Genomic DNA, 54,400 nt, shown 5'->3' with positions numbered 1-54,400 from the left:
CAGCGCCATCGTTCGAGTGGCGGGCCCATGGAGCCGAGCGCGCTCAACGTAGTGGACGAAAGCCCGCAACGTGCCAGCTTGCTTGCTGAAGGCGTAGCCAAGCGAGCGGCGCAATTCGATGTAACGCTCGGCCTTCTCGCCGAGGCATCGGGCAAAGGCGGTCATACGACGCCTCCAGGAAAGGGAAGTGCCACCTCGGCGAGCTGCAAGGCCGCGACCTTTACGTACAGCGCTGTTGTGTTGATGCTCCGGTGCCCGAGAAGATCGGCAACTTCGTTGATCGGCGTTCGCTGCCTGACGAGCTGGGTGGCAAGGCTGTGGCGCAGGAGATGCGCACCTGCGACCCGCCCGACGTCGACGCCGCCATGCCGCAACCGCTTCCGTACGATCCTCGAAACAGGCGACGCGCACTTGAAGGGTCCGACGGGCGGCGTGAAGGACAGGAACAGATACGGACTATCCACTTTCGGTCGAGCGCGCAGGATATAGTCAGCGAGCGCGGCGCCGGTCTCCTCGAGAAGCGGTGCCGCCCGGTCACGCTTACCCTTGGTGCGCCGGACAAAAACCTCGCCGGTTCGCCAGTCGATATCCTGCAGCTGAATGGCGCGTAGCTCGCCGTTGCGAATACCCGTGGTGGCGAGCAGCAACAGGACGGCTCGATCGCGGATGTCGACCGGCGTCGTTGCGCCGATCGCATCGATTGCGCGCCGAACGTCATCCCATGCAAGGCGCGGCGGCAAATGCGCCAAACGCCAATGGGGCGTCCCTGGGACGAAGCAGGCGAGATCCTGGTCATGGTAGCCAGCCCAATACAAAAATCGAAGAAATGTTCGGATGTGAGAAATCGCTGCCGTGCGGGTGCCGGTGGTCGCCGAGAGCGACAGCCGATGCTCGACAGCAGCGAGGACGAGCTCAGCCGTCAACGTCTCGAGGTCTTGGCCGGGATGGCGAAGGCGGAACCAATCCAGAAAGCGGCGGCCGCCCAGAAGAACGCCTTCGCGGGTCTTCGGCTCCAGGCCCCGCAGCTGCGCAGATAGTCCGAAAAGGAGGCCAGAAGTGGAGCAACCGGATCATCCTCTACACTTGGAACGGAAACTATGAACCGCTCCGAGCCACTCGCCGTGCGTGTCCCAGAGCCGACACTGCTCCAATGCGCGGAGTATCCGTAGTAAACGTGTGCAAATAGCTGTCGACGACACCTTGATGGATCGGCATCGGACCACAGCGCGTCGCGGCAAACTGGCTAAAACGCGCAATCCGGCTCAGGTAAATCTTGGCGGACGCTCGCTTATAACCAAGCGTGAAAAAATGCTCCGCGAGGCGATCCATCTCGCCACCGAGTGCACCGCCACGCAGGCGCTTGAGCACCCTACGATACGAAAAATAGAAGTCGAGCATCCTGCCCCTCCAGCATCGCGGCGCAGGGGAATCCCGCGTCCGTCAGAGAGGCATGAAATATTATGTGGCGGAGGACTCCAGACTTGGCAGGCCCTGCCGCACATCAGGGCGACTCCGCCACATAATCTCGCCCGACGCATAAGAACGGATCGGCGCCCATCGTCTCGCGCACCAGCGCCGCCAGCCCCTCCGCACCCTTGCCGAAGTCGACCGGCTTCGTCGCCACCATGACTTTGACCGCGCCCGTCGGCCCAATCACGACGTTGCCTTCAGCGCGCGGATCACAACCGCCACCGTCTTCGCGTCGGCGCCACGGCCCACCCGAATGGCGACGCCGTCGATCTCCAATTCGATCACGCCGGCATCTCGGGCGGCTTTCTGCTTCCGTGATCGTTGCGGCCGTTTTGCCGCCGGCGCCGGCATCGGCGCTGCAATCACCGCCGGCACGAACAAGGGTTCCGATGCAGGCACTTCCGCCAAGGGCTGACGAGCCGCCCGACGCCAGGCGAACAGTTGCTGCGGGGACAAAGCGTATCGGCGCGCCACCGCGCTCACGATCTCGCCGGTTTCGTAGCTCTCCGCCACGATCCGCGCCTTCTCATCCGGCAACCATTCGCGCCGCCGGCCGGTGCCGGTGAACACCTCAAGCCGCCGCGCAGGCTCGTGATCGCTGGATTTGAGCGTAAGCTCTGAAATCGTCATGTGTCGAAGCCCTCAAAGGCTCCGAACATCATCCATCACGTCCACGCGCGAAAGGTGCCCCCAGAACAGCGCTTACTGCTTGACGATCGATCACGCATCAAAATCAAAAGCTAAGTGGCAAGTTTTGAAAGCGGGTCTTATTAGCTCTCACTACATGATGGCGCACTCGCCTAAAATCGGGCAGGAATGCGCCGATGCAATTCTCCAACCGCAAAATTGTCCGATTCACGTCCGCCTCCCTGCTGATAGGGTTTGCGGCGCTTATGGCCATTGTCGCCACCAACTTCTGGCTGGGGCAGAGGGCTCAATCCTATTTCGACAATGCGATTGAAGCGCGCGATATACGAGTCGCTGCTGTCGAGTTGAGAAATGCAATGCAGACGGCCGAGGCGAGCGAGCGCGGCTTTGTCATCACCGGGAACGAAATCTATTTGGGGCCATATGAAACCGCCAAGGCTGGGGCACAGCGCCACATGCAAGCGCTGCAGACCTTGCTGACGTCCTATCTCGATTCGAAGCCTACACTGGAAAGGCTTTCCGCAATTATTGCCGCCAAGTTTGATGAGCTGGACCAGACAATCGCTCTCAAACGAGATCACCGCGACGCCGAGATATTGGCGATATTCCGCACGAACAAAGGCAAGGCTTTGACTGACGAAGCCAATGTGTTCTTTTCGGGCATCATTGTAAAAGCCGATGACCGGCTTACCTCCGGTGTCGCCGAACAACGTGCTAACAGCGCGTGGCTGCGGCTCGTTTCGGCAATCGGCGGATTTGTCATCGTCGCCGTGGTTGGCGGAGCAGCCTATGGTGCTGCTCGCTACACCAGGGAACTTCGCGATACCCACGACGAGGTCAATGCGCTTAATGACAAGCTGGAGCAACGTGTCGCCACCCGCACCGAGGACCTGGCAAAGGCGCGTGATCGAGCCGAAGTGCTTTTGTCAGAGGTCAACCACAGGGTCGCCAACAGCTTGGCTCTTGTGTCGTCTCTCGTGAAACTGCAGGCGAAGGCAGTCGGAGATCTCGCGTCCAAGGAAGCGCTGGCCGAAACCCAGGACCGCATCTTTGCGATCTCGCTGGTGCACAGGCGGCTGTATGGCTCGGCCAACGCTCGCTCGGTTGACCTGGACGAATATCTGACAGGCCTGCTCGATCATCTGCAAACGTCGATGCGCAGCCAGGTTCACGGTGTCAGCCTGTCTTACAAGATCGAGCCAATCGACCTCGAAACGGACATCAGCATCAATCTGGGCGTTGTGGTCACCGAACTGGTCACCAACGCTTTCAAGTATGCCTATCCGGATGGTGTCGGAGAAATCCGCGTCCGGCTAAGCAGGCTGCCAGGTGAACAGGCGGAGTTGGTGGTCGAAGACGACGGTGTTGGAAAGGCAGACGGCGCACCTGCCAAAGGCACCGGCGTTGGCAGCAGAATCATCAATGCGATGTGCATCAGCCTCGGCGCCAAACTGGACTACCGGGATCTCCAGCCCGGAACGGCCGCCCATTTGGTGTTTTCCACAAAACCACGGCGCGCTACTGCTGGATAGTAGACCCGGTCACCGCAAGGTGAAATGACTGCAGCGGCATCACCTGCGTTAGCGCGTTCACCGCCAAAGGGTGATGTCGAGGGGGGACAAAAATGTTTGATCGCAATAAAATTGCCGGTCGACGGCTGATCGGGACAGCGCTGCTTTTGGTCGCCGCGGTGGGCGGGCTCACCGTCGCGGATGCCAAGGAAGGCGCCCCGGGCATTACCCAGCGAACGGTATTCCCCGCCTTCGATCCCCATGCGCCCTCCTGCAACGCTCCGGTTGGCCTCACAAAAGTGTTGGCCTACGTGCAGGAGAACGAGCGCGACTTCCTGCAAGGGGTCGACCACGGTCTGTCCATGGCTGCAAAGAACCGCGGCCTGGAATATCGAAGAGTGTTGGCGGAAAACGATGTGGGTAAGGCGATAGCCCACGTGCAGTCTTTGGTCGCGGCGAAGGTTGGCGCCATGGTTGCCACCTCATCGGATCCAGTGGCTTTCAGTCCGGCTCTTCAGCAGGCGATCTGGTCGGGGGCGTTTGTTGGCACGATTGTGCCCCCACCGGCAACGCTGCTGCTCAATGCCCCGCAATATCGAACTGGCAAGGTGCTGACCGATGCAGCCATTGACCATATCAACACCAAGCTGGGCGGTAAGGCCAAGGTCGTTCTGCTGACCCAGGATACGATGGAGTTTCTGGCGCCCCGGTTCACGGCTATGCGCGATGGCCTGAATGCGATGCCTGGCGTGATCATCGTCGCCGATATCGCACCCAAGCCGGTTACCAAGGAAGGCGGCGCCGCCACCATGAAAACCATCCTGCTCGCCAATCCGGATGTCGACGTCGTCCTCGGTGCGGATGCGGTGGTGCTGGGCGCGCTGGAAGCGTTACGCGCGGCAGGCAAAGATCGACCCGACCAATTTCTCGGCGGAATTGATGGCGAGCCGGAAGCTGTCGCTGAAATCAGGAAAGGGAACAGCCCTTACAAGGCGAGTATCTCGTTGTCCTCGCCCGTGTTCGGCTATGCCATGGGGCAGTTTGCAGCCGACTGGCTCCAGGGCAAAAGCATCCCGCATGCGATGGACATCCTTCCTATAGCTCTGACAAGTGCCAACCTCGCGCAATACGAGGCAGATCTGCTGGACCCAGCCTCGGTGTATGCCGACGCGGCGCGCCGGGATGCATACCTCAAGATGTATGGAAACATCTGCTATGACAGCCGCGACCGATATATAAATTTCCCTTGGTCGTCTGAGCAGAAGTAGCTACGCGGTGCCACCGTCGATCTGGTACAAAGACCGGTCTCCGAGGCGGCTCTGAAGGAAGCTTCAGGCGCCGCCGCCTGGAAAACGCTTCCGTCGTACTTCGTCTGGCTTGGCCGACAAAAGCATCCCTCCGGCTCTGCACGACTTCATGGCGAAGCGTGCGCAGGCGCGCGACATCGTGGTCGTGCAGGGTGCATCGCACGCCGTCATGCTTTCTCATCCGGCAAAGGTTGCCGAAGTGATCGAGGAGGCCGCGCAGGCCCGTTGAGCGATCACCATCACCGGAGGATTCAGGGTCTCTACTCCATTCGCGCCGCAAAACCGCGCCCAATACCAGCAAGGACAGACACATGACCAACTTTCCTATTCACTCCATCGAAACAGCGCCGGGGGCTTCCAGGCCGGCACTCGAGGCCTTGAATGCAGCCTTCGGCTTCATTCCAAATATCGCCGGCGCCATGGCGACATCGCCTGTGCTTATCGGTAGTTTGACCGACCTCTTCGGTCGCGTACATGGCGGAAGCTTCAACGAGGCGGAGATCCAGATTCTGCTTTTGACAAATGCCGTCACCAACAATGCCGAATGGGCTGTGGCATTTCACTCCTATCTGGCAATTGCTCAGGGGGTCGGCGTTGAAGCTGTGACCAGCATCAGAGATGGCGCGCTGCCTAAGGACGCCAGGTACGCGGCTCTTTCGAAACTCACGCTACGCTTATCGAGAAGCGCGGTGGTCTCAGCAAGCTAGAAAAGCACGAATTCCTCGGCGCGGGCTTCGATGAGAACCGGTTGCTGGAGGTGGTCGCCGTCCTCACGGCGTCTACGATCACAACTACACCTCCAACATCACCCACCCGCCGCTAGAGGCGACATTTCAGCCGCATGCCTGGCAGACAGGTCGAGACTGACCCGGATAGGCAACATCTCGCCATAGGAAAGTGGCCGCAATCGAGTCCTGCTCAGCAGACCTAAGTTTTATCCGGCCAATTCAGTCGACCCGGTAATGCGGTCCACTAGCGGCGGCCGATTCCATGTCGCCTCGGTCGTCATCAGCGTCCGCAGTCCTGGGCTTCCTCAGGCCAGATATCGGCAATGGTGCCGCGCATTTGCCATGCGGGGTCTGCTGCCAAAGCTCTTTGCATCGAAGCTCCAGCCAGTCGTTCAGGGCTTCCAGTGATGGAAAGCGTGGACGCGGGATTGCAGAACTCAGGCTCGTAGAGATAGTGGCTGGCCATGGCCATGAAGCGGACATTGACGTCGCGCTCCTTGCCGCGGCCGACCTTGTCGATTGCTGTTCGCATATTGTCGTAGATGCCGCGCCGGGGAACGCCGCCAAAGACACGGAAAGCATGATTGTGAGCGTCGAACAGCATCTCGTGCGTCTGCAACAGATAGGCCCGCACGATGAAGGCCCTGGAGTAGCTTAGCTTTGTATGTGCCATCTGCAGCTTGGTGCGTTCGTTGCCGATGATCGCCCAATCTTCTGACCAGTCGAACTGGAACGCTTCACCCGGATCGAACGAAAGCGGCACGAATGTCCCGCGCCCTGTCGTCTGTAATTCCCTCTGCAGATCCGCCTTCCACTCCCGAGCGAAAGCCGCAACACGACCGTAAGACCCCTCATAGCCAAGGCTCAGCAGATCGGCATGAAGCTGCTTGATCGTGCGTTTCTGCTTGCGGTTCTTTTTGGCTTCCGTCCTCAGCCAGGCTGACAATCGGTCGGCAAATGCGTCAAGCCTGCTCGGCCGCTCTGGAACCTTGAACTTCGGCTCCACCTCACCCACCCGCAGGTATTTGCGCACCGTATTCCGCGACAGGCCGGTCCTTCGGCTAATCTCACGGATCGATAGATGCTCTCGAAAATGCCAGCGTCGGATCACGCTCAATAATGCCATGTCGATCACTCCGTAGCCCCCGCTGAAAACACGCAGGGCAAGGTTCAAACATGGGTCAATTCTCGGTGAAAATATCCTGGGTTGCCGGGTCAGTTCTCAGTGGCAATCAACAGTTAGTCTGCCGGAACAACTTGCTCTTCCCGCCGCGGGGGTGCCGCCCATCGCCTTCGGCGTCTTCTCTGCTTCCAGCACTATCGGCCATCTGGAGGTGATCCGTGTCCGCTAGAGCAATCCGAGGAAACGTGCGTAGCAGTTTTCTGTTCGGCATTGCGTCAAAACAACGCTCCAGAGCACCCGCATTCGGGCGAGATCGGTCGGGCGGGGCCGGTTTGGAATTCGCGCTCATCGCGCCTTTCCTCATCATGCTGTTGTTCGGCATCTTCGCCTTCGGTTGGTCGATGAATGCCGTCTCCAGCGTTCGCTATACGCTCGAGACATCGTCACGCTCGCTGCAACTTCAGAACACGTTGACCCAGGCCGACATCCAAGCAATCGCGACGCAAAAACTGCTGGCCCTGGGTCTGAAGGATGCGAATGTCACGATCGCCATCGATCCGGTGAGCGGCGGCTTTCGCATGGCGCATCTGACCGCCACCTACGCCTTGGTTATCGACTTCCCTTATTTCAGCGCCTTCCCGATCAACTATGCGACGACCGTTACCGTGCCGCTGGTCGGGACGCACTTCGCCTGCAGCATGAACCGCAGGCCGACTGCGCCCGTTACGACAGCCTCAGGAGGGCAAGCTGATGGAACGCACCCAGGTTCTGGAACTGATGGGAACGCTGAAGCTCTATGGCATGCGCGGCGCCTATGACGAGGTCATGGCGACAGGCATCAAGCGCCAGCACGAGCCGCCGAGGATCGTCGGCGATCTGCTGTCGGCCGAGATCGCCGAGAAGCAGGCCCGCTCCATCAAATACCAGCTCACTGTCGCCAAGCTGCCGATCGCCAAGGACATCGATGAGTTCGACTTCGACGGCACGCCGGTCAACGAGGTGCTGGTCCGGGACCTTGCCAACGGCACCTTCGTCGCCGACCAGCGCAACGCAGTGCTCATCGGCGGCACCGGAACCGGCAAGTCGCATCTGGCAATGGCCATTGCCCGCGCCCTTATCCGCAACGGCTCACGTGGCCGCTTCTTCAACGTCGTCGATCTCGTCAACCGGCTCGAGACAGAGCACCGCGGCGGCAAGCAGGGCCGTATCGCCGACTACCTCACCCGGCTCGACTTGGTCGTGCTCGATGAACTCGGCTATCTCCCGTTCGCACAAGCCGGCGGGCAATTGCTCTTCCACCTGATCAGCAGGCTCTATGAACGGACCTCGATCATCGTCACCACCAACCTGGCGTTCGGCGAATGGCCCGCCGTCTTCGGCGACGCCAAGATGACGACAGCGCTGCTCGACCGTCTCACTCACCACTGCGAGATCATCGAGACAGAAACGAATCCTGGCGCTTCAAGAACCGCGCCTGATCACCCCATCAAGCTGCCAAGCGCTATCCGCGCTCGCCCGGGCTGCGCAACCCTGACCAGCTCCGCCCGGGCGAACGCTGACCGCTGCGCATTCCATAAGAGGGGTCAAAATTGGGGTCTGACGCATTCTCGCTGCGGTCCCAGCCTAGGTTGTCCCGACAAGGCGGGCCTGGAGCAGATCGATCTTGGCGCGGCCATACATCTGTCGTTTGATAAGTTTGAGCTTGGTGATCTGGCCCTCGGTCTGGCCATTCGACCATGGTGATATGATGGCATTGCGGACTGCGGCCATGTCCTTTTCGACTCCGTTGGCAAAGGAACTCACGAGACTTGCTTTGGCGCCCTCGAGCCAACCGTCCAATTTTGCCGCCGCCTTCGATCGGATCATCCGGTGAAAGTCATCGATCAACGTTCGCGCGATGGGCAGTTCAGGGACATTATTCTCGATCGCGGCAACCAGCACGGCATCCGATTTGGACAAGTCATCACGCGCCAACGTCATGAGTCTTGCGATACTTCGTGCCGAAGGCGTGCGAGCAAGCGCGCTTTGGTCGGCCTTTTCGGCCAGCCGCCGGCGCCGCGCCCATTCGGAGACGACACCGCTCTGGCCGTGGAAGCCCTTCTCGCGCATTTCGCGCCAGAGCGCAGATAACGGCCGCGAGTCCGCAGGCACCGGACGAGACAATCGTGGTCGTCTTGCCTCGCATCTCCGCCTCGAGCAAACGTAAATCCAGGCGCATCAACGAAGCGAATTGACCTAGCACTTCGTTGACGACAGTCCCGAAGGGACGGCGATCGACACCATCATCAATCTTCCGCCTGCCTCCATATTGGAGAATAAAAGCTGCCGCCGCCGGAAGGTTCCGGAGCGCTGGACAAAATTCACCCGTTAGGGCCGACGGCGACGCCGATCAATGCCGTCAGGCATTTGACCGTGTTGCCAAACTGGTGGGCTTGTATTGGCTCATTCCTGCTTGCGCGGCGGACATCTCTGTCCGGATCGTACTGGGGAGATAAAGGCCGATGACCGAAACATGCGGCCGAGATCTAACAACCGTCAGCCACCGATAAAGCGTCGAGTCACGCCTCACAAATATTGATTGGAACAGCTTTTCCAGCCGTGCGTTTCGCCCACTTATCTCGCCAAAATGGAGTGCGCCCATGGGAATTTTTACGAAAGACATCGAGGCGATGGACGATCTCTTCCCGCGCGGTGCTGGCGTGGACGTCGAGACGGGCGACCTGAGCTTGCCCGGCCTTAACGAAGGGCGCCGATCCTTTGGCGTCCTCTCCTTCGAGGATGCGCTTCTTATTGCCCCGCCGGTTAACTAAGGCGGCGATCACTGTCGGCAATGCCGCCTTAGCGGCGGGCTTTTTGTAAGAGCATAAACGCGCCACAGGTCCCAAGCGCCCCCAGGAGATTGTCATGCCCCGCAAGCTCGATCTCAGAAGCGGTCGGCCGGTCTGGTTCGCCTACAGGGCGCCTGCGGTGCCTGTTGAAAAGCTCACGCGCGATGTGAAGACCGACGTGCTGATTGTCGGGATGGGCATCAGCGGCGCGATGATGGCGGAGGCGCTGACGCGCGACGGCCATTCGGTGATTTCGATCGACCGGCGCGGCCCGCTGCAAGGCTCGACCCCGGCAACGACGGCGCTGGTGCAGTTCGAGATCGACCAGCCGCTGACAAAGCTTTCGCGCATGATCGGCCGAGCCTATGCGGAACAGGCGTGGCGACGGTCGCGGCTTGCCGTCCTGAACCTCCGCGGACGTATCGCCGAACTCGGCATCGACTGCGGCTCGACCGGCATCCAGTCGCTCTACCTCGCCGGCAACGCGCTCGGACCTTCACAATTGCATGATGAAGCAGAGGCCCGCAGGCAGGCGGGCGTCGGCGCAACCTACCTGAGCCATGAACCACTGGCGGAAAAATTCGGCATCGACCGCGCCGCCGCCATTTTGAGCCATGACAATCTCGCGCTCGATCCGCGCAAGCTTACCGCCGGCCTGCTGCTCAAGGCGCTCCCGCGCAAGGCACGGCATTATGCACCGGTCGAGGCGACAACCATCGAGGACAGTCACGACGAAGTTGTTGTCGGCACCAGCCTTGGCCCGACCATCACGGCCAAGCATGTGGTGCTGGCGACTGGCTTCGAACTGACCGACATTGTGCCGGCGACGACGCATCGCGTCATCTCGACATGGGCAATCGCCACCCGTCGGCAGCCGCGCAACATCTGGCCAGGCGCCGCCCTTATCTGGGAAGCGTCTGAGCCTTACCTCTATATGCGCGCGACCGCGGACGGCCGCGTCATCTGCGGCGGCGAGGATGAGGATTTCACCGACGAAGTCCTTCGCGATACCTTAACGGCGAACAAGTCGGTGCGCATCGCCGAAAAAATCGGCCGACTGTTTCCGCACTTGGACACCAGGCCTGAATTCGCCTGGGCCGGCTCCTTCGGCAGCACGACCACCGGTCTGCCCTATATCGGCGCGCTGCCGCGACATCCGCGAATTCATGCGGTGATGGGCTATGGCGGCAACGGCATCACCTTCTCGCAGATCGCCTCCGAGATCGTCTCCTCGGCGATCGGCGGTGCCGGAGACACGGATGCAAAGCTGTTCGCGTTCAACCGTTGAGGTGATTTCCACTCCGACCGGGAGGATAGTTCCTTTCATGGGAGCGGCGTTGGGGTTGGGCCGCTGCAGCTTGGCAACCCGCCGCCCGAAAGGTGCGGCGGGAACCGAAACCCCTCAGAAACGAACGGGCGGGGAATAGGCGAACATTATCCAACAAGCGGACGATGGGATTCCAGTGGTGCCCTCCGTCGATTTGCTGCAGGCGATGCCCGTCGCCTCCTCGAATACAGTTGTCCTCGCGCGCCGACCTTCAATGAGTGCCGGTCGTCTGCGATCGGACCTCCCTGCGCCGTGGTCAGGATGTCGATGTAGCCGTCAGCCACCCGGTGCAGTTCGCCGCCCTCCCCCGGATAAGGGTCTGATCATGTCGTAGTCGGTGGACTGAAGCCGCGCAATCAGGGCTCCTCACAGATTCGATACGCCAAAGAGGGGTACGACACGTTGCTCATTCAGGCCGGTACGGCGATTTCATCACGCCGGCGCGGAGCCCTCAACTCCTTCAATCTCATTCAAATTGACCGTCCGGAAATCCATTTGGAATGTCGAGAATGGCTGGCGTCACGCGAGAGGTTCGCAGTTGGCGCGCGCTATTCCTTCAGGTTGGGTGCAGATGGGTGGGAAAGCTTGAGAAGCTGAATCGGGGAAATATGCACCTAAGGGCTTTTTGCAGGCTCGAATCGACAACAGGCGTCAAAACATTCGCTGACATTCCGATAACAAAACGACCATCCGACGGGACTTTCGCGGACGGTTTCGAGGCCGCGTCGCCACCGTCTACCCGGGGTTCCGTTTCTACTGGACGCCGTCCGGAACCGGCACTTCAGGCAGTAAGGAGCCATCATGCTGTGCCCGCGTTGAGGCACGGAAGGATAATTTCATGAGTATGGAAGCCACCAATCGGAAAGAAATCGGACCCGATGAGCGTCGCGAACGGCGGAGGTTGCGCAGAGAGAAGCAGCGAATTGAGAACTTTGGACGTGCCGAGAAAATGCATCTCGCCCGCTTGGCTGGGGCAAATGTAGAGCGCGGGCAGGGCGTGCCGTCTCTGGAGGATTCTGCCTACGTCGGATGCTCGGGATGGTTTTACTGGAAATGGCGGGGACAGTTTTACCCGACGGATCTGCCCACCAGCGATTGGTTCAATCACTACGCGAAACAGTTCGATACTGTCGAAATCAACGCGTCCTTTTATGCCTGGCCAACCGTCACAAATGTCAAAGGCTGGGCTCGGCAAGCTGGCAACCGCAGTTTCGTCTACACAATTAAGGTCTGCGAGCTGATCACTCACATCAAGAGGTTCAAGGGCACCAAGACCCTCGTGATGGATTTTGGAATGATTGCCGATATCCTCTGTGAGCGAATGGGCTGCTTTCTATTCCAGCTCCCGCCCAGCTACCATTTCACAAAGGCGAGGCTAAACGGCATCCTCGGCCAACTCGACCCGGCCCGCCGCAATGTGGTGGAGTTTCGTCACGCCAGTTGGTGGAACGAAACTGTTTACTCGGCCTTTCGTGAGACGGGCACGATCTTTTGCTCATGCAGCGCGCCTCGTCTTCCGGATGTCTTGGTACGGACAGCAGATGATGTCTACGTGCGACTCCACGGTCCAGAGCGCTGGTACCGGCATGATTACACCGGTGACGAGCTAACCAAATGGGCCAACAAAATCCGAGCCAGCGGCGCAAAGAGAGCTTGGGTTTATTTCAACAACGATTATGAGGGCTTTGCGCCAAAGAATGCGCTGACAATGCGACGCTTGCTGAAGGTACAACCGTCAGATCGCCGGCGATGAAAGCATGATGAGGGTTCCCACTCACGTGATTGGAAAAGCCCGCGCTTAGGTGCGGATCCTCAGCTTCGACCAGGTCCTGATCGGCTTTGTGATCTGCGAGTTCGAACGTGGCTGATATGATTGCGGCGGAATGACCACGTCTGCAACCTAGTGTTTGAACGTAAGCGGTGTTCTCAGGCCACGGCCTTGAGTTCGATCGCTTGGATGTAGGCCCAAGGCAACAGATCGTCGATTTGGCTGTCGGGTGGCCGTTGACTATCCTGGTGAGGACATCGGTGAGATAGCCGAGCGGCTCGACGCCGTTGAGCTTGCAAGTTTCGATCAGCGAGGCGATGACGGCCCAGTGCTCGGCGCCGCCATCGGAGCCTGCGAAGAGCGCGTTCTTGCGGTTGAGTGCGATCGGGCGGATTGCGCGCTCGACGGTGTTGCTGTCGATCTCGATGCGGCCGTCATTCAGGAAACGGGTGAGCCCTTCCCAGCGCGAGAGTGTATAGCGGATGGCTTCAGCGAGCTTCGTTTTCTGACTGATCAGGCCGAGTTTTTCGCGCAACCAAGGTTCAAGATCGGCGATGATCGCAACGGTCTTTTCCTGGCGCACGACACGACGTTCGTCGGCTGGTCGGCCGCGGATGCCGTCCTCGATCTTGTAGAGCTCGGCGATCCGTTTGAGCGCCTCGCTGGCGATCGGCGCGGGGCCGGCAGCGGCCAGTTCATAGAAGCGGCGGCGCACGTGTGCCCAGCAAAAAGCGAGCGTCACGCCGCTCTTTTCGGCCAACACGCGATAGCCGCCATAGCCATCGACCTGAAGGATACCGGTGAAGCCTGCGAGATGAGCAATCGGACGCTCGGCCTTCCGGTCGGGTGCGTAGACATAGGCGACGCCCGGCGGGTCGCTCCCCTCCCATGGCCGGTCATCGCGGGCATAGGCCCAGAGCTGCCCAGTCTTGGTCTTGCCGCGGCCGGGATCGAGCACCGGCGCCGTGGTCTCGTCGGCGAACAGCTTCGGCGAGGCCTTCAGCCTGCCAAGCAGCCGCTCATGCACCGGACGCAGATGCCATGCGGCGCGACCAACCCAGTCGGCGAGCGTCGAGCGATCCAGATTGATGCCTTGTCGCGCATAGATCTGCGCCTGACGATAAAGCGGCAGGTGATCGGCATATTTGGAGACCAGGACCTGGGCAACCGTCGCCTCGGTCGGATGGCCGCCCTCAATCAGCCGGGCCGGCGCGGGAGCTTGAACAACTACGTCCTCACAGGCACGGCAGGCATATTTGGGCCGGCGCACGACGATCACGCGCAACTGCGCCGGCACGATGTCGAGCCGCTCGCTCACGTCTTCGCCGATGCGGTGCAGTCCGTTGCAGCAGCACGGGCAGGCGTGGTCCTCAATGTCGACGACCACTTCGACGCGGGGCAGATGGGCTGGCAGAGCGCCGCGGTTTGTCCGGCGCTTCGCGATGCGCGCGAGACGCTCGGCGGGAGCAGACTGTTCTTCGTCTTCCTCGCCGGCGGCCTCGATCTGCTCGGCTTCCTCGAGCCCCAGCAGAAGCTGGTCTTCCGGCAACGTCTCGGCGCGGCGGCCGAAGCGGTGACGCTGCAATTCCTTGATTATCTGGATCAGTCGGGCATTCTCGACGTCGCGCGCCAGGACCATCGCCTTCAGCGCATCCGGATCGTCGGGAAGCTGGTCCGCCGTCGTCGCCATGAGCGGATCAGACCATATTCACTGAGGCCGGGCGACAGCGGAATCGGGGCTGATTCACTTGGTCGCGGATCAGGCCGCTTGCGCCGGAACGCGGGTCCGGCGGGCTTCATGGACCCGCCGCCAGTCGAGACCTTCGAGCAGCGCCGACAACTGTGCGGCCGTCAGCCGCATTATGCCGTCATGCACTTTTGGCCAGCGGAACTCGCCATCCTCCAGGCGCTTGGCATAAAGGCAGACTCCGGTGCCGTCCCAGAAGATCAGTTTGATCCGGTCGGTCCGCTTGGCCCTGAAGACGTAAATCGCGCCGCTGAACGGATCGGCCCCCATCGTCTCGCGCACCAGCGCCGCCAGCCCCTCCGCACCCTTCCGGAAGTCGACCGGCTTCGTCGCCACCATGACTTTGACCGCGCCCGTCGGCCCAATCACGACGTTGCCTTCAGTGCGCGGATCACCACCGCCACCGTCTTCGCGTCGGCGCCACGGCCCACCCGAATGGCGACGCCGTCGATCTCCAATTCGATCACGCCGGCATCTCGGGTGGCTTTCTGCTTCCGCGATCGTTGCGGCCGTTTTGCCGCCGGCCCCGGCATCGGCGCTGCAATCACCGCCGGCACGAACAAGGGTTCCGATGCGGGCACTTCCGCCAAGGGCTGCCGAGCCGCCCGACGCCAGGCGAACAGTTGCTGCGGGGACAAAGCGTATCGGCGCGCCACCGCGCTCACGGTCTCGCCGGTTTCGTAGCTCTCCGCCACGATGCGCGCCTTCTCATCCGGCAACCATTCGCGCCTCCTGCCGGCGCCGGTGAACACCTCAAACCGCCGCGCAGGCTCGTGATCGCTGGATTTAAGCGTAAGCTCTGAAATCGTCATGTGTCGTAGCCCTCAAAGGCTCCGAACATCATCCATCACGTCCACGCGCGAAAGGTGCCCCCAGAACAGCGCTACGTTTGAACCGCGCGCTCAGTTGTAGGCGAAGCCGGCCGCGATCAGCCCAAACCCGCCCAAGGCGAGCGACCCAATCCACGGCCAACGCTTGCCGTGCATGATGATGGACAGCGTCGCGACGGCGATCGAAATGTGCAGAAGCGTTACTGCGAATGTCAGGACGTGATGTCGATGCGCCCGGACGTCGCTGTCGTGCAGTTTTCCATCGACTTGCTTTTCAAAATCGACCGCTTTGGCCTGAGCGGCATGGCCTTCGACCTGTCGTCACCGCATGGGCGGATGCTAGCGACCTTCCTCTCCGGCATCGCGGAGTTCGAACGCGACCTGATCAGCGAACGGGTCAAATCCCGGCCTCGCCGCAGCAAAAGCACGCGGCAAAAAACTCGGCCGCCAAGCTGGCGACCGACCTAAATCAGATCCCCTTGCGCCAAAGGTCATCGCGTTGAGCGCAGAAGGGCGAAGCTACCGTTGGATCGCGCGAGATCTCGGCATCAGCAAGAAAACCGTCGCTGACATCTTCAATCACGATAGGCTTTCCTCAGCCAAAGGGGAGATCACGTCATGACAAGGCGATCAGGGCGTCCCCCAAGGGAGGCGGTTTAGGGGGGGTAGACTCGCGATGAACTGGAACTTCGAACAGGCTTGACGGACCATTAGCCATATCTAAAGTTTGTGCCTGCGGCAGGTGCCCTCTATCGCCTGCTGAAGATCGGGCGATGGCCTGATCGGCCCGCGTTCTCCGCCAGAGGCGCGGGCTTTTTACTGACCGAAGGGAAGAGATGACAGATAAGCCCGTTACTACCTACGTCGTCAGCGTTTTCGAGAAGCCGCATTGGCGCACGGTGCTGACCACGGACGACAAGGCCAAGGCACTGGGCTGGGCGAAAGAGATCGGCGACAGCGTCCGAGTCGAGGAGATCACGCCGAAGCCGGAGCGGCGCTGACCCACCTTGGCCGATATCAATCGCTTGGCGACAGAGATGGACATCAGACCGTTCATCGACGGAACAGAGGATGAAACCGTACGTTCTGTGTTGACCCAAGGGAGCGAAATCAAATGATACGCAAAATCGCAATCACTACGGCGCTTCTCAGTCAATTTACTGTGTCGGCCATTGGGGCCACCGAACAGTGGTGGGTGGCGAAAGACGCGGTCTCTAAGCAGTGCGAGGTGGTCACGAAGAAGCCTGACGGAACCCTGGTTATTGACCTCGCGAAGACCACATACAAAAGCGAGGCGGAAGCGAACGCTGCAATGAAGAAAATGCCAAGCTGCAAGAAGTAACTAAGCTCGTGGTCTACCGAACAGCGTTAGTTACCATCCTTGTCCGACACGAAGGCCTTATTGGCCTGCTGCCGGTTTCGTGGACACCGAGATAAGGTGTTTAACGGAACTGGAGAGTTGGAATGCAAAGAAGGAAGTTCAGCCGCGAGTTCAAGCTTGAGGCGGTGAGATTGATCAAGGATCGGGGCGTTGCGGTGGCCCAGGCTGCCCGCGACCTCGATCTCCACGAGAATGTGCTGCGCAAATGGGTTCGCGAGCTGTCGACCGATCCGCATCACGCGTTTCCCGGTCATGGGCAGATGAAGCCGGAGCAGCAGGAGATCGACCGGCTGCGTAAGGAAGTGGCGAAGCTGAAGGCGGAGCGCGACATCCTAAAAAACTGTCACGGGCCATGCCCCGCCTGTGCGCCGTAGAAACAGCCCATGCTATTCTCGGACCTCGGAGGGTAGCGGCCGTCAGCTTATTGGAGGCACAGTCCCCGTTAAAAAACGTGGTCCATGGGTGCATGCGAACTTGAGAGTGGTGACGCCGTTCCTGCGGTGATCCCGATTAGGAAGATGAAGATTTAGCATAGCCCAGACCCTCCTGCCGACAATCGTATGGAGGATTTGCTATGCCCAAAAGGAAGACCGGTGACCGCCCGGAATTGAAGCCGGTCAATGCTGGTGCCGCTGGCATCGACATCGGATCAAAAATGCACATGGCAGCGGTCGACCCGGGCTGCACTGATACGCCAGTGCGAGCGTTCGGCACATTCACGCAAGACCTGCATGATCTGGCGGACTGGTTCAAAGCGTGCGGCGTGACCAGTGTCGCGATGGAATCCACCGGGGTCTATTGGATCCCGGCCTATGAGATTCTTGAGCAGCACGGGTTCGAGGTCATTCTGGTCAATGCGCGTTACGCCAAGAATGTGCCTGGGCGCAAAACAGATGTCAGCGATGCCGCGTGGCTCCGCCAGCTTCATTCCTACGGATTGTTACGCGGGAGTTTCCGTCCTGATGCCGAGATCGCAACTCTGCGCGCCTATCTGCGTCAGCGGGAGCGGCTAGTGGAATACGCAGCCGCCCATATCCAGCACATGCAGAAGGCCCTGATGGAGATGAATCTGCAACTTCACCACGTTGTCTCCGACATCACCGGCGCGACCGGTATGCGGATCATCCGAGCGATTGTAGCGGGCGAGCGCAATCCCGATGTATTGGCAACCTACCGCGATGTGCGCTGCCATTCCTCTATCGAGACGATCCGCGCTGCACTGGTGGGCAACGACCGGGACGAACATGTCTTCGCCCTGACCCAGTCGCTGGAGCTCTACGACACCTATCAGGCCAAGATGCTCGACTGCGACCGGAAGCTGGAATCCTTGATAGCGGCGCTGAGTGACAAAGGGGCAAAGCCGATCGGCAAGCTGTTGAGGCCGCGGGTGAAGACCAAGCAGGTCAACACACCGTCGTTCGATGTTAGGGCCGCGCTATATCGCGTCCTCGGCGTTGATTTGACCGAGATCCATGGGTTGGGTCCGTCACTTGCGTTGAAGCTTATCGGCGAGTGCGGCACGGATCTGAGGGCATGGCCGAGCGCCAAGCACTTCACCTCCTGGCTGTGTCTCGCGCCGGGCAACAAAATCTCCGGCGGCAAGGTGCTCTCTTCGCGCACGCGGAGGTCGTCAAGCCGGGCAGCAGCGCTATTTGACTATCGGGCGGAGCGATACGGCGCTCGGAGCATTCTATCGTCGGCTGTCCTCTCGTGCAGGCAAGGCGAAGGCCGTGACGGCGACCGCCCGCAAAATTGCGGTCCTGTTCTACAACACCCTCAGCCACGGCATGACCTACAGGGATCCGGGTGCCGACCACTATGAGGAACAATATCGCAGCCGTGTCCTCGCCAATCTGAAGCGGCGCGCAAAATCGCTGGGCTTCGTTTTGCAGGCCGTTCCCTGCGACGTCGAGGTTGCTGTTTCTTAGGAAGGCCGCAGCCTACTTCCCGAGGGAAGTGACATGAGGTTCGCTTTCATCGCGAGGCGCCGGAACATCTGGCCGGTGGCATGGCTGTGCAGTGCGCTGGACGTGTCCCGCTCAGGCTTCCATGCCTGGCTCAACCGCAGTCCCAGCGCCCGCTCCCGCCATGACGAGATCCTCGTTTCCAGGATCGACCGCAGCTTCAAGAGCAGCGACCGCACCTATGGTTCTCGTCGCGTGTGGCATGACGTGCTGGCCGAGGGGCTTTCCTGCGGCCTGCATCGTATCGAACGTCTGATGCGGGAGAACGGTTTGCGGGCCCGGCCTCGCCGTCGCGGACTACATTGCGACGTAGTGATCTGACGCGGCGCGAGCTAGGTCAAAAGGGCGAACGGCCGGCCTGACAGGTCGGAAATAGAAAATCGACGGTGGAATGGGGAACCAGTCCCCTTGATGCGGGCCCGCCCCTATCGATGCTCCAGTACCACAGCGCGAATACAATCACATTGGTCGACCAGATATTCGCCGCGTCGATCAACAGCGACCTCGCGTCCCCAGCGTGACCGCCGAGCAAAGCGCGCAATAGGAAATACAGGGCGACGAAATTCATGAAAGTAACGAGTGCGGTCAGCACCAACGCCGCACGGCGGATTAGGCGACGCGTGCGCCCTGCAAGTTGGAAGTGCATCTCGGTCGTGGCATTCTTGACCTGATTGTGCACCCAGGCCGTAGCAAACGATAGCGGCAAAAGGAGCAACAGCTCCGCCATAGGCGCCGCCCACCGGGGGCCAAGCGAGAAATTATTGACCAGCAACAATTGCAGGGTAATCACTAAAACGACTGCCCCGCGCGCGAGCCAGAAATCGTGAGCGTGGGTCAACAGTACCCGGTGGTTGTCTTGTGAGGGTTGATGGGGGATCACGGATGCCTCGGCGCCGTACACCTGTCGGAATTGGCACTATAGCAGCCATCTCGCTGCGACAGGCCGCGTGACCGGGCGTTATTGATTACTTGTAGAACCAGCGATCCCGGTCGCGCACATGTGCATTGAGGGAGAGGCCTAATAGCAGACCTGATGCGACGCCGAGAATAAAGGCGGTCGACACCGTACCCGGATTGTCTTGGACGGCACCAGAAACAGATTGAGCACCGGTCCGAAGCGCCTGAGTTGTACGGCCCGCCGGATCGGCGACGCTGTCATACCAACCTGTGGCTTCCTCGACCGCGTCTTCTGCTCGCCCTGCCAGCGTGCGATTGATTTTGTTGATTTCCCGCTTCAACTGGGCAACCTGCTTCTCCAAGACTTCCTGTGCTTCGCGCTGCGTCGCTCTCGGCGTCGCGGCTTGATTTTGGTCATCGGCCATGTTCAGACTCCGTGATGATTGTGAATGCTCAACGGCTAGCGGCTGCGTAAGGTTCCTGTCAGAGAAAAAGCCCGCCGCCGTGAGGCAGCGGATCGGCGACACTATCGAATTAGGGAACCGGCGCGGGCATTGCGCATTAATTGCGCATGCTTGAAAAGATCGCTTTCGTAGCCCTTATGGTCCAGGTCGCAGTCTTGGCAACGCTGGTAACTCAAGCGGTTTTCGTGATGTCGTACGCTTCTGAGGAGACCCAGCCCGCCGGAGCGGCTGTGGTCAAGCAAATTGAGTGCGCCAAGGCGACATGGCCAAACATACCCGCTCATTGCCTGGAGCGTGGCGGCTCAACGAAATTCGTCAAGACGCTCGTCCTTACGGCACAAAACTAAAAGCCCGCTACCGTGAGGCAGCGGGCCAAAGTCTTCCCTGCTGGATCAGCGAGTGGCGGCCTTGCGCTCGTTCAGCACCACCTGATGGCAAGCCGCCATGGTGCCCACCATCCGCTCTCCCCTATCGCGGGCGATCGTCGCCAGCGCGCAAAGCTTGTCAGCCGAGGCGATTCGCGTGCCGTCCGTCCGGACGAACTCCTGATCGTTGGCTTGCTCGCAAAGGACTTCCAACAGATGGCCAGAAGTCCGATATCGCCTTCGAGGTCGTTGAGATTTTCAGAAGGGCCGGTCATAGCGCACCAGCACTTCCTGCGACTTGAGATCGTCGGGCCACACGACCGTTTCACATGATGAAGCAATTTGCGGCAGGAAATTAAGTTCCGCTAATACTGGCGCGAGCGTGGCTCTCGTGGCTAACGACCTAATGGCTGTTTCGAAAGCGAGACCACTTCGGCTTCATCCCTGATACCGGCCATATAGTTCGCGATGATGCGGGAGGCGAGCGCGCCGCGCGCATCTGGCGATTGCTCATCAAGGCGCAAACTTCAACGGCATAGCCGCGCCGGAGAGCAAGCAGTGCTGCGACGACGTCAAGGGCTTCGAATACCCATGCGGCCGGCGATCGGCCGAAGCGCTCGACACGTTTCTTGCGGCCTCGAGGCCGGTCCACTGCACGTTTGTGGATTGGGACCGCTATCACCGCTTCGTCGGCGACTGCCGGCGTGCTGATGGCGCCAGCGTCGCCGCCTGGATGGTTGAGCACGGCCAGGCGCTGGATTGGCCCCGCTACAGCCACGGCGCCTACGCCGCGCAGCAGGCAAAGGCAGAGGCGGCAAAGGTCGACGTATGGATCGGTGCCTTCCAGGTGCCATGGGAGTGGCGCGCAACGCATGCCGACGGCGCTGCGCCATCGAGCCAGCCGCTCGGCGTCATCAGCCGCAAGCTGGTCGCGCAAAGTGGCTATTCGTGCGAGCCGCGGCGAACGTGCAAGCAGATCAGTTCGTGCGAAGAGGCGCGCTGGTATCTCGAGAACTGCGCGTGGGGCGGGAAGCTTGACCGCGACAAAGACGGTGTCGATCCGACGACCAGAAAGGCTTCGAAGTCTTGCCCGCCGCTGGGTAGTCGAGCGGACCTTCGACTGGATGACACGATGGCGCCGCCTCGTGCGCGACTACGAGCAGCGCATCGACGTCTCACATGCCATGATCCTTGTCGCAATGGGCGGCATCTCATCCGCCGAAACGCTCATCCGTGAATTTCAAACAGATGGGGTGATTGGGGTCTCTGCCGAGCCAGCTGATGGCGCGGCTGCTCCTGTCGAAATGTGAGAACGTGGTCGATGTGAGTCGCCACAAACATTTGGAAGGAGCAGCCATGAAGTACTTTGCCGGACTGGACGTGTCTTTGGAAGAGACCTCTATTTGCATTGTCGACGAGACTGGCCGGATCGTGAAGGAGGCGAGAGCGTTGAGCGATCCGCAGGCGTTGTGTGAAGCGCTGAATGGGACCGGCTTGCCGCTTGATCGGATCGGCCTGGAAGCGTGCTCGCTGACGGCCTGGCTTCACGATGGACTGCACGCCGAAGGCTTGCCGGCGACCTGCATCGAGACGCGGCAGGCCAACGCAGCGATGAAGACGATGCCCAACAAGACCGACCGCAATGACGCCCGCGCGCTGGCGCAGATCATGCGCACTGGCTGGTATCGGCAGGTGCATGTCAAGAGCAGGCAGTGCCGTCTGTGGCGTTCGCTGCTGGTTGCCCGCCGCACGGTGCTGAACGAGATGCGTTCGATCGAGAACGTAGTGCGGGCGATCCTGCGCGAGGCCGGCGTAAAGCTGGGCCTGCCGTCGCGCAGCGCGTTTGCCGGCCGCGTGCGTGAGTTGACGGGCGCTGACGCCGAGGTGATGGCGATGGTCGAGCCGCTGCTTGCAATCCTCGGTGTCATGTTGAGAGAGTTCGCCCGCCTGACGAAGCAGGTTCTCGACATCGTCCGCAATGAAGAAGTCTGCCGGCGGCTGAAGAGCGCGCCGGGCGTCGGGCCGATCACCGCGCTCGCCTTCCGCGCCACGATCGACCGGCCTGAGCGGTTCGGCTCCTCGCGGGCGGTGGGGGCGCATCTGGGGCTGACGCCGGCGCGCTACCAGTCCGGCGAGACCGACATCCAGGGAAGGGTCAGCCGATGCGGCGATGAACTCGCCCGCACCGCCCTCTACGAGGCCGCCCACACGCTGCTGGTGCGCTCGAAGAAATGGTCCAGCCTCAGGACCTGGGGCCTGAACATCGCCAGGCGCCGCGGCATGGCGCGTGCCCGCGTGGCGGTAGCGCGCAAGCTGGCGGTCCTTCTGCATCGCATGTGGGCCGAGGCAACCGAATTCCGCTTTGGAAAACGGCCTGCCGCGTTGGCGGCGTGAACCGAGGCCAATCAAAGGAACACGCACCACGAACAAAGCCTTTACCCGAAAGGGCGATGCCTGAATCGTTCCGTGGGGACGATGGGCGAGGCGATCTCGTTGAGAGTCCCGAACCTGCCGGCAAAAACTCGGCAAGGTCGTGAAACAGATTGAGACGCCTCGCTCTCCTGACCCCATCATGCGGCGGCCAGAGCGCCGACCGCGAAGAGAAGCGAGCGACCTGCGGGACGGTCCAGAAAAAAATGCAGGAGTACCTTGACCTAAACGACCCCAATCAGAGAGGACTCTAAGCAGGCCGCGACCAGTGAGCGCTCCCTTCCATCCTAACACCGAGCACTGCGCAGATACAGTAGGTTCAATTGCCTGGAGCGTTGCACCTCAGCCATCGGGCCACTCGGTACGCCATTTTCCGTCAAGACCTTGGACCAGCACCTCGGCTCCATGTCCTAGAGAGGCCGCGCTGGTCGCCGCGTTGATCGCGGCCAGTATAGATCAGAGTGCGTCTCGTATGAGTAGTCTTTGTCGTCGAACCGGACCTTCCATCGATCCGCGTCTTTCGCCACGTAGTATCTGACATTTGCCAAAAGCTCCCCCCGCATAAGCAATGCCTAACAAATCATGGTGGCTGACGCACGGCAATGCCTGGCATGCCATGGCCTTCATTCAGCGCCGAGCTTTCACTTTTGCGCAATTTTCCGAAAGCGCAGCAAGAATGTTAATCGCGAGATTCGAGTTGGTGCTGCCCGGAAAGGTTTATTGGTAGCCAGGAGAACAGGTGACCAACAAAAAACCCCAGAATGCCGGCGCTGAATAGCTGGCGATTTGCAGCAGTTAGAACTTGTAGTTCAGGCCGATGCGAACGGTGTGGAACGCGATCTTGTCCGTGAGGGTGGTAGGGCCGACGGTGACAATGTCCCATTTGCCAAGATCGGTGTAGAGATATTCCGATTTGATCGTCCAGTTGGTGTTGATGGCGTATTCGACACCGGCGCCAACAGTCCATCCAGCCTTGGTCTTGGATCCGCTGAAAAATGGCCCGGTACGATGGGCTTAGCGTCTGCCGCGACCATGCGTGCAGGTCACCTGAGATCGCTACCGAGTACCAAAAGACCGCAGCGGTCTTCGGTACGACGCCAATCTTGCTTTTGCTAGAATGACCGCAATAGAAGCCCGGCTTCACGCCGGGCCTCAAGGTGTCGCCAGATGGCTTCAGCGGCTAGTCACAAACACAGCTTCCTCGTCGTCGCGCTGCCTGCCGCCGAGAGCGGCTGCGGCGCTTGCTATGAAGGCGCCGATGATCAGCGACAGCGCACCGAGAAGCGCGAAGGTCGCGCTGGCCTTTCTGGCGGTGTCGGCGGCTTGCTTGGCCTTGACCTTGGCGTCCTGCACCCTGGCAAGGATAGCATCGACGCGCGCCTTGGCGTCCGCTTCCGACAGTCCTGTCCGGGCAGCCACCAGCTGCGTCAGGTAGGTCTTGTCGTCGGCCGAGACTTCGCCGGTTGCCGCGCTGGCGATCAGGATGTGGGAGGCCTGTGCCGTTGCTGCGGCATCGCTTTGAGGATTGGCGGCGGCGACTTTCGCTGGGGCGGTCGGCCGGAAAAGCGCATCCACGAAATAGGATGTCGCGTTGTCGGCTGCTCCGCCGGCATTTGCCGATGCCCCCGCGGAGGCACCCGTGGCGGCGCCCGAAGCGACGGTCGAAATCGCTTGCACGCCGGAGCCGACGATCGCCGACAGGGTCGAGCCGAGCACTCCGACGACGAGCAGCGTTGCGAACGCCCAGGCCAGGAAGCCGTGAGCTGTGTCGCGGAAATAGACCTCATCGGTGTGAACGCCGACCCATTTGGTACGCAGGCGGCCCGCAAGATAGCCGCCGACTCCTGAAGACAGCCACTGCACGACGATCAGCCAGACGGCGGTTGAAACGGCGAATGTAGTGATCGAGGCACCCGACCCTGACCAGGGAGAAATCATTGTCAATCCAAGGCCCGAGCCGAGCAGCATCAGAATGAAGGTGAGTGTGCATGCCGCCGAGGCGCCAGCAATGATCGGCCCCCATCTGACGGCGGTGGAAGAGGATTCGGTCGAGGGGGTAACGTCGACCCCCGAAAGGATTGGTTGCATGGCAGCCTCCTATCGGGCGAAGAGCATGATAAGGATAATGATCGGAATCGGAATGCCGAGCAACCAGAGCAATATGCCGCGTCCCATGAGAGCCTCCCGTTAATGCGTTACGATGCAGTAACAATTCCTTGATTGGCCTTTCGTTCCCGGTTCCAAATTGGTCGTGTTGGACCAGACCATTGCCTGGGTGCCGTGGTCGGCGGAGCCGGCGGACTGATGACCGGATTAGGTTTGATGGCAACCGGGCGTCGGTCCGGTGGTGGCAGCAGGTTGGCTAGCGGCGACTGCGGTTGGTGCCGTTGCCGGCGCGGCTGTTGGCGGAGCTACTGGTGGAATTGTCGGTGCCGTGACGAAATCTGGCGTCCCGGAAAATGACGCTCGCGTCTATGCGGAACGGGTTCGCCACGGCGGCACCATGGTTACGGCTCGCGTGGAGAAAGAGTTGGTGCTGAAGGCCGAAGCGATCCTTCGCGGTGCTAACGCGGTCGACGTGCCAGCACGCCGCAAAGAGTATCAAGCGGCCGGGTGGACGGGGTTTGATCCTGACTCTGCCGATACCTACACGTCGGACCACATCGACGCTGCGAGGCACACCGTCGGGCCCCTTAACCGTCAAGGCCCGCCGCCGAAAGACGGCGGGCGGTTGCCGGCTTGGGATTTGAATTCGATGCTATGACTGCGAATCGTTACGGGTTCGCTCCGCTACCCGGCAGCCGCAATCTGAAGGGACTTGGTTCAGAGCTGTCTTATGGGCCCAGGATATCTGGCCACGAGTGCATCCACGGTCAGAAGCGTGATGCCTTCCACAATCGACTGGGCAATCAACATGCGGTCAAACGGGTCCTTGTGAATCGGCGGGAGCCCGTCAACCCCGATGGCGTGCTCGCTGGTGATTGGCAGTTCGCCATAACCGTTGTCCAGAAGACCGCGTCTGAGCAAACGTGGATCGACCTTGAAGTCGTCACGCCCCAGACCACTCTTGATTGCGATTTCCCATAGGCTGGCCGGACTGAACATCAACTCGTTCAGCGGGTCCTCGATATAGGCAAGCGCCGCGATAGGCAGTCGGTCGGGCTCGCCTGCGGCCCACAGGAGAAGGTGAGTGTCGAGTAGAAGCTTCATTCCTTCATCCCGAACAGTTTCTCGATTTCATCGCCGCCCATACGATCGAAGTCATCCGGCACCGAGATCTGCCCGTTCAGGAATCCGACCCTACGCACCTGACCAGCCGTGGGATGGTCGATCGGCACGACTTTCACCATGGGCTTTCCCGCTTTGGCTATGACGAAGGGTTCGCCCTTTGCGGCCCTCTCGACAAGGCGAGAAAGCTGCGTCTTGGCCTCATGAATGTTGACTGTGTGCATTTGTAGCTCCGAATTAAACTTAGTTCATATGACTTAGTCTAAAATGGATGGAACTGCAACGTGCGAATTGATCCTTCATTGGGTTGGCACCGAGAAGAAAAGCGATCCTGCAACGACGTCGTGAACCGGCCGAGGTGCTGAAGCGACCGGTTAGGCGTCGTCCGAGAATAACTACATCGGATTGTGGTTGGGTTCGACGGTGTAATTCCATTCTCCGTGGAAGGTAGGCGCTCCATTTCCGCCTCGGCCTCCAGACTTTCGAGATCGTGGAAGATCGAAGCGACAGCCAACGTGCGCCCTTCCCGTTTGAAACGAAGCAGGCAATCCCTGGCCGTGATGTCTCCATCGACCGAGATCTCATCCCATCGCTCGGCATGGCCGATATAGTTGATGGAGACATCGTAATGCTGGCTCCAGAAGAACGGCACCGCGGTGAACTTCTCTCGATTGCCAAGCATGTTGAGTGCCGCGGTGCGCCCCTGTCTCTGCAACCACCCAGTGCTCTACCCGATGGTCTCGCCACTATGAGGGTCGGGCCACCGGGCAATGTCGCCGGCCGCGAATATCCGGGCGCGCTCGTTTCCAGGAACGAGTCACCGCGACACCGCGATCGAGCTTGAGCCCGGCCTTTTCCGCGAGCCCAGTGCGTGGCCTCACGCCGACGCCGGCCACGACGAAATCGGCCGCCAACGTGCCGCCACTGCTGAGCTTCACCTCGCCGCCGTCGATGCCGGCCGCGGTGTCCTCGAGGTGGAACACGACACCCTTCTCCGCATGGAGGGCGCGGATAAAATCGCCCATTTGCGGACCCAGGACCCGCTCCATAGGCCTTCTGTTTGGCGCTACGACATGAACGTCGATCCCGCGCGAGCGCAGGGCCGCCGCAACCTCCAAGCCAATGAAACTGGCGCCAAGCACGACGCAGCGTCGCGCATTCGTGGCTCGCTCGATGATCGCCTTGCAGTCCGCGAGAGAGCGCAGCGTGTGGAAGGGTGATTGCTCGGCTCCGGGATAGCAAGGCGAACCGGTTCGGCCCCCGTGACAGCAGCAGCCTTTCGTAGGCAATCCTGCCGCCATCCGCGAGGAGAGCCGCGTAGGCCACTGGGCCAGCAACGGGGACCTTCGGGTCGAGAGCGGACCGCATTTTGCGCGTTTGTCGCATCTGAAAAAGTGGCAAAGGCTCTGGTATCACTTTTTCGGGCGGCGGCTGATCGTTCATCATGAAGCAATTTGCGGCAGGAAATTAGGTTCAGCTAACACTTGACGCGAACTTCCCACGCCCCAGTATCAGGATGGCATGAAGGACCGACGATGAGATGACCAAGCTGCCCGACTTTGCACCTATCCCTGGCGAGCGACACGATGGCAACCCTACCGACGAGCGGGAGAATTTCTATACCTGCCCGACGTGTGGACAACTGGTCGATATGCGCGATTTGCGCCAGGTCATTTGGCACGAACGGCCAATGCACAAGCCACTCCTGTCGGTGGTGGACTAGCGGAATAGCTCTCGTCGCTAACGACCCAATGGCTCCTTCGAAAGCGAGATTAGTTCGGCCTCTTCCCTAACACCGGCCATATAGTTCGCGATAGACGAGCGCGTCGCGCGCATCTGGCGATTGCTCATCAAGCCGCAGTTGATGGAAGACGCGAGCAGCAAGGCAAACTCAACCCAGTCGAAGGTGTCAGCCTCGTTGCCTTTCGATAAATTGGCATCGCCCTTCCCCCCAGAAATCCTGCTGCGGAGTGTGACGCAAGTCCTCCTCGCTAACACGGCCGATAACGCCGGGTTTGACCATTGCGTCGCCGTCCGCTTCATGCCCTTTGGCGCCGGCCCTGCGTGGTACTGGGCACGCTGCCAAAGCCGTTCGCGGATCGCTTGGCTCGAATTGATGAAGGCCGAGCCGGCAATAGCCCGGCCGATTTATGGCATCTCTATTTTGGGCGTTCCGGTTTCTAGGCACGATGCGCGATCAACCATACAAGCAGGATGAGAGCCGCGCCCAACGCAAACACCGTATAGCTGCCAAGGAGTAAAAGGATGGGGAAAAGGTCACTTCGGTAGGCTGTCAGGATCATGCGGACTAGAGGGTTGGCAATTTCATTTTGCAATACGTCGTCTTTGTCTCCTACAACTCCGATACGTGGAGTTTTGGGCGCCTCAGTCGCCTCTGCCCACTCTGACTTCGCAGCCGTCTTCGAATCCTTAGCCGCCTTTAAAATCCTGTTTGATATATGGGTCGCCACCAACGGATCATCGGAAAGATGGTCCAGTGAGACCGGTTTGGCGAAGATTTCAACGCCGTGTGTGCCCATGGGCTAGTAACCCTGTTTCCTGACTTAAGTTCCCTCGAAGACGGGCCGCGCGAGGAAGTTGTAAAATCTTTCCGTTTCGGATGGGCCTTTGGTCCGATCAGTATGCGACTGAAGTCCTGCGTCAGGAACCATGCCGCTGGCGGTAAGTTCGGAACAGCGGCGCAGGAGGTCCTGCTGTCGCCAGATTACAAGAGGAGAAAAGTATGAGAGTTCACCTAACCAGCGCCGCCGCGGCGCTCGTTCTGCTTGCCGTCATTGGCGCCGTGGCCGCCGAGGAGGTCGTCATCACACCTGAGCAGGACACCGTCGTGCGCGAATACGTGAAGAAGCAGCCGCTGGCTTCCGTCAAGCTTCCGGGCGTGGAACTCAGCGTCGGCACGGCGCTGCCAGATACGGTCGAGCTCCACGAGGTTCCGAAGGTCAAATACCGCTACGTTGTGATCGACAACCGGACGGTTCTGGTGGATCCGAGCACGCGTAAGATCATCAAGGTCTACAACTGATCTGATGTAACAGCCCGTCGCCTTCATCGGCGACGGGCTTCAGCGGATTGCAATAGGTATCACCATGCCACATCGTGAGGCTAGGAATTCCGGGGCTCTGGCGTCGCGCGTCGACGATCTACGGACCCGAATGCTCGAAGCGAACATTACAGACGGCGAGATCGAGACATTCCAGAAGGTGGCAGCCGTTCTGGAGGCTGTCCATGGGCGTATCGAGGGCGACGACCTGATTGCCGCGTCGTTCCTTGTCGACCCGCATGTCGGTTGAAGCGCCCCTGTTCCCGGGGCTCATTCTGCGATCGACAACGGTTGGGAGAATCCGGAAATGTCTTTGTGCGATGAATTGGGCGACGTGACGATGGAGTTCCAATGCCCGGCCTGCTCACACCCTATGGTAAGGCCGGGTTCTTGGCTCCGCACAATCGGAAGCTTCAGATGCGACAGCTGCAAAGCTATGGTGCGCATAGGTTATGAAAAGAAGCTGTCGATCTTTGCGGGCTACCTGAAAAACCGGCAACAGCATGGCGCCGGCGTCGCACCATCACGCCCGCGGGATCGAGTAATTCCACGTTTCCCTCTTCATGGACGCCTTTAGCTCGCCTCCGAGTGATGCCAGCCTCCTGGCTCGGCGCATTTTTCGCAAGGCGGGGCGAGCCACATACCCTTCCGTTTAAGGCGGCTGAGGCCCACGAGACTTCCGAAATACGAGATTGACAAGTCTCGCATCGCACCAGCACCGGGGCAACGCCCCAGTTTATCTTCGAGTTGATGACGGAGGAAATCGATCTCGCGGATGGACCGATCGGCGCGCGAAGCTCAAACGAAGACTTCGGCATGGCTATCATCCGCTACATGCCGATCGAGGTCGCCTCGAAGCCCTGCCTTCGATGTCGATCCCAAGAGCGAATACGACCCCAACAGCAGGTTTTCTCCGTGTGGTTTTTTGCTAACGTTAACTCCGATGTGAGCCTAGTCGTATCTAACTCACGCGTCTCCTTCAATGATTCGATGTGAGCTTGCCGAATGCCCATACCGCGGCACGATCCGGCTGCAGATTCCTGAAGACGCCCAACCTTTCACGCCGATCAACTGCGCCGATTGCGGCCAGTATCTTGGCACATGGGATGAACTTCAATCTGATTTCGAACGCCAAGGCGGGAACAGAGGGGTCTTCCGCATCGAAAAGGGGCGCATCCAGAAGCTCGAATAATGTCGCGCCTGAGAATTTCAAACTGATGCTCTGCCTGAAATCGGGAGGTCTTGACAGCCTCTCGCGACCAGCTAACGCTACCCAAATGCCGGCGTCCCTTGTGCTTGTCGCTTGTCGTCGAAGATGAACAGTTGATCAGCCGGGACCTCGAGGTCGCGTTGGTAGACGCCGGATATACGGTCATGGTCGCGAAGTCATGCGCCGAAGCGGCTGATTTCCTGGATACTCATCGGCCCTATGTGGCAGTCTTGACGTGCACCTTAGCGACGGCGAATGCATCGATGCCGCAAAGAAACTTCGCGCTGAAGGCGTGCCCTTCATTGTGCATTCAGCCTTAGCACCGTCACACGTCGACGACGCTTTCCGATCGGGTACGTTCCTAGTCAAGCCTGCGGGAACACTCGAAATCGTCGCGGCGGTGACGAAATTGGCCGCCGGAGACCAACAAAGGAACAATTTTAGCAAACGATAATTTCATAGGTCAGTTAGCCCAGGGAGGCTGTCTTGTCCCAACGACGGATCGACAAAGAGCGCATCGAGCGCGCCGCTCGGGAGGCTAAGCTACTAGTCGAGGCGGAGATGGAAGCACGAAATGCAAAGACGGCGCGATTGCGGCGCTACGCCTTTCGGCACACACGACGGAGGGGCCAGATCCAGTTAAAAGGCGCCGGCCGACCGCCAAAAAGTCGTCGCGGAAAATTATCAAAGTCGATTAAGGCCAAGCGGCTTCGGATTCCGCCCTAGTGTCCGCTCTCATGGGGTATCGTCCCGGTCCCTCACGGGCCTTGCCGGCGTGCATGTAGCGTGAGCCGATAGTCGACGAGCTGCTGGAGCGCCTCGTTGCCGGCTCGCCGGGGGTAGCTGGTAACCGCCCCGCTAGTACGGGACGTGGGCTCGCTGAGTAGGGGCATGTCGGGTACTCAGCGAGCCTCACTGGCCAAGCGGCGTATCATGGGGCCACCCTATCGCCGTTTGCGAATCCATGAGGAATCAGTAATGGGTCGCGCCGCCGGAGCCTAGATCCATCCGGTATGGCTCGGCTGCTGTTGTCCCCCAAGGATATACCCCCGGCAGCCGGGCCGCCCTCTCTCCTGGCTCCAAGGGCGGCGATACCATGAAGCGGCTATTTGCATTCTTGCTAATACTGTAACACCATCACGCCCGCTGGGATTGAACTCCCCAGGGGGAGGGCTTGGTTGCCGTTTTAGTCACCCTTTGACGTGCACCGGGGCAAGGCCCGGTTGTTGGTAACGCACCGCCACAGCCGGGCCGCCTCTTCAAAATGGCCACGCCAGCGCCAAGCACGACGGCGCATGAGGCGCGACCAGACATCCCCAAAGGACCGCAGCGGCGCCGGGGTGAGGCTGCTGAGGAAGAAGTGAACGCTGGCGGAGGAAGTCTATGGCTGATCGAAGTGGGAAGACGTATCCCAAGATTGGCGTCTGGTACGACGTGGAAAACGATGACATCCATCTCAGCATCGATGGCCAGGGCCTTTCGACCGTGAACGCCCATTCGGCTAGCGTCAGAGGCAAACCTCACCTGTTCAATAAATTGGCAAAGGCTCTCCGCGAAAGCGGTAAGCCACACCCAACAATCATAGACGAGCTGGACTAGCGGACTTGTGCAGCGGCTCTCTAGTCGCCGGGCGGATCGAGAACCCCGAAATCGACCGAATGCGCGCCTCGATCTGCATCATACCCTATCGCCGTACGACCGCGTCGAAGCAACTCCCGCACTGCGTCAGATCGGCTCACCATTCGTTTCTCAAAGCGCCAAGCATCCAGGACAGCGAGTTCCTTGGCATTGAGCATGATCTGTAGACGGTATGTTCGCTTGAGGGTCGGCATTTTACCTCAATCTGCAATGCCAGCGTCGTGGTGAACGATCGCGTCGAGGATCGTCTCGTACGGCGCTAGCACCCTTCCGCCCTTAACGACCGCACCATGCGAACTACAACCGGATCGTAGGGCACCTTTTCATCACGGCTATAGTTGATCGTAAACAGTGCGGCGCGGTCGGCGCATACTTTGATGGCGCGGACATACCTGATCTGGCCGTCTTTGACACCCGAATAACTGGCCCATTTCGGCGTAAGGCGTCTATACGTCAATCTCCAACCGTCTGTTTCGTCCTGCACCATGCGATGCTCGATTTCGGCTTCAAAACTGGCTTTGCCCAGCCGAGCGCCCCATACGGCCAGGAAGGCCTGTCTTTCACCTTCGAAAGCAGCGCCCTGATCAGAACGTTGCGACAGCGCAAAGCCGGGGGGAACATCGAATATGAAGCCAAATTCCTTGACGCCGAAATGCTGCCACGGCTTCCCCTGAACCAACGCTGTGGAGTACAGAATGCAAGCAAAAGCCAAAACAATACGGGACATAACGTTGCTCGTCCAAAGTGGCCGAAACTATTCGGCCTCTCAAGTTCTCCCAAACGCCTCTATCGGGGCGCGGGGGCGCGGCGGCATAAGCCCAGCATAGACCCAACTTGGTGCCCGCTCGAATGTTCCGTTGGCAAATGCTTGACCAAGAAGGCCGGCCGGTTTTTTGCCAGAGCGGTGGCACATCTGCGGCGGGCTATCGACCTAAAGGTCGCCTCGATAGAGATGCCGATTCTGCCCGGTTTGACCCATTGCATCGCCGGCCGCTTCCATTCCCTTGGGCGCTGGCCCGCCGACTTTCTGCTATTCATTTCCTATACGGAAGCGTAGAAACACAAATCGTCAGCAACACTAGCACGGGAGCGACCATCGCACTCCTACCCCAGCAGGAGGCATGGAGTTATGGCAACAGAGCCCAAAAGACCCAGTATGTCGGCCGAGGCCGTTCGCGAGCTTGCAAGCCAATCGGGTGCTACAGAGCAGCAGATACGTGAGATTGTATCGCTTGTAGGTTTCGATCGCGCCTCCATCCTGCGTGAAGCTCGCCTTCTCAAATGGAATGGGTCCTCGTCTCGGCCCTTCCTCTAAGCGTTGCCGCTCTGGCAGGAAAGCGCCCGCTTCAGGTCGTCAAGGCCGGTCATGCCGGACATAAAAAGCGTCATGATGCGGATGGCCAGGTTCTCGCGATCTGGGCATCAGCCGGGATGCCGCAGGATTGGCAATGCTCTTCCAAAATGGTCGTCAGCATCGCCCGGTTCGACAACGCCGTTGATATCCATGGTTTCCGCTCTCCCTCTAGGGGCGAAAGCGCGAACCTAATCCGAGTCAAAAGCGCCTGCAAGAGGGTGTTGGAACCGCACAGAAAGGCCACGCCAGCGCCAGCACAGGATGGCCTTAACGTGGCCAGACTTAAGTCCCAACGAGAATCGGACTGACGTCCCAGCTCAGGAACGTTTTAAAAGTCGCGACGTTCGATTTTTGCAGGCCAAGCCCGCACTAAAACCACAGAAAAGGAATGATCATGAGAAGCCATATTAAAGCCGCCGCTGCGGCGTTTCTGCTGCTCGCCGGAGTCGGCGCGGCTGCTGCTGACGAAATCGTCATTGCGCCCGAACAGGACACAGTCATTCAGGAATATGTGAAGAAGCAGCCGCTTGCGTCGGTCAAGGTTCCCGGCGTCGAACTCAATATCGGCACGGCTTTGCCCGACACCGTGGAGCTTCACGAAGTTCCCAACGTCAAATATCGGTACGTCGTGATCGACAACCGGACCGTGCTCGTGGATCCGGGCACCCACAAAATCATCAAGGTCTACAACTGATCTGCACGCTTCGACTTGAAGCCCGTCGCCGCATCGGCGGCGGGCTGCAGGCTGCCACATTGCAAAAGGCCGTCACCACCGTCTTGCCATCGATCAAAGCGTCCAGCCTTTTTTCGGCGTACAACGGCATCGGCATCAAGTACGCGCGTGCTCATTTAAACAACTACAACCCGAGCAGGGCGCAAAAGGCGAGGGCTAGAAGAGCAGCCGCAAGCAGCGAGCCTCTGCTATTTTGCCACCTCGGCAACGGCTCTGGCACCAATTTTTCGGGCGGCGGCTGATCGTTCATGATGAAGCAATTTGCGGCCGGAGATTAGGTTCCGCTAATATTTGACGCCATCGTCTCCCGCCCCACTATCAGGGTATGGCGTTAAAGGTGACGGACTGACGACGAGATGACCAAGCTATCCGACTTTGCACCACCCAATCCCTGGCAAGCGACACGCGCGACCCTGCCGAAAGCCATGACGGAAGCCCAGAAAATCGATGTGGCTTTGCTGACGGCGGTCGAAGGGCTTGGGCCGCTGAAGACTCCGTTTTCCGTTTTCCCATGCACGGACTGAAAAAACCCATTTCACACACCAGTAAGTTGCAAACGACCAAATGCCGATCATGCAATAATATGGTCTCGACCCTAGGGCTTCCGGGCTTCTTTGATTAATCGTCGGCCCGAAATTTAATCAAACAGAAAAAAATCCGCGAATTTTAATGGGGCGGGTCTAGCGGCTTTCGACCTTTTCGGGACCGATGGCCCCCCGGGGTCGGGCTTTGCCGATCATTTCGTGCTTTGATTTCGAGGTTCGTCCAGGCGCCTTGCGTGGACGGAGTCCAGACGAGGCTGTAGACGATGGCGTCATAGGACCGGCAAATGTTGAAGTTCTTCGGCCCGTGGATGGCTTGCACAAGGATTTCGAGGATGTCCTTGTCGTTGGACGAACCCCAGTCGATGTAGAAGGCGACCGGATAGGGCACGTCGGAATCCCAGACCGTTGCCGTGTTCGCGTCGCGCGCCATGGAGGCGGTGGTGCTGTTTGCCGCCGAGGACACCGACGGTGTGCCGCCGCTGACGTTGCTGCCGCCGGACGTTTCCCGGTAATTGATATCAACGAGGCGCATGCCGCCGCCGCCGCCGGCCTGGTTATCCGCGAAGGACACCGCCCAATAGCGCGCCGCGCCAATGACAACGTCGCGGCCGGCGGCGCTGAATGCCCGAGCCTCGCCGATAGGGTTGGCCGGCAGCGCACCGGACCAGCTCACTGTCGCGAAGGTCGTGAAGATCGAACCGTCGTCGGAGTATTGGATCGTAAAGTCCTTGGGGGACTCGCTCGGCACAGTAGGAAATGCCTTGATCACGACCTGCTGGATATCCTTTCCCGATCCGAAATCGTAGGTGATGGAAGCAGTCGCCGAACTGGCCCGCCAGACAGTCGAGATATTGCCATCGAACGCATTGGCGGCGGCCCCAAACGTGACATCGGAAGCGCTCGCCGGTGGCGACATTTGCGCCCCATGGCGTTTCGCGCATCAATATTTCGGCAATGGCGACACGCGCGCCTCCATCAACGGCGGTGCTGCTGACGCGCCAATAGCGATGACTTCCGCCGACGGCCGCCTTTGTCGACACGTTAGGAAACCCATATCGTCTGATCAGCCTGCGCAGAGTGTCTTCGGTATGACGGTGCTCCCTGAACACCTCAAGGGCCTGCTTGACAGTGATAGCGTCCGAGCTGGGAATGTAGAGCGGCCGAAGCGCTGTTTTGGCGGCGAGCACATTGGTCATTCGGCGGCCTCTTGGTCGCCATCAAGCGCCATGGCCAGCCCTGGGCACTGACGCGCGCTTGCCCGATTGAGGCAGAACGATCGCGACCACGATGACGTTCTGAGGTATTTCAGGCGTCCGATCGGCGAGAAAATCAATCCTTTCCGACAGCGAGCGGACAACATCGTGCAGTTGATCAACAGGCAGCAGCGGCGAGCGGCCGAGCGCCAGGCTAAGAAACGCGCCTGAGAGCTTTCGCCTCGACATGCTGAGGTCAATCAATGGTCGGTAGGGCGACGGCCTGGCTTGGCTTCATGCTCTCCGTGGCGTCGTACTGGCGCTGGCTTGGTGGCCTGTGTAGACGGCCCGGCTGCCGCACAGCTATGCTACTCCGATAGCCGCGCCTGTACTGGTCGAAGAGCAAACCACGCAATCGCGTTTCGTTGCGATGGATCGAGAACGATGCCCCGATGTTAGAGCCCTGACTTGGACGATGCTGGATCCGATTCAAAATCAGACGATGGCCTGACAGCGACGTAAGTCGGTCAAAGCAAAAGTCCGCCGCGGGGGCCGGCGCGGCGGAGGGGCTACATCTTGAGGAGACGACCGCCCCTCTGTCAGAACTCGCCATTCATCTAAAATGTTCCGGAACTATTTTAGCACATGCTGATTGAATCGCGGTTTTGCGAGTGCAGGGACCGCACAAAACGTTCCGTCGGCTGAAAGATATACCCGGCCGCTTGCGTCCTGGCCCTGGTCCGCACCCTTGTCGCCTATCTCCTAGCCGCGACGGCGGAGTGTATCATTTTAATACAATCTCCAATTGGTAGACTCCTGCGGCACATCGGCAGCTAGTGTCTCCCCAAGGCCAAAAGGAGGGAAAAAGGCCGCGGACTGGGAGGAAACGATGTCTGTACAAAAAGAAGACTACCGAACGAACAGAGCCGACTATGTGATCGCTGCAACGCATGGCCGCGCGACCGCTGGCGATCGCGATGAGCTGCTGGCTAGAAGAACGAAGTTCCTGTGGCTAAGAGATCATCGGCGATCTGCCAGATTGGTCGCAAACCCGTCTGAAAGCGCGCCAGCACCGAAATCCAGACCGCGCGGCTATTAGCGCCATCTTGGCGGACGCTAAACGTAGCTGGCAGGAGGGTTGAAGTCCCGATGGACCCCAAGCGACTCGACCACAAACTCGATTGCAAGGCGTGCGGGACGATCCAGATGGATATCCCCGACAACGCCACTGAGCATATCTCCATCCATTGTACGAGTTGCGGCGGCTACCTCGGCGAATGGGAGAACTTCAGGACGATTTTTACAAGCAGGCCGGCGACACTCAGGCCTTCGACCTGAACCACGGCAATATCATTAAGAAATAGCAAGTGGTCAGCCGAGCGATCGCGCCGCCTTTCTGGCTAGCAATCATCCTTTGACTTTCCGCACATTTTTCAAACGATCGCGAGCGCCCATATAGATGCCGAGAGATCTTGCGGACAGAGCCGACAAGACAATCGGCATCGAACGCATGGCTAAGCTCAACTCCGGTCCAGACAGCCCGACCCTTGCCAGTTTGCGAATCTGCCGGCGATCCCTGAAATTGTTGCGAGCAAGATGAAAAGGCTTGGCCTGAGTTGCCTCGGTGCAATAGGTGCCACTGCGATAGCCGCGCCTGTACTGGTCGAAGAGCAAACCACTCAATCGCGTTTCGTTGCGATGGATCGTTTTGACCTCCGGCTCCCAGACCGGCTCGAGATGCGGCGGCAACCGTTTGAGAAATTCGGTGTCCTCGGCAATCCGCATCGATTCTTCGAACAACCCGTATTCGTCGAACAGCCGGCGGTCGAAAGAGACGCCGTAGCGCAGCGCCAGATCTGCAGGAAGGCCCGGAAGGCGGCGCGGGAACAGCGCAAGATATGCGGCACAGGCAAACGGATTGCGGGGATGGCTGTTCGCAATCGCACTCGAAACCGTGGCTGCCCCCGCAAGGTGCCGGCGAAGTCGTGCCTCTGCCCAACCTGGGCAAGCCGGGCAACGTCTGCAAGGAAAGCAACGAAGGGCGCCTCCGTTGCGGCAATCCCTACATTGCGCGCAGCCCCAACGAAGACTCGCCTGGCGATTTCAACCACCGGCACATCGATACCGGCATCATACAGAAGCGACTTTGCGACGCGGTCCGCTCATCAGTGGCGGGCGCCAAGCTTCTTTTTGCTCTCTCTCAGATAGATATCGGTATGGTGGCGTATCGCATCTGAAAGCGACAACGCCAGATCGAGGTCTTCGGGATAGTTGGCCAAAATCCAAGTAGCTGTCAATTCGGCAATCGCGAGCTTCTGGCCTACATCGGAGAGGCCGCGCATTTGCTTTCCCATCTTCCCGACACCTCGGTGGATGGCCGGCAACTCGCGCCTTACCAGCGCATATATCTCGGGCTGTTCGGTCTCGGTAGCTATGACAGGTTTCATGGTGCAGGCGCGATGTCTTGGCATTGCGAGCTAGGCGGGCGCTCCGCTTCGACCACCATCTTCGATTCGTGATCTGCATGCTCGATCCGTCCTTGTCGATCTTCGCGGGCGGTCAGGGTGTCGGTCAGGGTCCTTTGAGGCATGGTGATCTCCGTTGATGGGGTCGCCGCGACGAGCCGGCATCGCCTGAATATCAATATAATTAGCGCGGCTCCCGCAACATGCTGAGGTAGGTCGGGTCGAACTCGGCGATTTCCTGTAGCCGGTGCCAGTCTAATATGGTCACCGTATGGTTTGCCCAACTGACGACACCGACCTTGCGCAAGGCGCCGATGACGCGGTTCATGTGAACCACCGACAGGCCGAGCACGTCAGCCATTTCAGCCTGCGAGAGTGGCAGATGGAAGCTCATGCCATTGGTGCGCTGGACGACCTGCAGCCGCACAAAAAGCTCGCAGACGAGATGGGCCAGATGCGAGGTCTTGGAGCGCCGCCCCATGGCGACGATCCATTCGCGGTGGATGGCACCGTCGACCAGCGTGTCCAGCCACAGCAGCCGGGTCAGATGCGGCGCCTGCTCGGTGATGGTCCGAAGCCGGCCATGATCGGCGAACCTGACATGACAGGGCGAAAGGGCGACGATGCCGTGATCCATGGTCTTCAACAGGAAGGCATGGAGATCGACAAAGTCGCCAGGTACTTGCAATGAGGTGAACTGTCGGCTGCCATTCTCCAGCACCTTGTAGCGCGCCGCGAGGCCATCAAGAATCAGCGTCGAGTAGGTCGGCCGCGATCCCGAAGCGACGATGTCCTGGCCGGTGGCAAAATGCCGCTCGAACGTCATCGCGCCGGCCAGCAGCGCCTTCTCGGCGTCTGAAAGAGCGTCATGCTGACCAAGGTTCAGATAAAGGGATTCAAGCACCGCTATCTCCAGCGAAGGGCTCAGAGTTGATAGCCAACTGTTTCCTTCGGACGCAAGGGCGGCTGCACCCGCACTAAATGTTCGAAATACGCAAGGAATTAACATTTGTTGGAGCGCGTTGTTCCCGCCAAATGCCTCCGCTGATGGAACAACAACTCAGTCCGGGAATTGTCGGTTGAATCTCTCTCGCCAACAACAACAGTTTTGAGGTTCAGCCCATCACGCCTCGATATTATCTCGACCTGTACAATGGCGACGGTCTCACGGTCGACGATGACGGCCAGGTTTTCGAAACACGCGAACGCTTGCGGCGAGAGGCGATACGCATCCTGCCCGACATTGTCCGCGACGAGATGATCGAGAACGACCGCACCGCCATTACCGTCAAGGTGCGGGACGAGACCGGGCGCCATATCTTCGAGGCATCGCTGGTGGTCTCTTCTGCGTGGTGTGATTGAACTCAGCACTCGCTAGATCGTTCTCCGCATTAACTTTGACCTATATCGATGGACCTCGCTGGCCTTTCTATGTGGAATCGCGTTGAACATCGGAAGCCGAGAGGCGTTTGAATCGTAACGTCGCAGTCGGAGTTACGCAGGTATGCCCCCTCGAAAACTCCTACTGGAATACGCCGCCGTCGTTGCGATAATCGTCGTGGCTATATGGGTAATCATCCACAATTGGCCCGTTCATCCGATTATGTGACTGGCGCTATCCAGCCGTAGGAGGACGAGCCGGCCCCGTCAGATTCCATCGAATAAATGGGGCATCTTTGCCGAGATGGGCGATAGCAGCGGATGCTTTCTTCCTCATGCAGGATGATCCTCGCGCCAAATCGGCACGCGGTTGATCTTGATTACCACGAGACGACGGATACGCAGGCCGACCGCTTCGCGCCCGGTCGGCACGAATGCCTCGACCTCGAGCCTGCCGTGATCCTTGCCGTTCTCGCACTTGATCCGGAAGGCGAGGAATCGACATCGACATCGCCGAAAATCTGAATGAGATCGGAAGGCACGCCTGGTGTCGTTCAGCTTTGACAGCGGGAAGTCGCGGTGCTTTGGCGCATAGGGCTCAGGTGAGAACAGAAAAGGAACATTTTTTCTTGCCCGTCAAGACCGTTTTGTGGAATCTATCCGACATGAGCGACGAACCGATCAAACTCGCAGGCATCGCGACACCGGCGCCGCGGCGTGCTCTCCTCGACCCGCGCCTTAGCTCCGTCTGGCTTGCTTCGAGTGAACTTCGGCCTTATTCCTTCGTGTCCAGGAGCTCGTTCGCCCTGCTCAGGTTGCACGGATGACGGTTCTCTCATTTCTGCAGAGCCCACAGACGCTCGTGTTGCCGACCTAGTTAACTATTAGTAAACTCTAATGTTCCTCGCTTGGCACTGTGGATGGTTACCCGGGCTAAAGGTAGGGCTTCCAGCTGCCGATGATCGCGGCCAGGCGAGCGTCGCCGTAACAGTATGAAATCATTGTTGATCCTTGTGCAGCTCGATCGTGCTGCGTTAACGATGTTTGTTCGGGTTCGATTAAAATGCAGCGCAGATGGTCACCGATGTGGAAGATCAATCCGATTTGCGCCGCTCTCCTGTTCACGCCACTCGCGTTTGCTGTCGCATTGGCGGTGCTCGCCACGATCTCATCGAGCTCATCCGCCGCAGCCTGATCCTAGGTGTTGATTTTCACTGAGAACTGACCGGTATTTCCACCGAGAAGTGACCCGCCTCTCATGTATGTTTCGGTTCGGGGTTGAGGGTCAAGGTTCTGGCTTTCTCCTTCGCTTTCTTAGGCTCTTGTGCAGAGCTGTTCTTGAACCGGAAGCTGTCGTTTCCGGTTTCCAGGATGTGGCAATGATGGGTCAGCCGGTCGAGAAGGGCGGTTGTCATCTTGGCATCGCCGAAGACACTCGCCCACTCGCTGAAGCTGTTCGGTGCCGATGCCTCGAAGGCGCGGTCGAGGAGGTTGTCCGACACTGTCGCTCGCTCGCCCGTATCCTTCGGCAGCCAAAAACCAGGCCCTTCTCTTCGTCCGTAACCCTCACCCAATTGCCTACAGGCTGCTTGGTTAGCTTCACGTTTTGGCTAACGGCTTTTCCCGCAGCTTCGAACGGCGTCGGTGCTTTGATCGCATGCGTCTTGCGCACGGTGTCATCTTCCATTTCGTCAACGCGATAGTTTCTCATTCGAGGGTCTCACGGTTGCTCGAAAGTGCAGCGTTTCGCTCGATCTTCTCAATCTCAGCGGTAATCTCCGCGTGCGTAGCATGTTCAAGACCAACCACCTCGTTTCGCGCATTGTCCAACGCGACAATAATTTCGTTCAATTTGGCCTGCATCGCGCGGGTATCTCGGTTGTTCTGGATCAGAACGACGCCGGTCAACGCAATGGCTGATATCGAGAGGATGTAGCTTCCAACCGACGAACTGGCGAACGCCGCACAGGTGACCGCTGCCCCCAGCATTACGTAAAAGCCGGGGGCCTTGAGAAAAAACTCCGCCAAAAAGTACAAAGGACGATCCATAATCCCGTTCCACTGCACGCGCTATCGGCCGAGCGTTATTGAGCTGTCGGCTTTTTGACCGCTGGCTGGGGAGGTAAGGCCTGCTGTTGCTCCAGTTGTTGTTTCTTGCGCTTCTGCTTCTTGTGGAGCTGGTGACCCACAACACACCCACCCAAGGCTCCGAGTACCGTATGATGGCCTGCATAGTGGCCGGCCACCCCGCCGGCTACGCCACCCGACAGACACCCGATCGCCTGGGCTTGTGAACTCGCACCTAGAAAACCGAAAACTGCCGCCGCGATAATTGCTTTCTTCATATCAGCTTCTCCTAATCTTGGTCCCAGGAACCGCAATGCGGAAGATCCCGAATCGTTCCGTGCGAACTCGCCGCAGAAGCATCGGCATTGAGAGCCGGCGTCGCGGCCCTTCAATTGGCCGTTTCCTGGATCGCAGATAGCAGCCATGGTTGCCCAGCCTAACGAGTGAAGGTCCACAGTTCCGTTGTGTCGACCGGATTGTTTGGGTCCACTTTTTCGATGGCGCCTGTTTGACGGTTGCGCATCACATCGATGGCAGACCAATGCATTGCCACCGTAGCGTAATCGCGCATGCCCTCGCGCCACACTTCGGCGAGGTGTCGACAAGGCCAAATCGCACGCCAAGATCAAGGCACAACTTAAGACAGTCGCACACGCATCAGCGGAAGCACGGCCCGGCGGGGAAGGCCGAGCCTGCCGCGAAGAAGGCGACGGGGCCGAAGTCAAAGCGGAAATAGCGCGTTCCGCGAATCCGAGCATCAAGCGCCGGTCGCCCGGCTGGCTTGCCTAAACGAAAAGCCCGCCGGCCGGAGCATGTGCTGGAGAAGCACTGTGATCGCCCGAGATCGCCATTTGAAGGTCGGTGCCGATTCCTAATAAGGACCATTCTAGCGTGCGACCTACGCTATCGTTCGCAAGCTCACACCACCACGTCGCAAAGAGGCCAACTGCAGCCACGGCCATGACCGCAGTGGCAAGCCAGCCGACAATTTTTAGCCCTGTCGGCAGCTGAAAGTCTCCCATTGCCGCGCGCTTGCCCGACAGATGCATCATCATGCCCATGACCGGCACAGCCACTACGCCATTGATCACCGCGCTCCAGAACAGAGTCTTTATCGGATCGATCGGGGTGAAATTGAGGGCGACGCCAACCAGCGTCGGCACAGCAATCGTGCTGTAAAACGCTTTGGCCCGATGCGGCTTTTTGGCTAATCCCACGTTCCAGCCGAGTGTCTCTCCCAACGCATAGGCGGACGACCCGGCGAGTACGGGCAAAGCGAGCAAGCCCGTGCCAATAATTCCAAGCGCAAAAGACGAAGAACGCAAACTGACCGGCGATCGGACGAAGCGCCTCGGCCGCCTGCGATGAGGTCTGAATGTCGGTCACACCATTGGCATTGAGGGTGGCCGCCGTGGTCACGATTATGAAAAGGGCCACGGCGTTGGAGATGGCCATTCCGAAGTAGGTATCGATGCGGATGCGTGTCAGTTCTTCTGGGGCCTGTTCGGGAGCGACTTTGAGCGGCGATGCCTCCTCGCGCTCCTGTCTGTCGACAGGCAATGCGCGGGGAAGAGGGTTGTTCCTGACGATCGTCGAAAGAATTGGCACTAAACTATCTCCTGTTGAGAGGTCCGTCAGGACCTTGCGAACTTGCTGAGGCTCGCAGTTCGAATACATTCAAGATCAGACGGCCGGATCGCACGGCATCTTTGAATCGCAGACAGCGGAACCTTCGGTAAACCACCTCCGTTGTGAGCAATTCAACGAGGAGTGACGACCATGCCACGAGGAGAAAAATCGAAATATACCGACAAGCAGGAGCGCAAGGCCGACCATATTGCCGATGGATATGAGAAGCGCGGTGTATCGGACAAGGAAGCCCAACGCCGGGCATGGGCAACCGTCAACAAGGAAGATGGCGGCGGCAAAAAGCAAGGCGGCTCCGGCCGGAAGGATCATGGCTAGTCGCGGGGAGCGCCGCTCAAGGAGGAGTTAGAAGGGCTAGCGTCATGGCCTGTCGTTCGACTCTCAGGGACGACCCAATCGGACGTCGAGCTGTCCACGTTTGCGTCGATATGCAACGCATGTATCTGGAAGAGACGCCGTGGGCACTTTCCTGGATGCCGAGGGTGCTGCCAAACATAGTAAAGTTGTGCGAAACATGCGCTGACAATACGTACTTCACGCGGTTCATTCCGGCGCGCCGGGCAGGCGACGGGGTAGGTACCTGGAAGCGATACTACCGTCGATGGGACATGATGACCATCGAGCAAATGGGCCCCCAGTTGGTCAATCTCGCTCCGGATCTGCAGAAATTCATACCGCCAGCCGAAGTGGTCGACAAGCCTGTCTATTCGCCCTGGCTCGGTTCCGACCTTCGCGCGCGGCTTGAAGCGCGAGGTTGCGATACCGTCCTTGTCACGGGAGGCGAGACGGACATGTGCGTGCTTTCGACCGTTCTCGGCGCCGCGGACTACGGATATCGAACGATTGTCGTGGAGGATGCGGTGTGCAGCACTTCGGACCAATCACACGACGCGATGATCGATCTTTTCAGCAATCGATACGAGCAACATATCGAGACCGCGAACACCGCGGAAATTGTGGCAAAGTTGAAAAGATAGGATTTCTCCCAAGCCTACCCGCGCCTCGCGACGGCATTGAGTTTGTGAAATCACTTTGAGGGGACTGCCTTGGAACATTCTCCGCGTCCTGAGGTTCCATATAGCGGGACTCGCCGTAAAGGTCTCCGGATGCCCAACTATCTAAAGCTGCCGACGCGGACGAATGGCCTGATCAGAGTGGTGATTGAAACCCCGCGTGGCGCGGCCGCCATGCTGATAGAGCGATTTGGGACCGACTATGAGATGGTCGGCGAGAGGCGGATATCTGCATCCCTCAAATGCGATCGATGCGGGCGCAAAGGCGCCGTCATCCACTCGCTGGCCAATACGATGCCAAACGGATACGCCAAGGCGAAGGACGATAGATCCGACTGTTGATCCGACATTTACCGGCGCCCATTCATTATTATCACGCGGCGGCTTCGATACAGCACATCCGTCACAAGAAAGGCCCGTCGCTCCCGAACTCCCCTCCGAGCGGCGGGCTTTCTCTGTGTACTTCGCGGGGCTGGTTTTCATCCGGGTTTGGGGCCGTTTTCAGTTTGGGAGCCATTTCAGCGCAAAGGCTTCGCGTGTCCGGCTGCGAGGGTCTGCTGCCAAAACGTTTTATTGAACGGCGGGAACGTTGGCGGCGCTTGTTGTTTGCTGAATAGCGGCGCGCATCTCCCCGGATAAAGGCCGCTGGCCAACGTCCCTCATTGGTCGGCCCGCGCTCTGTGCAACAGGCGCGGGCCATTCCTTCTTAGGCCGAAAATGCTTCCTAGGAACATCGGCATGGCTGTGCTCCAGTCGGAGGGATTTTGCGTTTGCGGACAGCCACTTCCAATTCAGCCGGCCCCTGCCGGGCGACCCCAAGGCGATAACGAGGGCATGGTCTCGAAGCGCCGCGTTAGCAAATACCGTAGCGATCGTCACAAACTGGCTGAAGATCAAGAGTTATGCGATCGCCGAATTTGACCTGCTGGGCGTCGAACGCGAGGCAGGCAAGTCCGCCTTTCGCTCTTATGGCCAAGCCACTGTCAGGAACGGGCGGAGGCCTGGCTACGGGGATTTGATGTCTTCCCGCTTGACGGCGTCGGTCAGCGGCCGGAGAGAATCGGCGGTCGACGAGGCAGGTTGCCAATTCGGAGTAACCGTACTCGATCCGGTGGAAGCTTTCAGGCTGATTGGGTGAGTTCGATCCATTTTGCTCGTCGCGACCGACAGAAGATCGATACCTGGCTTCAGCTGCGATTTTTCGCCTGGCTTCTTCAGCCGTGCGGTAATTCCGCCGTCCTGCTGGCGCCTTCTAAGCGGGGCAACAGCCAATCTCCGATGAACGCGCCAATGATCCCGATTACTATGTCCGCGGGTTCTGTCGCAAATCGTGCTTCGGTCACAGCGCGACGCTTTCACACCGATGATCAGGGGGTGAGGATTTCGAATTGCTCGGCGATTGAGGGATTTGGATTGTAGGCAAGCCTCGCCTGTTGCTTGCGCATGTGAACCATCTCGATACCGGAGAGGATGGTATCGGCGCTTGCCATCGATTTGAAGCCGAGCATAGAGCGGATGCGGCGTTTGATGCGCCGATGGTCTTGCTCGATCTGATTGTTGAGGTACTTGCTCTTGCGGATTCGGATTGGTTTCCGTGAGTGCCGGGATCGATGCCACAAACGGTTTTCAGCATCGCAGGAAATGAGCGCCTCGTGATTTGTCTGGCTGCCGTCGATAACAATGCGATCTGGTCGACCGTGGCGCTCCAACGCCTTGCGGAAGAAGCGCTTTGCCGCCGGCAGGTCACGGTTCTCGCTGAAGAAGAACTCGACCGTGTCGCCGACGCTGTCGATGGCGCGATAGAGATACATCCATTGGCCGCGAACCTTGATGTAGGTCTCGTCCATATGCCACTTGCCGGTGACGGCACGCTTGCGCCGGTTGAAACACTCCAGCAGCCGAGGCGAGAAGTGGACGACCCAGCGATGCACGGTGGAGTGATCGACGTTCAGGCCGCGTTCGGCCATCATCTCTTCCAGATCGCGCAGGCTCAGATTGTAGGCCAGATACCACCGTACGCACAGCAGGATCACGGATCGATCAAAATGGCGGCCTTTGAACATGAGCAACTCCGGGAAAGAAGGAGAAGGTGTCATGCAGCAATCACCGTTCCGAAAAGTTTGCGACGGAACCGGTCCTTGGGGCAAACTTTCCCCATGCTCTTTGAGCCAGTCGTAAAACCGCGCTGTACTGCCGCGCACGAACGCGTGCGGCGACTCGGCCATTTTGCGTGCGTGCACCCGTACCAGATAGCCTGGGCGATCTGCGAACTTCATGACCGTAGCTCCCGGCGGCGTCGTTGCATGAGCGGCCAGACATGCCAGAGGCCCACGAGGATGATCAGCGTGACAACTGCGGCCGCGTCGCCGGCGGCGGCTATACCGGTGATCTTGCTCACCACCACGTGCATTTCGACAGCCAAGCCCACCGCCAGGAACGCGGTGGCGGCCAGAACCAATCTACTGGCGATGACGTAAAAAGCCGGCACAGCTTCCCCCGCATAAACGATCCGGTGGTAAGCTGCGGGCGCCATCAGCAAGACGGTCGAGAACGCCACACATGCCAATGCGACACCATGCAGGATCTTCTCAAACGTCAGCATGTCGGCGAAGCCCTGGGTGCCACGATCGCCAGCTGGAAGCCCAGCAACGCTTGCGCTCCCGGCAACACGATACGGCTTTCGATCATCGCAAACTCGATCTTGGTCTCTGTCGAAGTGTTCTGCATGGCTGTGCCTCATTTTGACCTGTCCTAAACACCACCGGGCCGAACCAGAATGTCAGCGCGAAGACGAAGCCGGCAAGTCCCGCACCGAATGCAGCCGGGGCGCCTCCGATGACCTGCCCGGCGATACCGAGATCGAGCGCCATCGCCACGGCAAACGGCGCAAGGGTGATCTCGGCGGCGCGCGTAATGACACGATCGATGCGCGAACCGGCCGCGCCGCGCTCGACGATGCGATGATAGGCGCTCGGCGCGATCACGAGGCCGACCACGAGGACCATCAGGCCCAAGGCTATGACGTACATCGCTTTGGCAAAGGAAGGCAGCAATGCAAAAGCTGTCTGGAAGGGGCCTTGAACCTGGAAGCCGAGAAGAATTTGCGCGCCCAGCATCAGGGTCCGCGATTCATCCAGCGCGAGCTTGGTTCTCTTGTCTGGCGTCACCGTACCTAACCCCAGGCAATTTGTCCGACCATGACCGCTGCCGCGGCACTCATCACAACCGTCGCCACCCAACCGATAACACGCAACGGTAGGGGGACCGTGGCCTTGCCCATGATATCCGGCCTCGCGGTCATCGCCATCATCACCGCCATGACGGGGACGGCAACGACGCCGTTGACGACGGCACTCCAGAACAGGGCCTTGATCGGGTTGATCGGCGTCAAATTAAGGCAGGCGCCAAAAACGGTCGCCACGGCAATGGTGGCGTAAAAGGCCTTGGCTTCGAGCGGCTTGCGATCGAGGCCAACCGGCCACTTACGGGCCTCTCCCAATGCGTAGCCGGCCGAGCCCGCCAGCACAGGAATCGCCAGCAATCCGGTTCCGATGACGCCAATCGCGAAGATGGCGAAGGCGAAGTTGCCCGCGACGGGCTTCAGGGCCTCCGCCGCCTGGCTCGTCGATTGGATGTCCGTTACACCGTGGGCATGCAGGGTGGCGCCCGCTGTAATCATGATCGCCAGGGCGACAATGTTGGAGAACGCCATGCCCACGTACGTGTCGAGGCGGATGCGCTGGACGGCGCTCTCCGTCTGTTCCGGTGCGTGCTTGAGAGGTGTGCGCTCCGGCTTGGCCTTCTGGTCCTCGACTTCCTGCGAAGCCTGCCAGAAGAACAGATACGGGCTAATGGTCGTGCCGAGGATCGCGACCACCGACGTCCAGAAATTGGCATCAGCCGTGAATTTTGGGATCAGCATTCCCCGCGCAACTTCGGCCCACGGAACGGAAACAAACAAGACCGTGCCGAAATACGCAAACAGGGACAGCGTCAGCCACTTCAGTACAGACACGTAGCGCGTGTACATCAAAAACACCTGGAGGATCACCGAGAGGGCGCCAAACGCCACCACATAGATCAGGGACGGCCCCCCTATGATCAATTTGAGCGCGTCGCCCATGGCGCCGAGATCCGCGCCGATGTTGATGGTATTGGCAATCAGCAGCAGCACCACCACGGATTGGAGGAGCCAGTTCGGATAATATTTGAGCATATTGCCGGCGATGCCACGCCCCGTCGTGCGCCCGATCCTGGCACTGATCTCCTGGACCACGGACATCAGCGGGTAGCTGAACAGCATGGTCCAGGTCAGCGCAAAACCGAATTGGGCGCCCGCTTGAGAGTAGGTGGCTATGCCGCTCGGGTCGTCGTCGGAGGCCCCTGTGATAAGGCCGGGTCCCAAGACGCCGAGTAGCCGTGGTTTGGACTGCCCTACAGCCGGATTCTTACTGGTTTTGTCCATAGTTCCCTCCGCTGCCGCATCAACTCGCGACGTCGTGGAAAGGTCCATAGGGCGAAGAATCTGTAGGAACTTTTGCCGGCGCTGACGATTTAGGCCGCCCCACCTGACTCCGCTTCAGCAAAGGATGCTACTATGGACATGACTGCCCCACCGCCCGGCCTTGCGGACGAAGAACTGCTGTTCCGTCCCAACATTTCATTGAATGGGTCGAACACCGCTAACACCCTGTCCTTCTTCCTGGACCGTCTCGACGACGTTCGCCGGCAGGGCGCCCATGTCGTTTGCACTCTAGCGATCAAGCACGTGAGAGACGGTCGGACGCTGACGCCCGGCAGTCAATGGCCGCAGACCTCATCTCCCGTTCACGGCTCCACTAATCGCGGCATAGCAGGGTGCCCCAAACGAGTTTCTTTGTTCTGCTCGGGAACGTCGCGTCGAGCGGGAGATTGGTCCGTTACAATGCAGGAGAATCCGGATGCAACTCATAGAAACGACGGTCCATCGCAACACCGTTGTGGACGTGGTCGAATTTGTTGGTGAAGGCGGCGAAGCAATCAGTGTTTCTCTTGCTGCCAACGGAAAAGAAGACGCAGAGCTGATCGAGACTGCCAAGCAGATGATGGCCCAGCTCATCGCATTCGATCGGCAAGATACCGGCAGAGCCGAGGAAAGCGCCGAGCTCTACACGTTTGAATATCAGGACAGGGGCGTCGTCCGGGTCATGCCGGGCATCTCGCTTCCCGACTTACATGCCGTTCAACAGGAAGTGCGGCAGTCAGCCGAAGATCTGTGGAGGGATGCGCTCGACAACGCCGTCGCCCCGGTTGGCTGGGCGGTCAGGGCTCGCAACTCCAGCGGCGATATCGTTGCGACTTGTTCCTACGACGAAGTTCAACTGCACGACGCGTAACCGAGAGACCTTCGCCCGGGATGACACTCCGGGTGACGTCCAACCGATGCCTTCAATTCGGGGGCGATAACACTGAAACAGAAGGAATAGACGAATGGCCACCAACAAAACACCCAAGGGTCTCGACGACCTGTTCCACGATACCCTCAAAGACATCTACTTCGCCGAGAAGAAGATCCTCGCCACACTGCCGAAGATGGCAAAGGCAGCCCACAGCCCGGACCTGAAGGCCGCTTTCGAGAAGCATTACACGGAGACGCAGGAGCATGTCGCGCGCCTCGAAGAGGTGTTCGAGGTCATCGGCAAAAAGCCGGCCGCCAAGACCTGTGCCGCCATCATGGGCATCACCGAGGAGGGCGCCGAGATCATGGAGGAGTACAAAGACAGCCCTGCCCTGGACGCTGGCCTTCTGGCCGCCGCTCAGGCGGTCGAGCACTACGAGATTTCACGCTACGGAACCATGCGGACCTGGGCGTCGGAACTTGGTTTGACCGAGGCGGCTCAGCTTCTGGACCTGACGCTTGCGGAAGAGAAGAAGACCGACGTGGCTCTGACCAAGCTGGCTGAATCGGCCGTGAACGTGGCTGCGGAAGCGGCTGAATAGTCGGCTATTGGCTTTCGAGCCCTGGTGGTCACACCAGGGCTCGCCTGACGCCACACATTATGAATCGCCCTTGAATGGGAATGCGCAAGGAATTAGAGTTATGGGCTTTTTTGGGAAGTACTTCTCCGGCCTCGGCCGGAAAGAGCCGGCCGACAAGCAGCAAAGTGGTGACATGCGAAAGGCTACCGGCGCAGGCCCTGCCATCGCCGCCCACTCAAAGGATGCAAAAACCTCTGCTGCTACGGGTCAGAACCCGGCGGCCGCAAAGAAGAAATCAGCCAACTGAAACCTGAGCTGCTACGCAACTTTGGACAAGTCGCAGCTGGCCACCCCATAACGCCAGCGGTGGTTCGTGGCTGCGCGGCGAGACTGATAGAAAAGCAGCAATTGGCCGCCTTCGATCATCACCGTCGAATGGCCGTTTTCACCCGGCCCGTCCGGGTCGAGCACGGGGCCCACGGTTCGGTATGGCCCTTCGACCCGGTCCGCAACCGCGAAAAAGACACGCTGCCGGCTGCCGCGAGGACCATCGGGAAGAAAACAGGTCGCATTCAAGAGGATGCGGCCGTCCGGCAGTTCAACGAGCTGCGCCCCTTCGATCCCCCATTCATAGTCCGGATGCTGGCGCGAATTGTGGTGAGGCAGATCGGCATGATCGAGAATCTTGCCCACACGTTTCCACGGTCCAAACCATGAGTCCGATTGGCTGCGTGCAAGATAAATGTCGGGCTGCGGCACCCTCGTGAACTTTGGCATGCCCGAATAGGCGATGTACCGCTGGCCGCCGATGATCGCGGGGTGCGGATCGTAGATCCCATCTTCATCCGTGTCGGGCAGCGCCACAAGCGCCGCCTTCAAAACCAACCAATGGAACCCGTCGTCCGAAACGACGTGCTCACAGCGGCCGCCTGATTTCATGAACTCTGTCTGGATGAACATGTGAAAGACGCCGCCATCATAAATCACCCCAGGTGCAGCCACACCTGATCCTCCCACGGGCAGGACAATTGCGTCGTGCTCCGTCCACGGTCCAAAGAGATCAGCCGCGGTGGCGTGCAGGATGCTCCAGGTTTCGCTGGTGACTGTGCCGCTTGATCCGAACATGTGCCAGAGCTGCCCATCGAACACAGGGCATGGATCCTTCACATCATCAACGGCCTTGGGGTCGAACAGCGGGAAAACGTTCGTTTCGAACTTGATCGACATCGCTTCACTCAATCAAAGGTCGGACACAAATTCGCGGGCCAGTCCTGCGAGGCGCCGAATCGTTTCACCGATCATTAGCTTTGTCGCACTGCGGATGGAACACCCGCTTAACGTCGCCAGCCGCTCCCGGGAGGGCGGTCAAGCGAACCGCCTGCGCCCCTTTCTGCTCAATCAGCGCCGGGGACAATTGTGCGCTGGCGAATGATTGGCTCTTCGCGGAACGAGTCAGGCACACGCAAGTTAGCCCGATAGCAAATAATCACATCTCAATGCTGGGATTAACATTTGTTGTACACCCCTATCCGGGATCTAACTCAAAGGATTGTTTAATGGAAAGCGTGATGAGCCAGTCCAATCAGAGGCGCCCGATAGAAGAAACTTCGACGCTTTTGTGTTTCTCCCACCTGCGATGGGAGTTCGTCTACCAACGCCCCCAACACATTCTAACACTGGCTTCGCGGTCGAAGCAGGTTATCTATTTCGAAGAGCCGGTTTTCGAAGACGTCCAGCAAGCCTTCATGCGCATCAACGACGTCTCACCGTCCATCAAGGTCATTACGCCGGTACTCACGATTGGAACTAGTGCAGCCGATGCCGATCAAACGCAACGCAGGTTCCTCGACCTTCTCGTTGCCTCGACGCCGCAAAACCTGTTGACCACCTGGTACTACACGCCGATGGCATTGCGGTTCAGCGACCACATTCTTTGCGATGTGTGCGTCTACGACTGCATGGACGAGCTTTCCGCCTTCAAGAACGCGCCGGCCGAACTGGTGGAGATGGAAAGGCGGTTGTTGGAACGCGCTGATGTCGTGTTCACCGGGGGACAAAGCCTCTATGAAGCCAAAAAAGCTATGCATGGGTCGATGTTCCCGTTCCCCAGCAGCATCGATTTCACACACTTTCACCAAGCCAGGGGGCAAGGGCACGACCCGGCCGACCAGCAATTGATACCCCACCCCAGAGTGGGTTATTTCGGCGTCATCGATGAGCGGCTGGATGTAGCCCTGGTGGCGCGCACGGCGTGCAGCATGCCAGACGTCCATTTCATCATGATCGGGCCAGTGGTCAAGATCGATCCCGCCGGTCTTCCCCAGGCTGACAACCTTCATTGGCTGGGCGGAAAGAGCTACGCGGAGCTTCCATCCTACCTCAGGCACTGGGACGCCGGATGGATGCCGTTCGCGCTCAATGCCGCCACACGCTACATCAGTCCGACCAAGACGCCGGAATTCCTGGCCGCCGGCGTTCCTCTTGTTTCAACCGCGATCGTCGACGTCGTACGCACCTATGGAGCGGAGGGCCTCGTCGACATCATTGACGCCGAGGATGCCGAGGCCAAGCTTCGAGCGCTTCTGGTTCGCCCCCGCAACAGCCTGCTCAAGGCAGTCGACGCCTATCTCATGGACATGTCCTGGGAAAACACCTGGACCGCCATGGCGGGCCATATCCAGCGCGTGCGGTCGACCAAAAATGTCGTGCAGTTCCGGCGGAGTGCGTGAACATGTTCGACTGGCTGATTGTCGGTGCCGGCTTTGCCGGCAGCGTGCTCGCGGAACGCATCGCTTCACAGCGCAATGAAAGTGTCCTGCTCATTGACAGGCGCAGCCACATCGGCGGCAACGCCTATGACTGCTACAACGAAGCCGGGATCCTGATCCATCGGTATGGGCCGCACATCTTTCACACCAACGCTCAATCGATCGTTGACTATCTCTCACAGTTCACCGCATGGCGCGACTATGAGCACCGGGTGCTCTCACAGGTCGACGGCCAGTTGCTGCCGATCCCCATCAACCTCGACACGATCAACAAGCTTTACGGCCTCGATCTGACATCCGAAGAACTAGAGCGGTTCTTCGCCTCTCGCCGCGAAACGGTGGATGAGATCCGCACCGCCGAGGATGTGGTGGTCAGCACCGTCGGCCGCGAGCTCTATGAAAAATTCTTTCGCGGTTACACCCGCAAGCAGTGGGGGGTCGATCCGTCGCTGCTGAACAAATCCGTAACCGCACGCGTCCCAACCCGCACGGATCGCGATGATCGTTATTTCGGCGACAGCTTTCAGAAGATGCCGGCTGGCGGCTACACAAGGATGTTCCAGCGCATGCTCGACAATCCAAACATCAAGATCATGCTGCAGACTGATTACCGGGACATCCAGGCCAGCATACCGTTCCGCCGCATGATCTACACCGGGCCGGTCGACGAGTATTTCGATTGGTCCCTTGGCCGCCTGCCCTACCGATCACTGCGGTTCGAGCACGTGACGCTTGATTGCGAGCAGTTCCAGCCGGTGGCCGTCGTCAACTACCCGCAGACGGAAGACTATACCCGCATCACGGAATACAAACACCTCACTGGTCAGCAGAGCCCGCGGACCAGCCTCACCTACGAGTACCCGACCGATGTCGGCGACCCCTATTATCCCGTGCCGCGGGCCGAAAACGAAGCGCTCTACAAGCGCTACGAAGCGCTGGCCTCAGACGTTCCAGATGTCTGGTTTGTCGGGCGACTGGCTACCTATCGCTACTACAACATGGACCAGGTCGTGGGTCAGGCATTGGCAACGTTTGCCCGCATGCAGAAGAGCTTGCCGGTCGCCGCTTCGATTGAGAACGAGGCCGCCGAATGAACGACGCGCTAGAGATGTGGGGCGGCGTGGAATGTAGCCATGTCCGCGTTCACACGACGGTGCGCGACCAGTTGGAGGAGACCGGTCACCTGAATCGGATCGGCGATCTTGATTTGATTGCAGGGCTCGGCATCCAAACGCTTCGATATCCCGTGCTTTGGGAAACGGTCGAACGCACAGCTGGCGCTTGCGACTGGACCTGGACGGATGCTCGTTTGCAGCGCATCAAAGAATTGGGAATTCGACCGATTGCCGGCC

The 54,400-nt window shown here is 59.4% G+C and carries 56 protein-coding genes and 16 pseudogenes (2 of these 72 running past the window's edge); 33 read left to right on the top strand and 39 right to left on the bottom strand.

What is annotated here, in order from left to right; translation table 11 throughout:
* The 5 genes and pseudogenes from CKW40_RS30415 to tnpA (CKW40_RS30405) form a co-directional block, all read right to left on the bottom strand.
* Nucleotides 1-165, bottom strand: partial view of a tyrosine-type recombinase/integrase gene (locus tag CKW40_RS30415; RefSeq protein ID WP_095203460.1) — the 5' end (the start) only. 768 nt of this gene lie to the left of the window's left edge; the window shows 165 of its 933 coding nt (coding positions 1-165); the start codon lies at nt 163-165; the stop codon falls past the left edge of the window.
* Nucleotides 162-923: a site-specific integrase gene (locus CKW40_RS44765; protein ID WP_244571345.1), complete on the bottom strand. Its 762-nt coding sequence runs from the start codon at nt 921-923 to the stop codon at nt 162-164. The genes CKW40_RS30415 and CKW40_RS44765 overlap by 4 nt, the downstream gene beginning before the upstream one ends.
* Before the next feature lie 172 nt (nt 924-1,095).
* Nucleotides 1,096-1,398, bottom strand: coding sequence for a hypothetical protein (locus tag CKW40_RS44760; protein WP_244571344.1), 303 nt, complete (start codon nt 1,396-1,398; stop codon nt 1,096-1,098).
* Between the two features lie 142 nt (nt 1,399-1,540).
* Nucleotides 1,541-1,627: pseudogene (locus CKW40_RS46000) on the bottom strand (IS66 family insertion sequence element accessory protein TnpB); the annotation flags it as partial.
* A gap of 26 nt (nt 1,628-1,653) precedes the next feature.
* Nucleotides 1,654-2,040, bottom strand: a complete 387-nt coding sequence (gene tnpA, locus CKW40_RS30405; protein WP_244571343.1) for an IS66-like element accessory protein TnpA — start codon at nt 2,038-2,040, stop codon at nt 1,654-1,656.
* Nucleotides 2,041-2,294: 254 nt separating this feature from the next.
* Here tnpA (CKW40_RS30405) and CKW40_RS30400 point away from each other — a divergent pair, with 254 nt between their 5' ends.
* From CKW40_RS30400 to CKW40_RS30390, 3 genes are all read left to right on the top strand, one after another.
* Nucleotides 2,295-3,650: a sensor histidine kinase gene (locus CKW40_RS30400; protein WP_095203458.1), complete on the top strand. Its 1,356-nt coding sequence runs from the start codon at nt 2,295-2,297 to the stop codon at nt 3,648-3,650.
* Between the two features lie 92 nt (nt 3,651-3,742).
* Entirely contained in the window at nt 3,743-4,897 is a 1,155-nt protein-coding gene (locus CKW40_RS30395) for a sugar ABC transporter substrate-binding protein (RefSeq protein WP_095203457.1), read from the top strand.
* A 350-nt stretch (nt 4,898-5,247) separates the two neighbouring features.
* Nucleotides 5,248-5,643 carry a hypothetical protein gene (locus tag CKW40_RS30390; RefSeq protein WP_244571342.1) on the top strand — a complete coding sequence of 132 codons (396 nt, stop codon included), beginning with the start codon at nt 5,248-5,250 and terminating at the stop codon, nt 5,641-5,643.
* 334 nt (nt 5,644-5,977) lie between these two features.
* Here the strand turns inward: CKW40_RS30390 and istA are convergent.
* A pseudogene (istA, locus tag CKW40_RS30385) lies at nt 5,978-6,790 on the bottom strand (IS21 family transposase); the annotation flags it as partial.
* A gap of 329 nt (nt 6,791-7,119) precedes the next feature.
* On the opposite strand from istA, the gene CKW40_RS30380 reads away from it, so the two are divergent.
* Nucleotides 7,120-7,605, top strand: coding sequence for a TadE/TadG family type IV pilus assembly protein (locus tag CKW40_RS30380; RefSeq protein WP_244571341.1), 486 nt, complete (start codon nt 7,120-7,122; stop codon nt 7,603-7,605).
* Nucleotides 7,538-8,265: pseudogene (gene istB / locus CKW40_RS30375) on the top strand (IS21-like element helper ATPase IstB). Before CKW40_RS30380 ends, istB begins: the two are co-directional and overlap by 68 nt.
* A 145-nt stretch (nt 8,266-8,410) precedes the next feature.
* Here istB and CKW40_RS30370 read toward each other — a convergent pair.
* A pseudogene (locus CKW40_RS30370) lies at nt 8,411-8,908 on the bottom strand (transposase); the annotation flags it as partial.
* 518 nt (nt 8,909-9,426) lie between these two features.
* Here CKW40_RS30370 and CKW40_RS44005 point away from each other — a divergent pair.
* From CKW40_RS44005 to CKW40_RS30360, 3 genes are all read left to right on the top strand, one after another.
* Complete coding sequence (locus tag CKW40_RS44005; protein WP_179298171.1) at nt 9,427-9,597, top strand: hypothetical protein; 171 nt, start codon at nt 9,427-9,429, stop codon at nt 9,595-9,597.
* Between the two features lie 94 nt (nt 9,598-9,691).
* A complete protein-coding gene (locus CKW40_RS30365; RefSeq protein WP_095203456.1) occupies nt 9,692-10,903 on the top strand; it encodes an NAD(P)/FAD-dependent oxidoreductase in 1,212 nt (403 codons plus the stop codon).
* An 877-nt stretch (nt 10,904-11,780) separates the two neighbouring features.
* Nucleotides 11,781-12,695, top strand: coding sequence for a DUF72 domain-containing protein (locus CKW40_RS30360; RefSeq protein WP_095203455.1), 915 nt, complete (start codon nt 11,781-11,783; stop codon nt 12,693-12,695).
* Between the two features lie 173 nt (nt 12,696-12,868).
* On the opposite strand, the pseudogene tnpC reads toward CKW40_RS30360, so the two are convergent.
* The 4 genes and pseudogenes from tnpC to CKW40_RS30340 all read right to left on the bottom strand — a co-directional run bounded on the left by tnpC (nt 12,869) and on the right by CKW40_RS30340 (nt 15,542).
* A pseudogene (tnpC, locus tag CKW40_RS30355) lies at nt 12,869-14,400 on the bottom strand (IS66 family transposase).
* Nucleotides 14,401-14,469: 69 nt separating this feature from the next.
* The gene (gene tnpB / locus CKW40_RS30350) at nt 14,470-14,826 is read right to left on the bottom strand and encodes an IS66 family insertion sequence element accessory protein TnpB (protein ID WP_095203454.1); all 357 of its coding nucleotides are present in this window, start codon (nt 14,824-14,826) and stop codon (nt 14,470-14,472) included.
* Nucleotides 14,823-15,269 carry an IS66-like element accessory protein TnpA gene (gene tnpA / locus CKW40_RS30345; protein ID WP_095203453.1) on the bottom strand — a complete coding sequence of 149 codons (447 nt, stop codon included), beginning with the start codon at nt 15,267-15,269 and terminating at the stop codon, nt 14,823-14,825. Before tnpA (CKW40_RS30345) ends, tnpB begins: the two co-directional genes overlap by 4 nt.
* A gap of 90 nt (nt 15,270-15,359) precedes the next feature.
* On the bottom strand, nt 15,360-15,542 hold the full coding sequence (locus tag CKW40_RS30340) for a DUF4337 family protein (protein ID WP_244571348.1): 183 nt from the start codon (nt 15,540-15,542) through the stop codon (nt 15,360-15,362).
* Here CKW40_RS30340 and CKW40_RS45995 point away from each other — a divergent pair.
* From CKW40_RS45995 to CKW40_RS30315, 6 genes and pseudogenes are all read left to right on the top strand, one after another.
* Complete coding sequence (locus tag CKW40_RS45995; RefSeq protein WP_244571339.1) at nt 15,477-15,755, top strand: recombinase family protein; 279 nt, start codon at nt 15,477-15,479, stop codon at nt 15,753-15,755. The genes CKW40_RS30340 and CKW40_RS45995 overlap by 66 nt on opposite strands.
* Before the next feature lie 368 nt (nt 15,756-16,123).
* The gene (locus CKW40_RS44000; protein WP_179298170.1) at nt 16,124-16,288 is read left to right on the top strand and encodes a hypothetical protein; all 165 of its coding nucleotides are present in this window, start codon (nt 16,124-16,126) and stop codon (nt 16,286-16,288) included.
* A 113-nt stretch (nt 16,289-16,401) separates the two neighbouring features.
* Entirely contained in the window at nt 16,402-16,629 is a 228-nt protein-coding gene (locus CKW40_RS30330; protein ID WP_095203452.1) for a hypothetical protein, read from the top strand.
* Between the two features lie 122 nt (nt 16,630-16,751).
* Nucleotides 16,752-17,006, top strand: a pseudogene (locus CKW40_RS30325) (transposase); the annotation flags it as partial.
* A 236-nt stretch (nt 17,007-17,242) separates the two neighbouring features.
* Nucleotides 17,243-18,596 (top strand): annotated as a pseudogene (locus CKW40_RS30320) (IS110 family RNA-guided transposase).
* Nucleotides 18,597-18,941 (top strand): annotated as a pseudogene (locus CKW40_RS30315) (IS3 family transposase); the annotation flags it as partial.
* A gap of 28 nt (nt 18,942-18,969) precedes the next feature.
* Here the strand turns inward: CKW40_RS30315 and CKW40_RS30310 are convergent.
* From CKW40_RS30310 to CKW40_RS30295, 3 genes are all read right to left on the bottom strand, one after another.
* On the bottom strand, nt 18,970-19,512 hold the full coding sequence (locus CKW40_RS30310; RefSeq protein ID WP_143748392.1) for a hypothetical protein: 543 nt from the start codon (nt 19,510-19,512) through the stop codon (nt 18,970-18,972).
* A gap of 85 nt (nt 19,513-19,597) precedes the next feature.
* Nucleotides 19,598-19,954 (bottom strand): hypothetical protein, encoded by a 357-nt coding sequence (locus CKW40_RS30305; RefSeq protein ID WP_095203450.1) that lies wholly within the window; start codon nt 19,952-19,954, stop codon nt 19,598-19,600.
* A 431-nt stretch (nt 19,955-20,385) separates the two neighbouring features.
* Nucleotides 20,386-20,571, bottom strand: a complete 186-nt coding sequence (locus CKW40_RS30295; RefSeq protein ID WP_095203448.1) for a hypothetical protein — start codon at nt 20,569-20,571, stop codon at nt 20,386-20,388.
* A gap of 286 nt (nt 20,572-20,857) precedes the next feature.
* Here CKW40_RS30295 and CKW40_RS45785 point away from each other — a divergent pair.
* The 3 genes and pseudogenes from CKW40_RS45785 to CKW40_RS30280 form a co-directional block, all read left to right on the top strand.
* Nucleotides 20,858-21,370 (top strand): annotated as a pseudogene (locus CKW40_RS45785) (thermonuclease family protein); the annotation flags it as partial.
* Complete coding sequence (locus CKW40_RS45780) at nt 21,297-21,668, top strand: transposase (RefSeq protein WP_439331013.1); 372 nt, start codon at nt 21,297-21,299, stop codon at nt 21,666-21,668. The pseudogene CKW40_RS45785 and the gene CKW40_RS45780, both read left to right, overlap by 74 nt.
* Nucleotides 21,669-21,714: 46 nt before the next feature.
* Nucleotides 21,715-22,752: an IS110 family RNA-guided transposase gene (locus CKW40_RS30280; protein WP_095203472.1), complete on the top strand. Its 1,038-nt coding sequence runs from the start codon at nt 21,715-21,717 to the stop codon at nt 22,750-22,752.
* 831 nt (nt 22,753-23,583) lie between these two features.
* Here the strand turns inward: CKW40_RS30280 and CKW40_RS30275 are convergent.
* Together CKW40_RS30275 and CKW40_RS30270 are read right to left on the bottom strand one after the other, a co-directional pair.
* A pseudogene (locus CKW40_RS30275) lies at nt 23,584-23,778 on the bottom strand (outer membrane protein); the annotation flags it as partial.
* Between the two features lie 183 nt (nt 23,779-23,961).
* Nucleotides 23,962-24,876, bottom strand: coding sequence for a hypothetical protein (locus CKW40_RS30270; protein ID WP_095203447.1), 915 nt, complete (start codon nt 24,874-24,876; stop codon nt 23,962-23,964).
* A gap of 183 nt (nt 24,877-25,059) precedes the next feature.
* Between CKW40_RS30270 and CKW40_RS30265 the strand changes: the two are divergent.
* A pseudogene (locus tag CKW40_RS30265) lies at nt 25,060-25,465 on the top strand (hypothetical protein); the annotation flags it as partial.
* Nucleotides 25,466-25,611: 146 nt separating this feature from the next.
* On the opposite strand, the gene CKW40_RS30260 reads toward CKW40_RS30265, so the two are convergent.
* From CKW40_RS30260 to CKW40_RS30250, 3 genes and pseudogenes are all read right to left on the bottom strand, one after another.
* Nucleotides 25,612-25,998, bottom strand: a complete 387-nt coding sequence (locus tag CKW40_RS30260; protein WP_095203446.1) for a type II toxin-antitoxin system VapC family toxin — start codon at nt 25,996-25,998, stop codon at nt 25,612-25,614.
* Nucleotides 25,995-26,240 carry a type II toxin-antitoxin system Phd/YefM family antitoxin gene (locus CKW40_RS30255; RefSeq protein ID WP_095203445.1) on the bottom strand — a complete coding sequence of 82 codons (246 nt, stop codon included), beginning with the start codon at nt 26,238-26,240 and terminating at the stop codon, nt 25,995-25,997. Before CKW40_RS30255 ends, CKW40_RS30260 begins: the two co-directional genes overlap by 4 nt.
* A 227-nt stretch (nt 26,241-26,467) precedes the next feature.
* Nucleotides 26,468-27,327: pseudogene (locus CKW40_RS30250) on the bottom strand (NAD(P)/FAD-dependent oxidoreductase); the annotation flags it as partial.
* A gap of 229 nt (nt 27,328-27,556) precedes the next feature.
* Here CKW40_RS30250 and CKW40_RS30245 point away from each other — a divergent pair.
* A complete protein-coding gene (locus CKW40_RS30245; RefSeq protein ID WP_095203444.1) occupies nt 27,557-27,739 on the top strand; it encodes a hypothetical protein in 183 nt (60 codons plus the stop codon).
* 457 nt (nt 27,740-28,196) lie between these two features.
* Here CKW40_RS30245 and CKW40_RS30235 read toward each other — a convergent pair whose 3' ends face one another.
* Nucleotides 28,197-28,556, bottom strand: coding sequence for a hypothetical protein (locus CKW40_RS30235; protein WP_095203443.1), 360 nt, complete (start codon nt 28,554-28,556; stop codon nt 28,197-28,199).
* A 203-nt stretch (nt 28,557-28,759) separates the two neighbouring features.
* Here CKW40_RS30235 and CKW40_RS30230 point away from each other — a divergent pair, with 203 nt between their 5' ends.
* Nucleotides 28,760-29,059, top strand: coding sequence for a DUF1236 domain-containing protein (locus tag CKW40_RS30230; protein WP_095203442.1), 300 nt, complete (start codon nt 28,760-28,762; stop codon nt 29,057-29,059).
* Nucleotides 29,060-29,189: 130 nt separating this feature from the next.
* Nucleotides 29,190-29,327, top strand: a complete 138-nt coding sequence (locus CKW40_RS30225; RefSeq protein WP_342202950.1) for a hypothetical protein — start codon at nt 29,190-29,192, stop codon at nt 29,325-29,327.
* Between the two features lie 729 nt (nt 29,328-30,056).
* Here CKW40_RS30225 and CKW40_RS43980 read toward each other — a convergent pair.
* Nucleotides 30,057-30,290, bottom strand: coding sequence for a hypothetical protein (locus CKW40_RS43980; RefSeq protein WP_179298169.1), 234 nt, complete (start codon nt 30,288-30,290; stop codon nt 30,057-30,059).
* Nucleotides 30,291-32,184: 1,894 nt separating this feature from the next.
* A complete protein-coding gene (locus CKW40_RS30195) occupies nt 32,185-32,652 on the bottom strand; it encodes a hypothetical protein (protein ID WP_095203436.1) in 468 nt (155 codons plus the stop codon).
* Nucleotides 32,653-32,793: 141 nt separating this feature from the next.
* Between CKW40_RS30195 and CKW40_RS30190 the strand changes: the two genes are divergently transcribed.
* From CKW40_RS30190 to CKW40_RS43190, 3 genes are all read left to right on the top strand, one after another.
* On the top strand, nt 32,794-32,982 hold the full coding sequence (locus CKW40_RS30190; protein WP_095203435.1) for a hypothetical protein: 189 nt from the start codon (nt 32,794-32,796) through the stop codon (nt 32,980-32,982).
* Nucleotides 32,983-33,673: 691 nt separating this feature from the next.
* Nucleotides 33,674-33,973: a DUF1236 domain-containing protein gene (locus CKW40_RS30180; protein WP_095203471.1), complete on the top strand. Its 300-nt coding sequence runs from the start codon at nt 33,674-33,676 to the stop codon at nt 33,971-33,973.
* A 59-nt stretch (nt 33,974-34,032) separates the two neighbouring features.
* The gene (locus CKW40_RS43190) at nt 34,033-34,254 is read left to right on the top strand and encodes a hypothetical protein (RefSeq protein WP_143748391.1); all 222 of its coding nucleotides are present in this window, start codon (nt 34,033-34,035) and stop codon (nt 34,252-34,254) included.
* 424 nt (nt 34,255-34,678) lie between these two features.
* Here CKW40_RS43190 and CKW40_RS30175 read toward each other — a convergent pair whose 3' ends face one another.
* From CKW40_RS30175 to CKW40_RS30150, 4 genes are all read right to left on the bottom strand, one after another.
* Nucleotides 34,679-35,473, bottom strand: coding sequence for a discoidin domain-containing protein (locus CKW40_RS30175; protein ID WP_095203433.1), 795 nt, complete (start codon nt 35,471-35,473; stop codon nt 34,679-34,681).
* Nucleotides 35,474-37,157: 1,684 nt separating this feature from the next.
* A complete protein-coding gene (locus tag CKW40_RS30160) occupies nt 37,158-37,550 on the bottom strand; it encodes a hypothetical protein (RefSeq protein ID WP_095203432.1) in 393 nt (130 codons plus the stop codon).
* A 365-nt stretch (nt 37,551-37,915) separates the two neighbouring features.
* Nucleotides 37,916-38,197 (bottom strand): hypothetical protein, encoded by a 282-nt coding sequence (locus tag CKW40_RS30155; RefSeq protein ID WP_095203431.1) that lies wholly within the window; start codon nt 38,195-38,197, stop codon nt 37,916-37,918.
* A gap of 202 nt (nt 38,198-38,399) precedes the next feature.
* Nucleotides 38,400-39,119: a Crp/Fnr family transcriptional regulator gene (locus CKW40_RS30150; protein ID WP_095203430.1), complete on the bottom strand. Its 720-nt coding sequence runs from the start codon at nt 39,117-39,119 to the stop codon at nt 38,400-38,402.
* 179 nt (nt 39,120-39,298) lie between these two features.
* Between CKW40_RS30150 and CKW40_RS45990 the strand changes: the two genes are divergently transcribed.
* Entirely contained in the window at nt 39,299-39,577 is a 279-nt protein-coding gene (locus CKW40_RS45990; RefSeq protein ID WP_439331012.1) for a DUF6894 family protein, read from the top strand.
* A gap of 1,274 nt (nt 39,578-40,851) precedes the next feature.
* On the opposite strand, the pseudogene CKW40_RS30135 reads toward CKW40_RS45990, so the two are convergent.
* The 6 genes and pseudogenes from CKW40_RS30135 to CKW40_RS45430 form a co-directional block, all read right to left on the bottom strand.
* A pseudogene (locus tag CKW40_RS30135) lies at nt 40,852-41,151 on the bottom strand (ATP-binding protein); the annotation flags it as partial.
* 151 nt (nt 41,152-41,302) lie between these two features.
* Nucleotides 41,303-41,644 carry a low affinity iron permease family protein gene (locus CKW40_RS30130; RefSeq protein WP_095203427.1) on the bottom strand — a complete coding sequence of 114 codons (342 nt, stop codon included), beginning with the start codon at nt 41,642-41,644 and terminating at the stop codon, nt 41,303-41,305.
* Between the two features lie 35 nt (nt 41,645-41,679).
* On the bottom strand, nt 41,680-41,940 hold the full coding sequence (locus CKW40_RS30125) for a hypothetical protein (protein ID WP_095203426.1): 261 nt from the start codon (nt 41,938-41,940) through the stop codon (nt 41,680-41,682).
* Between the two features lie 158 nt (nt 41,941-42,098).
* Complete coding sequence (locus CKW40_RS45775; protein ID WP_095203425.1) at nt 42,099-42,248, bottom strand: TIM44-like domain-containing protein; 150 nt, start codon at nt 42,246-42,248, stop codon at nt 42,099-42,101.
* A gap of 199 nt (nt 42,249-42,447) precedes the next feature.
* On the bottom strand, nt 42,448-42,945 hold the full coding sequence (locus CKW40_RS30115) for a divalent metal cation transporter (protein ID WP_280175412.1): 498 nt from the start codon (nt 42,943-42,945) through the stop codon (nt 42,448-42,450).
* Between the two features lie 91 nt (nt 42,946-43,036).
* Nucleotides 43,037-43,117 (bottom strand): annotated as a pseudogene (locus tag CKW40_RS45430) (hypothetical protein); the annotation flags it as partial.
* 324 nt (nt 43,118-43,441) lie between these two features.
* Between CKW40_RS45430 and CKW40_RS30110 the strand changes: the two are divergent.
* Together CKW40_RS30110 and CKW40_RS30105 are read left to right on the top strand one after the other, a co-directional pair.
* Nucleotides 43,442-43,621: pseudogene (locus CKW40_RS30110) on the top strand (plasmid stabilization protein); the annotation flags it as partial.
* Complete coding sequence (locus tag CKW40_RS30105) at nt 43,555-44,286, top strand: cysteine hydrolase family protein (RefSeq protein WP_342202949.1); 732 nt, start codon at nt 43,555-43,557, stop codon at nt 44,284-44,286. The pseudogene CKW40_RS30110 and the gene CKW40_RS30105, both read left to right, overlap by 67 nt.
* Before the next feature lie 1,250 nt (nt 44,287-45,536).
* Here CKW40_RS30105 and CKW40_RS45770 read toward each other — a convergent pair.
* The 6 genes and pseudogenes from CKW40_RS45770 to CKW40_RS30075 form a co-directional block, all read right to left on the bottom strand.
* On the bottom strand, nt 45,537-45,665 hold the full coding sequence (locus tag CKW40_RS45770) for a GlsB/YeaQ/YmgE family stress response membrane protein (RefSeq protein ID WP_143748389.1): 129 nt from the start codon (nt 45,663-45,665) through the stop codon (nt 45,537-45,539).
* A gap of 24 nt (nt 45,666-45,689) precedes the next feature.
* Nucleotides 45,690-46,385 carry an IS6 family transposase gene (locus CKW40_RS30090; RefSeq protein WP_095203469.1) on the bottom strand — a complete coding sequence of 232 codons (696 nt, stop codon included), beginning with the start codon at nt 46,383-46,385 and terminating at the stop codon, nt 45,690-45,692.
* A gap of 93 nt (nt 46,386-46,478) precedes the next feature.
* Nucleotides 46,479-46,598 (bottom strand): annotated as a pseudogene (locus tag CKW40_RS45425) (DUF2252 family protein); the annotation flags it as partial.
* Nucleotides 46,595-47,062, bottom strand: a complete 468-nt coding sequence (locus tag CKW40_RS30085; protein WP_280175411.1) for a DUF6328 family protein — start codon at nt 47,060-47,062, stop codon at nt 46,595-46,597. The pseudogene CKW40_RS45425 and the gene CKW40_RS30085, both read right to left, overlap by 4 nt.
* Nucleotides 47,007-47,489: a DUF6328 family protein gene (locus CKW40_RS30080; RefSeq protein ID WP_095203420.1), complete on the bottom strand. Its 483-nt coding sequence runs from the start codon at nt 47,487-47,489 to the stop codon at nt 47,007-47,009. The genes CKW40_RS30085 and CKW40_RS30080 overlap by 56 nt, the downstream gene beginning before the upstream one ends.
* 5 nt (nt 47,490-47,494) lie before the next feature.
* Nucleotides 47,495-48,787, bottom strand: coding sequence for an NRAMP family divalent metal transporter (locus CKW40_RS30075; RefSeq protein ID WP_095203419.1), 1,293 nt, complete (start codon nt 48,785-48,787; stop codon nt 47,495-47,497).
* Nucleotides 48,788-49,262: 475 nt separating this feature from the next.
* Here CKW40_RS30075 and CKW40_RS30070 point away from each other — a divergent pair, with 475 nt between their 5' ends.
* The 3 genes from CKW40_RS30070 (at nt 49,263) to CKW40_RS30060 (ending at nt 50,587) form a co-directional block, all read left to right on the top strand.
* Complete coding sequence (locus tag CKW40_RS30070) at nt 49,263-49,697, top strand: DUF6894 family protein (RefSeq protein ID WP_095203418.1); 435 nt, start codon at nt 49,263-49,265, stop codon at nt 49,695-49,697.
* Between the two features lie 94 nt (nt 49,698-49,791).
* Nucleotides 49,792-50,301, top strand: a complete 510-nt coding sequence (locus CKW40_RS30065) for a YciE/YciF ferroxidase family protein (protein WP_095203417.1) — start codon at nt 49,792-49,794, stop codon at nt 50,299-50,301.
* A gap of 100 nt (nt 50,302-50,401) precedes the next feature.
* Nucleotides 50,402-50,587, top strand: a complete 186-nt coding sequence (locus tag CKW40_RS30060; protein WP_095203416.1) for a hypothetical protein — start codon at nt 50,402-50,404, stop codon at nt 50,585-50,587.
* Nucleotides 50,588-50,598: 11 nt separating this feature from the next.
* On the opposite strand, the gene CKW40_RS30055 is transcribed toward CKW40_RS30060, so the two are convergent.
* Nucleotides 50,599-51,507: a glycoside hydrolase family protein gene (locus tag CKW40_RS30055; protein ID WP_095203415.1), complete on the bottom strand. Its 909-nt coding sequence runs from the start codon at nt 51,505-51,507 to the stop codon at nt 50,599-50,601.
* Between the two features lie 341 nt (nt 51,508-51,848).
* Between CKW40_RS30055 and CKW40_RS30050 the strand changes: the two genes are divergently transcribed.
* The 3 genes in view from CKW40_RS30050 to CKW40_RS30040 are tightly spaced (at most 2 nt apart) and all read left to right on the top strand, a layout consistent with a single transcriptional unit that may run on beyond the window.
* Nucleotides 51,849-53,009, top strand: a complete 1,161-nt coding sequence (locus tag CKW40_RS30050) for a glycosyltransferase family protein (RefSeq protein WP_244571336.1) — start codon at nt 51,849-51,851, stop codon at nt 53,007-53,009.
* 2 nt (nt 53,010-53,011) lie between these two features.
* Nucleotides 53,012-54,142: a UDP-galactopyranose mutase gene (gene glf, locus CKW40_RS30045; protein ID WP_095203413.1), complete on the top strand. Its 1,131-nt coding sequence runs from the start codon at nt 53,012-53,014 to the stop codon at nt 54,140-54,142.
* A protein-coding gene (locus CKW40_RS30040; protein ID WP_143748387.1) for a family 1 glycosylhydrolase crosses the window boundary here: on the top strand, nt 54,139-54,400 show its start. It continues 1,424 nt past the right edge of the window; 262 of the gene's 1,686 nt are visible here — the first part of the coding sequence; it begins with the start codon at nt 54,139-54,141; the stop codon falls past the right edge of the window. Before glf ends, CKW40_RS30040 begins: the two co-directional genes overlap by 4 nt.

The organism is Mesorhizobium carmichaelinearum (assembly GCF_900199455.1).
In the GTDB taxonomy this organism is placed as follows: Bacteria; Pseudomonadota; Alphaproteobacteria; order Rhizobiales; family Rhizobiaceae; genus Mesorhizobium; species Mesorhizobium carmichaelinearum.
Note: the sequence above shows the minus strand (reverse complement) of the source record. Positions and strands in the feature narration are given on the sequence as shown.

What these genes read in the sequence shown, in the direction of transcription:
- CKW40_RS30085 (WP_280175411.1), bottom strand. Translation starts at nt 47,062, where the DNA reads ATGAGGCACAGCCATGCAGAACACTTCGACAGAGACCAAGATCGAGTT.
- CKW40_RS30225 (WP_342202950.1), top strand. Translation starts at nt 29,190, where the DNA reads ATGCTCGAAGCGAACATTACAGACGGCGAGATCGAGACATTCCAGAAG.
- CKW40_RS30130 (WP_095203427.1), bottom strand. Translation starts at nt 41,644, where the DNA reads ATGGATCGTCCTTTGTACTTTTTGGCGGAGTTTTTTCTCAAGGCCCCC.
- CKW40_RS30195 (WP_095203436.1), bottom strand. Translation starts at nt 32,652, where the DNA reads ATGTCCCGTATTGTTTTGGCTTTTGCTTGCATTCTGTACTCCACAGCG.
- CKW40_RS30180 (WP_095203471.1), top strand. Translation starts at nt 33,674, where the DNA reads ATGAGAAGCCATATTAAAGCCGCCGCTGCGGCGTTTCTGCTGCTCGCC.
- CKW40_RS30105 (WP_342202949.1), top strand. Translation starts at nt 43,555, where the DNA reads ATGGGCAACCGTCAACAAGGAAGATGGCGGCGGCAAAAAGCAAGGCGG.
- CKW40_RS30050 (WP_244571336.1), top strand. Translation starts at nt 51,849, where the DNA reads ATGAGCCAGTCCAATCAGAGGCGCCCGATAGAAGAAACTTCGACGCTT.
- CKW40_RS30060 (WP_095203416.1), top strand. Translation starts at nt 50,402, where the DNA reads ATGGGCTTTTTTGGGAAGTACTTCTCCGGCCTCGGCCGGAAAGAGCCG.
- CKW40_RS30255 (WP_095203445.1), bottom strand. Translation starts at nt 26,240, where the DNA reads ATGCACACAGTCAACATTCATGAGGCCAAGACGCAGCTTTCTCGCCTT.
- CKW40_RS30280 (WP_095203472.1), top strand. Translation starts at nt 21,715, where the DNA reads ATGAAGTACTTTGCCGGACTGGACGTGTCTTTGGAAGAGACCTCTATT.
- CKW40_RS30270 (WP_095203447.1), bottom strand. Translation starts at nt 24,876, where the DNA reads ATGCAACCAATCCTTTCGGGGGTCGACGTTACCCCCTCGACCGAATCC.
- CKW40_RS30305 (WP_095203450.1), bottom strand. Translation starts at nt 19,954, where the DNA reads ATGGCCGATGACCAAAATCAAGCCGCGACGCCGAGAGCGACGCAGCGC.
- CKW40_RS30395 (WP_095203457.1), top strand. Translation starts at nt 3,743, where the DNA reads ATGTTTGATCGCAATAAAATTGCCGGTCGACGGCTGATCGGGACAGCG.
- CKW40_RS30245 (WP_095203444.1), top strand. Translation starts at nt 27,557, where the DNA reads ATGACCAAGCTGCCCGACTTTGCACCTATCCCTGGCGAGCGACACGAT.
- CKW40_RS30390 (WP_244571342.1), top strand. Translation starts at nt 5,248, where the DNA reads ATGACCAACTTTCCTATTCACTCCATCGAAACAGCGCCGGGGGCTTCC.
- CKW40_RS44000 (WP_179298170.1), top strand. Translation starts at nt 16,124, where the DNA reads ATGACAGATAAGCCCGTTACTACCTACGTCGTCAGCGTTTTCGAGAAG.
- CKW40_RS30230 (WP_095203442.1), top strand. Translation starts at nt 28,760, where the DNA reads ATGAGAGTTCACCTAACCAGCGCCGCCGCGGCGCTCGTTCTGCTTGCC.
- CKW40_RS30055 (WP_095203415.1), bottom strand. Translation starts at nt 51,507, where the DNA reads ATGTCGATCAAGTTCGAAACGAACGTTTTCCCGCTGTTCGACCCCAAG.
- CKW40_RS30090 (WP_095203469.1), bottom strand. Translation starts at nt 46,385, where the DNA reads ATGTTCAAAGGCCGCCATTTTGATCGATCCGTGATCCTGCTGTGCGTA.
- CKW40_RS30070 (WP_095203418.1), top strand. Translation starts at nt 49,263, where the DNA reads ATGCAACTCATAGAAACGACGGTCCATCGCAACACCGTTGTGGACGTG.
- CKW40_RS30125 (WP_095203426.1), bottom strand. Translation starts at nt 41,940, where the DNA reads ATGAAGAAAGCAATTATCGCGGCGGCAGTTTTCGGTTTTCTAGGTGCG.
- CKW40_RS30175 (WP_095203433.1), bottom strand. Translation starts at nt 35,473, where the DNA reads ATGTCGCCACCGGCGAGCGCTTCCGATGTCACGTTTGGGGCCGCCGCC.
- CKW40_RS30065 (WP_095203417.1), top strand. Translation starts at nt 49,792, where the DNA reads ATGGCCACCAACAAAACACCCAAGGGTCTCGACGACCTGTTCCACGAT.
- CKW40_RS30155 (WP_095203431.1), bottom strand. Translation starts at nt 38,197, where the DNA reads ATGAAACCTGTCATAGCTACCGAGACCGAACAGCCCGAGATATATGCG.
- CKW40_RS30235 (WP_095203443.1), bottom strand. Translation starts at nt 28,556, where the DNA reads ATGGGCACACACGGCGTTGAAATCTTCGCCAAACCGGTCTCACTGGAC.
- CKW40_RS30365 (WP_095203456.1), top strand. Translation starts at nt 9,692, where the DNA reads ATGCCCCGCAAGCTCGATCTCAGAAGCGGTCGGCCGGTCTGGTTCGCC.
- tnpA (WP_095203453.1), bottom strand. Translation starts at nt 15,269, where the DNA reads ATGACGATTTCAGAGCTTACGCTTAAATCCAGCGATCACGAGCCTGCG.
- CKW40_RS30260 (WP_095203446.1), bottom strand. Translation starts at nt 25,998, where the DNA reads ATGAAGCTTCTACTCGACACTCACCTTCTCCTGTGGGCCGCAGGCGAG.
- CKW40_RS30075 (WP_095203419.1), bottom strand. Translation starts at nt 48,787, where the DNA reads ATGGACAAAACCAGTAAGAATCCGGCTGTAGGGCAGTCCAAACCACGG.
- CKW40_RS44005 (WP_179298171.1), top strand. Translation starts at nt 9,427, where the DNA reads ATGGGAATTTTTACGAAAGACATCGAGGCGATGGACGATCTCTTCCCG.
- CKW40_RS30360 (WP_095203455.1), top strand. Translation starts at nt 11,781, where the DNA reads ATGAGTATGGAAGCCACCAATCGGAAAGAAATCGGACCCGATGAGCGT.
- CKW40_RS30330 (WP_095203452.1), top strand. Translation starts at nt 16,402, where the DNA reads ATGATACGCAAAATCGCAATCACTACGGCGCTTCTCAGTCAATTTACT.
- CKW40_RS44760 (WP_244571344.1), bottom strand. Translation starts at nt 1,398, where the DNA reads ATGCTCGACTTCTATTTTTCGTATCGTAGGGTGCTCAAGCGCCTGCGT.
- CKW40_RS30400 (WP_095203458.1), top strand. Translation starts at nt 2,295, where the DNA reads ATGCAATTCTCCAACCGCAAAATTGTCCGATTCACGTCCGCCTCCCTG.
- glf (WP_095203413.1), top strand. Translation starts at nt 53,012, where the DNA reads ATGTTCGACTGGCTGATTGTCGGTGCCGGCTTTGCCGGCAGCGTGCTC.